The 54,771-nt window shown below is 73.6% G+C and carries 50 protein-coding genes and 3 pseudogenes; 20 read left to right on the top strand and 33 right to left on the bottom strand.

Annotated features, from left to right (window positions below):
- Positions 1-47: 47 nt before the first annotated feature.
- Entirely contained in the window at positions 48-2,417 is a 2,370-nt protein-coding gene (locus HCJ93_RS00265; RefSeq protein ID WP_167989991.1) for a hypothetical protein, read from the bottom strand.
- A 287-nt stretch (positions 2,418-2,704) separates the two neighbouring features.
- Between HCJ93_RS00265 and HCJ93_RS00260 the strand changes: the two genes are divergently transcribed.
- Both HCJ93_RS00260 and HCJ93_RS00255 read left to right on the top strand, forming a co-directional pair.
- Entirely contained in the window at positions 2,705-3,550 is an 846-nt protein-coding gene (locus HCJ93_RS00260) for a DeoR/GlpR family DNA-binding transcription regulator (protein WP_167989990.1), read from the top strand.
- Positions 3,551-3,629: 79 nt separating this feature from the next.
- Complete coding sequence (locus HCJ93_RS00255; protein ID WP_167989989.1) at positions 3,630-4,100, top strand: SRPBCC family protein; 471 nt, start codon at positions 3,630-3,632, stop codon at positions 4,098-4,100.
- 9 nt (positions 4,101-4,109) lie between these two features.
- On the opposite strand, the gene cds1 is transcribed toward HCJ93_RS00255, so the two are convergent.
- Positions 4,110-5,213, bottom strand: coding sequence for an L-cysteine desulfhydrase Cds1 (gene cds1, locus HCJ93_RS00250; RefSeq protein WP_167990373.1), 1,104 nt, complete (start codon positions 5,211-5,213; stop codon positions 4,110-4,112).
- Positions 5,214-5,578: 365 nt separating this feature from the next.
- Here cds1 and HCJ93_RS00245 point away from each other — a divergent pair, with 365 nt between their 5' ends.
- Both HCJ93_RS00245 and HCJ93_RS00240 read left to right on the top strand, forming a co-directional pair.
- Positions 5,579-5,902 (top strand): hypothetical protein, encoded by a 324-nt coding sequence (locus HCJ93_RS00245; RefSeq protein WP_167989988.1) that lies wholly within the window; start codon positions 5,579-5,581, stop codon positions 5,900-5,902.
- Positions 5,903-6,097: 195 nt separating this feature from the next.
- Entirely contained in the window at positions 6,098-6,577 is a 480-nt protein-coding gene (locus tag HCJ93_RS00240; RefSeq protein WP_373563535.1) for an ATP-binding protein, read from the top strand.
- 149 nt (positions 6,578-6,726) lie between these two features.
- Here the strand turns inward: HCJ93_RS00240 and HCJ93_RS00235 are convergent, their stop codons facing one another.
- The 7 genes from HCJ93_RS00235 to HCJ93_RS00205 form a co-directional block, all read right to left on the bottom strand.
- Entirely contained in the window at positions 6,727-9,288 is a 2,562-nt protein-coding gene (locus HCJ93_RS00235) for an ABC transporter permease (RefSeq protein ID WP_167989987.1), read from the bottom strand.
- The gene (locus HCJ93_RS00230; RefSeq protein WP_167989986.1) at positions 9,285-10,046 is read right to left on the bottom strand and encodes an ABC transporter ATP-binding protein; all 762 of its coding nucleotides are present in this window, start codon (positions 10,044-10,046) and stop codon (positions 9,285-9,287) included. The genes HCJ93_RS00235 and HCJ93_RS00230 overlap by 4 nt, the downstream gene beginning before the upstream one ends.
- Positions 10,043-10,345 carry an SHOCT domain-containing protein gene (locus HCJ93_RS00225; protein ID WP_167989985.1) on the bottom strand — a complete coding sequence of 101 codons (303 nt, stop codon included), beginning with the start codon at positions 10,343-10,345 and terminating at the stop codon, positions 10,043-10,045. Before HCJ93_RS00225 ends, HCJ93_RS00230 begins: the two co-directional genes overlap by 4 nt.
- Positions 10,346-10,754: 409 nt before the next feature.
- Positions 10,755-11,186, bottom strand: coding sequence for a PPOX class F420-dependent oxidoreductase (locus HCJ93_RS00220; protein WP_167989984.1), 432 nt, complete (start codon positions 11,184-11,186; stop codon positions 10,755-10,757).
- A gap of 71 nt (positions 11,187-11,257) precedes the next feature.
- Complete coding sequence (locus HCJ93_RS00215; protein WP_167989983.1) at positions 11,258-12,148, bottom strand: NAD(P)-dependent oxidoreductase; 891 nt, start codon at positions 12,146-12,148, stop codon at positions 11,258-11,260.
- Positions 12,149-12,431: 283 nt separating this feature from the next.
- The gene (locus tag HCJ93_RS00210) at positions 12,432-13,673 is read right to left on the bottom strand and encodes an ROK family protein (protein ID WP_167989982.1); all 1,242 of its coding nucleotides are present in this window, start codon (positions 13,671-13,673) and stop codon (positions 12,432-12,434) included.
- Positions 13,674-13,721: 48 nt separating this feature from the next.
- The gene (locus HCJ93_RS00205) at positions 13,722-14,372 is read right to left on the bottom strand and encodes an alpha-ketoglutarate-dependent dioxygenase AlkB family protein (RefSeq protein ID WP_167989981.1); all 651 of its coding nucleotides are present in this window, start codon (positions 14,370-14,372) and stop codon (positions 13,722-13,724) included.
- Between the two features lie 80 nt (positions 14,373-14,452).
- On the opposite strand from HCJ93_RS00205, the gene HCJ93_RS00200 reads away from it, so the two are divergent.
- A complete protein-coding gene (locus tag HCJ93_RS00200; protein WP_167990371.1) occupies positions 14,453-15,589 on the top strand; it encodes a methyltransferase in 1,137 nt (378 codons plus the stop codon).
- Here the strand turns inward: HCJ93_RS00200 and HCJ93_RS00195 are convergent.
- The 3 genes from HCJ93_RS00195 to HCJ93_RS00185 are packed head-to-tail and all read right to left on the bottom strand — an operon-like array spanning position 15,567 to position 20,098.
- Positions 15,567-17,282 carry an ABC transporter ATP-binding protein gene (locus tag HCJ93_RS00195; protein ID WP_167989980.1) on the bottom strand — a complete coding sequence of 572 codons (1,716 nt, stop codon included), beginning with the start codon at positions 17,280-17,282 and terminating at the stop codon, positions 15,567-15,569. The two genes, HCJ93_RS00200 and HCJ93_RS00195, sit on opposite strands and share 23 nt — an antisense overlap.
- Positions 17,279-19,186, bottom strand: a complete 1,908-nt coding sequence (locus HCJ93_RS00190; protein WP_167989979.1) for an ABC transporter ATP-binding protein — start codon at positions 19,184-19,186, stop codon at positions 17,279-17,281. Before HCJ93_RS00190 ends, HCJ93_RS00195 begins: the two co-directional genes overlap by 4 nt.
- Positions 19,187-19,201: 15 nt before the next feature.
- Positions 19,202-20,098, bottom strand: a complete 897-nt coding sequence (locus HCJ93_RS00185) for an alpha/beta hydrolase (protein ID WP_167989978.1) — start codon at positions 20,096-20,098, stop codon at positions 19,202-19,204.
- Between the two features lie 95 nt (positions 20,099-20,193).
- Here HCJ93_RS00185 and HCJ93_RS00180 point away from each other — a divergent pair, with 95 nt between their 5' ends.
- Positions 20,194-21,231, top strand: a complete 1,038-nt coding sequence (locus HCJ93_RS00180; protein ID WP_167989977.1) for a PucR family transcriptional regulator — start codon at positions 20,194-20,196, stop codon at positions 21,229-21,231.
- 30 nt (positions 21,232-21,261) lie between these two features.
- On the opposite strand, the gene HCJ93_RS00175 is transcribed toward HCJ93_RS00180, so the two are convergent.
- Both HCJ93_RS00175 and HCJ93_RS00170 read right to left on the bottom strand, forming a co-directional pair.
- Positions 21,262-22,131: a class II fructose-bisphosphate aldolase gene (locus tag HCJ93_RS00175; RefSeq protein ID WP_167989976.1), complete on the bottom strand. Its 870-nt coding sequence runs from the start codon at positions 22,129-22,131 to the stop codon at positions 21,262-21,264.
- A 65-nt stretch (positions 22,132-22,196) separates the two neighbouring features.
- Positions 22,197-23,078, bottom strand: coding sequence for an SIS domain-containing protein (locus HCJ93_RS00170; protein ID WP_167989975.1), 882 nt, complete (start codon positions 23,076-23,078; stop codon positions 22,197-22,199).
- Positions 23,079-23,488: 410 nt separating this feature from the next.
- On the opposite strand from HCJ93_RS00170, the gene HCJ93_RS00165 reads away from it, so the two are divergent.
- Both HCJ93_RS00165 and HCJ93_RS00160 read left to right on the top strand, forming a co-directional pair.
- Positions 23,489-24,268, top strand: a complete 780-nt coding sequence (locus HCJ93_RS00165) for a DeoR/GlpR family DNA-binding transcription regulator (protein WP_167989974.1) — start codon at positions 23,489-23,491, stop codon at positions 24,266-24,268.
- A 160-nt stretch (positions 24,269-24,428) separates the two neighbouring features.
- The gene (locus tag HCJ93_RS00160; RefSeq protein ID WP_167989973.1) at positions 24,429-26,264 is read left to right on the top strand and encodes a glycoside hydrolase family 15 protein; all 1,836 of its coding nucleotides are present in this window, start codon (positions 24,429-24,431) and stop codon (positions 26,262-26,264) included.
- A gap of 50 nt (positions 26,265-26,314) precedes the next feature.
- On the opposite strand, the gene HCJ93_RS00155 is transcribed toward HCJ93_RS00160, so the two are convergent.
- Complete coding sequence (locus tag HCJ93_RS00155; protein WP_167989972.1) at positions 26,315-27,316, bottom strand: DUF8832 domain-containing protein; 1,002 nt, start codon at positions 27,314-27,316, stop codon at positions 26,315-26,317.
- 253 nt (positions 27,317-27,569) lie between these two features.
- Between HCJ93_RS00155 and HCJ93_RS00150 the strand changes: the two genes are divergently transcribed.
- Together HCJ93_RS00150 and HCJ93_RS00145 are read left to right on the top strand one after the other, a co-directional pair.
- Positions 27,570-28,226: a phosphatase PAP2 family protein gene (locus tag HCJ93_RS00150; protein WP_167989971.1), complete on the top strand. Its 657-nt coding sequence runs from the start codon at positions 27,570-27,572 to the stop codon at positions 28,224-28,226.
- A pseudogene (locus tag HCJ93_RS00145) lies at positions 28,227-29,200 on the top strand (tripartite tricarboxylate transporter permease); the annotation flags it as partial.
- Here HCJ93_RS00145 and HCJ93_RS00140 read toward each other — a convergent pair.
- Positions 29,124-29,855 (bottom strand): class F sortase, encoded by a 732-nt coding sequence (locus tag HCJ93_RS00140; RefSeq protein ID WP_373563534.1) that lies wholly within the window; start codon positions 29,853-29,855, stop codon positions 29,124-29,126. The pseudogene HCJ93_RS00145 and the gene HCJ93_RS00140 sit on opposite strands and share 77 nt — an antisense overlap.
- A gap of 116 nt (positions 29,856-29,971) precedes the next feature.
- Entirely contained in the window at positions 29,972-30,832 is an 861-nt protein-coding gene (locus HCJ93_RS00135; protein WP_240967378.1) for a hypothetical protein, read from the bottom strand.
- A gap of 262 nt (positions 30,833-31,094) precedes the next feature.
- On the opposite strand from HCJ93_RS00135, the gene HCJ93_RS00130 reads away from it, so the two are divergent.
- The 3 genes and pseudogenes from HCJ93_RS00130 to HCJ93_RS00120 all read left to right on the top strand — a co-directional run bounded on the left by HCJ93_RS00130 (position 31,095) and on the right by HCJ93_RS00120 (position 33,979).
- Positions 31,095-32,249 (top strand): MFS transporter, encoded by a 1,155-nt coding sequence (locus HCJ93_RS00130; RefSeq protein ID WP_167989970.1) that lies wholly within the window; start codon positions 31,095-31,097, stop codon positions 32,247-32,249.
- 48 nt (positions 32,250-32,297) lie between these two features.
- Positions 32,298-33,167, top strand: a pseudogene (locus tag HCJ93_RS00125) (SDR family oxidoreductase); the annotation flags it as partial.
- Between the two features lie 71 nt (positions 33,168-33,238).
- Positions 33,239-33,979 (top strand): maleylpyruvate isomerase family mycothiol-dependent enzyme, encoded by a 741-nt coding sequence (locus HCJ93_RS00120; RefSeq protein WP_167989969.1) that lies wholly within the window; start codon positions 33,239-33,241, stop codon positions 33,977-33,979.
- 28 nt (positions 33,980-34,007) lie between these two features.
- Here HCJ93_RS00120 and HCJ93_RS00115 read toward each other — a convergent pair whose 3' ends face one another.
- Positions 34,008-34,400, bottom strand: coding sequence for a MarR family winged helix-turn-helix transcriptional regulator (locus HCJ93_RS00115; RefSeq protein WP_167989968.1), 393 nt, complete (start codon positions 34,398-34,400; stop codon positions 34,008-34,010).
- 84 nt (positions 34,401-34,484) lie between these two features.
- Between HCJ93_RS00115 and HCJ93_RS00110 the strand changes: the two are divergent.
- Positions 34,485-35,090, top strand: a pseudogene (locus HCJ93_RS00110) (MFS transporter); the annotation flags it as partial.
- A 48-nt stretch (positions 35,091-35,138) separates the two neighbouring features.
- Here HCJ93_RS00110 and HCJ93_RS00105 read toward each other — a convergent pair.
- The 3 genes from HCJ93_RS00105 to HCJ93_RS00095 all read right to left on the bottom strand — a co-directional run bounded on the left by HCJ93_RS00105 (position 35,139) and on the right by HCJ93_RS00095 (position 37,879).
- Complete coding sequence (locus tag HCJ93_RS00105; RefSeq protein ID WP_167989967.1) at positions 35,139-35,804, bottom strand: response regulator; 666 nt, start codon at positions 35,802-35,804, stop codon at positions 35,139-35,141.
- Positions 35,801-37,066: a sensor histidine kinase gene (locus tag HCJ93_RS00100; RefSeq protein WP_206316630.1), complete on the bottom strand. Its 1,266-nt coding sequence runs from the start codon at positions 37,064-37,066 to the stop codon at positions 35,801-35,803. Before HCJ93_RS00100 ends, HCJ93_RS00105 begins: the two co-directional genes overlap by 4 nt.
- Before the next feature lie 102 nt (positions 37,067-37,168).
- Entirely contained in the window at positions 37,169-37,879 is a 711-nt protein-coding gene (locus HCJ93_RS00095; RefSeq protein WP_167989965.1) for a TetR/AcrR family transcriptional regulator, read from the bottom strand.
- 156 nt (positions 37,880-38,035) lie between these two features.
- Here HCJ93_RS00095 and HCJ93_RS00090 point away from each other — a divergent pair, with 156 nt between their 5' ends.
- Complete coding sequence (locus tag HCJ93_RS00090; protein ID WP_167989964.1) at positions 38,036-38,485, top strand: nitroreductase family deazaflavin-dependent oxidoreductase; 450 nt, start codon at positions 38,036-38,038, stop codon at positions 38,483-38,485.
- Here HCJ93_RS00090 and HCJ93_RS00085 read toward each other — a convergent pair.
- Positions 38,475-39,704 carry a geranylgeranyl reductase family protein gene (locus HCJ93_RS00085; protein WP_167989963.1) on the bottom strand — a complete coding sequence of 410 codons (1,230 nt, stop codon included), beginning with the start codon at positions 39,702-39,704 and terminating at the stop codon, positions 38,475-38,477. The genes HCJ93_RS00090 and HCJ93_RS00085 overlap by 11 nt on opposite strands.
- A gap of 193 nt (positions 39,705-39,897) precedes the next feature.
- Here HCJ93_RS00085 and HCJ93_RS00080 point away from each other — a divergent pair, with 193 nt between their 5' ends.
- Positions 39,898-41,259, top strand: a complete 1,362-nt coding sequence (locus HCJ93_RS00080; RefSeq protein ID WP_167989962.1) for a dipeptidase — start codon at positions 39,898-39,900, stop codon at positions 41,257-41,259.
- 80 nt (positions 41,260-41,339) lie between these two features.
- Here the strand turns inward: HCJ93_RS00080 and HCJ93_RS00075 are convergent, their stop codons facing one another.
- The 3 genes from HCJ93_RS00075 to HCJ93_RS00065 all read right to left on the bottom strand — a co-directional run bounded on the left by HCJ93_RS00075 (position 41,340) and on the right by HCJ93_RS00065 (position 43,863).
- Positions 41,340-42,383, bottom strand: a complete 1,044-nt coding sequence (locus tag HCJ93_RS00075; RefSeq protein ID WP_167989961.1) for an NUDIX hydrolase — start codon at positions 42,381-42,383, stop codon at positions 41,340-41,342.
- Between the two features lie 143 nt (positions 42,384-42,526).
- On the bottom strand, positions 42,527-42,754 hold the full coding sequence (locus HCJ93_RS00070; RefSeq protein WP_167989949.1) for a hypothetical protein: 228 nt from the start codon (positions 42,752-42,754) through the stop codon (positions 42,527-42,529).
- Between the two features lie 155 nt (positions 42,755-42,909).
- Entirely contained in the window at positions 42,910-43,863 is a 954-nt protein-coding gene (locus HCJ93_RS00065; RefSeq protein WP_167989960.1) for an ROK family protein, read from the bottom strand.
- A 193-nt stretch (positions 43,864-44,056) separates the two neighbouring features.
- Between HCJ93_RS00065 and HCJ93_RS00060 the strand changes: the two genes are divergently transcribed.
- The gene (locus HCJ93_RS00060) at positions 44,057-45,151 is read left to right on the top strand and encodes a LacI family DNA-binding transcriptional regulator (RefSeq protein ID WP_206316629.1); all 1,095 of its coding nucleotides are present in this window, start codon (positions 44,057-44,059) and stop codon (positions 45,149-45,151) included.
- Between the two features lie 7 nt (positions 45,152-45,158).
- Positions 45,159-45,956, top strand: a complete 798-nt coding sequence (locus HCJ93_RS00055; protein WP_167989959.1) for a hypothetical protein — start codon at positions 45,159-45,161, stop codon at positions 45,954-45,956.
- Here HCJ93_RS00055 and HCJ93_RS00050 read toward each other — a convergent pair.
- The 4 genes from HCJ93_RS00050 to HCJ93_RS00035 all read right to left on the bottom strand — a co-directional run bounded on the left by HCJ93_RS00050 (position 45,902) and on the right by HCJ93_RS00035 (position 49,954).
- Entirely contained in the window at positions 45,902-47,698 is a 1,797-nt protein-coding gene (locus tag HCJ93_RS00050; RefSeq protein WP_167989958.1) for a serine/threonine-protein kinase, read from the bottom strand. The two genes, HCJ93_RS00055 and HCJ93_RS00050, sit on opposite strands and share 55 nt — an antisense overlap.
- 101 nt (positions 47,699-47,799) lie before the next feature.
- Entirely contained in the window at positions 47,800-48,051 is a 252-nt protein-coding gene (locus HCJ93_RS00045) for a helix-turn-helix domain-containing protein (RefSeq protein WP_167989957.1), read from the bottom strand.
- Positions 48,051-48,548 carry a DUF2975 domain-containing protein gene (locus HCJ93_RS00040; protein ID WP_167989956.1) on the bottom strand — a complete coding sequence of 166 codons (498 nt, stop codon included), beginning with the start codon at positions 48,546-48,548 and terminating at the stop codon, positions 48,051-48,053. Before HCJ93_RS00040 ends, HCJ93_RS00045 begins: the two co-directional genes overlap by 1 nt.
- A 101-nt stretch (positions 48,549-48,649) precedes the next feature.
- Positions 48,650-49,954 (bottom strand): DUF6986 family protein, encoded by a 1,305-nt coding sequence (locus HCJ93_RS00035; RefSeq protein WP_167989955.1) that lies wholly within the window; start codon positions 49,952-49,954, stop codon positions 48,650-48,652.
- Between the two features lie 190 nt (positions 49,955-50,144).
- Here HCJ93_RS00035 and HCJ93_RS00030 point away from each other — a divergent pair, with 190 nt between their 5' ends.
- Positions 50,145-51,050, top strand: coding sequence for an endonuclease/exonuclease/phosphatase family protein (locus tag HCJ93_RS00030; protein ID WP_167989954.1), 906 nt, complete (start codon positions 50,145-50,147; stop codon positions 51,048-51,050).
- A 71-nt stretch (positions 51,051-51,121) separates the two neighbouring features.
- Here the strand turns inward: HCJ93_RS00030 and HCJ93_RS00025 are convergent, their stop codons facing one another.
- From HCJ93_RS00025 to HCJ93_RS00010, 4 genes are all read right to left on the bottom strand, one after another.
- Positions 51,122-52,084 (bottom strand): electron transfer flavoprotein subunit alpha/FixB family protein, encoded by a 963-nt coding sequence (locus HCJ93_RS00025; RefSeq protein WP_167989953.1) that lies wholly within the window; start codon positions 52,082-52,084, stop codon positions 51,122-51,124.
- Positions 52,085-52,135: 51 nt separating this feature from the next.
- Entirely contained in the window at positions 52,136-52,924 is a 789-nt protein-coding gene (locus HCJ93_RS00020; protein ID WP_167989952.1) for an electron transfer flavoprotein subunit beta/FixA family protein, read from the bottom strand.
- A gap of 243 nt (positions 52,925-53,167) precedes the next feature.
- Complete coding sequence (locus HCJ93_RS00015) at positions 53,168-53,683, bottom strand: flavin reductase family protein (RefSeq protein ID WP_167989951.1); 516 nt, start codon at positions 53,681-53,683, stop codon at positions 53,168-53,170.
- Positions 53,684-53,838: 155 nt separating this feature from the next.
- Entirely contained in the window at positions 53,839-54,252 is a 414-nt protein-coding gene (locus HCJ93_RS00010; protein WP_167990364.1) for a TlpA family protein disulfide reductase, read from the bottom strand.
- A 75-nt stretch (positions 54,253-54,327) separates the two neighbouring features.
- Between HCJ93_RS00010 and HCJ93_RS00005 the strand changes: the two genes are divergently transcribed.
- Positions 54,328-54,744, top strand: coding sequence for a DUF4395 domain-containing protein (locus HCJ93_RS00005; RefSeq protein ID WP_167989950.1), 417 nt, complete (start codon positions 54,328-54,330; stop codon positions 54,742-54,744).
- The last annotated feature ends 27 nt before the right edge of the window (positions 54,745-54,771 follow it).

Genomic DNA, 54,771 nt, shown 5'->3' with positions numbered 1-54,771 from the left:
AGGGTCGCCGCCCCAGAGGGTGCCGGCCTGTGCGGCCCGCGGAAGCCTCACCCGGTGTCGGCTGCCCGCGATGCATGCGCGCCTGTGCGCGGGGGCGGGAGTTCGGGGCGGAGGCGGGTGAGCAGGCGGTGCCGTTCTTCGGTGTAGGCGGGGTCGGACTGGTAGTCGGAGTGGCCCAGGACGGGGGCCGGCAGGGGGTGGGTGGGGGTGCGGCCGTAGGCGAGGGGGTCCTTGAGGGGGGCGCGGTCCACGGCGGGGCCGCAGTCGCCGGGGAGGCCGATCGGGCCGCCGATGGGGTCGGTGAGCCGGTAGAGGTTGCGCCAGCAGTCGACCTCCTGGTGCAGCCTGGCCAGCGCGTCCTGGCCGAAGTGGGCCGGGAACCAGCGGCCGTAGAGCCGCTCCAGCGGTGAGCCGTAGGTGAGCAGCGCGACCCGTTTGCGGGTGGCGGGATCGAGTTGCCAGGCCGCGGCGGCGGCGAGGACGCTGCCCTGGGAGTGCCCGGAGAGGACCAGGCGCCCTCCGGTGGAGGCGGTCCAGGTGGCGATGCGCCAGGTGAGGTCGGGCACCGCGCGCTCGGCGTAGCAGGGCGGTGCGAAGGGGTGGGCGGCGCGCGGCCAGAAGGTGCCGACGTCCCACAGGATGCCGATGGTGCGGCGTGCCGAGGCGTCCTTGTAGGCCCGGCGGCCCCAGGTGACGAACAGTATGAAGCCGAGGCCGATCAGCCAGGAGCCCAGCGCCTGGGCGGTCTCGGCGGCGCCGTGCACCACGGCGTGGCTGTCGCGGGCGGCCTCGCCGGGCGTCTTCTGCGTGGCCAGCGCCCCGAACAGGGCGCCGGCGCCCAGCAGCAGGGTGGCGGCGGAGGTGACGGCGACGATCCGCGGCCCCCGGTCGGTCAGGGCGGCCATGGCGCGGGCGCAGGCGATGCGGCGGGTGCGCTGGGGGTCGGCCGTCTCGCCGGGGTAGTCGCTCTCCACGGCGGCCCGCTCGGCCTTGGCGAGCTGCCAGGCGCGGTGGGCCAGCCAGCCGCAGAGCATCAGCAGCAGCACGAGCAGCGGCGGGATCACCGAGGCCTGCCAGGTCAGCAGCACGGGTGGTCCGGGGATCGAGGCGCCGGCGCCGTCCAGCCAGTCGGACACCCGCTGGGCGACGCCGCCGGACATCACCCCGCCCAGCGCGCAGGCCAGCATCGCCACGGCCGGTCCGGCCAGGCCCTGCATGGCGGTCCGCCGGTCGGGGTCGGTGCGGTGCAGCACGCGGGCGACCACGGCGAGGACGATCACCAGCAGGCCCTGGGCGAGAGCGAGGGCGCCGAAGGTGGCGTCGCCGGGCAGCCGGCCCGCCGACTCCCAGCCGGGGCGCTCCCAGCCCGCGTAGAGCAGGCTGAGCGCGAGGAGCGCCAGCGCGGCCAGCGGCAGCAGCCGGACCACGCGTACGTCACCCGCCGGGTCGAGCCGGCGTTCGCTGCGGCCCCGGCGGCAGACCACCCAGACGATCACGGCCGCGCCGGTCACCAGCGCCGCCTCGAGGAGCACGCCGAGTACGTGCAGCAGGGCCGGGCCGCCGGGCCTGCGGTCCTCGCGGGCGGCGGCGGAGCCGACGGCGGCGGCGACCGTCAGCAGTCCCGCGGCGGTGTGCGCGGCCCGGAGCCGGGCGACCAGGCGGCGGCCGTACCAGAAGCCGGGCCTGCTCAGCGCGCTGCGCGAGCCCTGCTCGCCGGTCTCGGGGGCGCGGACGAGGGGCTGCTGGGCCTCGTAGGCGTTCCAGGTGCGCAGCGACAGGTACCAGAGCAGGCCGGTGAGAGAGAGGGGCACGACGGCGGCGAGGGCCAGCCTGCGGCCGGGCATGCTCCACCAGCCGCCGTCGGTGAGATGGGGCGAGAGGAAGCCCAGCCAGGAGTTTCCCCGGGCGCACTCCGCCGTGCCGGCGCACTGCCATGCGGCGAGGTCGAGGGCGACCTCGCAGGCGGCGGCCACCAGCAGCACCGTCAGGCTGAGTCCGGCCAGGCGCACCAGCAGTCCGTAGAGCCGGACGGTGCGTCTGCGGCCCCGGGCGGTGGGGCGCATCCAGTGGGCGAGGTTGACCACCATGAACGGCAGGAGCAGCAGCCACAGGGCGCGGGTGCCGTTGCCGGAGGTGAGGTTGCACCAGACGTACGCCTCGGGGACGGGACCGTCCCCGCGGCCGCCGGGCCGTCCCTCCGCGTCGGCGTCGTCGGCGCGCCGGAAGACGGCGGCGGTGTCGTCGCCGGTGACGCGCACGGTGCGCGGGTCGTCGAGCATCCGCTCCGGGGTGGTGCCGCCCACCCCGTGGACCAGGAGTTCCAGCGCGTGCCCGGTCCCCTCCTCCGGGCGTGCGGGACCCTCGCCGTCCCCTCCCGGTCCGCTCGCTGCCGGCCTGTGATCCCTCGCGCGTTCCACCGTGTCGCACTTCCCCGTGACGTGTCGTCGGCTCCGACCGTGCGGGCACAGCCTCTCCTGTGCCGGGGCGGCTGACACCCGCCGTCAGGGAATCTCCCCGGTCCGTGTGACCGGCACGCGCCCCGCGACCCAACGGTGACATGTGCGCGACCAGCCACCGGTGGCGCCGGGAGCGGTGCGGCATGGGAGGATGGGACGTCCGCGCACCGGTGACGGGGAGAGGTCGGCTCGCCGGAACGCGTGCCGGACGTGTCGGTCGGATGGCGGCGGAAAGGACCGAAGCGTACGTGGGTGAGAATCAGAACCTCCTCGCGGAGCAGCGGCGCACCCTGATCCTCGACGAGGTCCGGCGCCGGGGCGGAGTCCGGGTCAACGAGCTGACCCGGAAGCTGGGCGTGTCGGACATGACGGTCCGCCGCGACCTGGACGCGCTGGCCCGGCAGGGTGTCCTGGAGAAGGTGCACGGCGGCGCGGTACCGGTGGTCGAGGCGAGCACGCACGAGCCCGGGTTCGAGGCCAAGTCGGGCATGGAGCTGAGCGCCAAGGAGGACATCGCGCGGGCGGCGGCGGAGCTGGTCCCGCCGGGTGCGGCGATCGCCCTGTCGGGCGGTACGACGACCTACGCGCTGGCGCACCAGCTGCTCGACGTGCCCGATCTGACGGTGGTGACCAACTCGGTGCGGGTGGCCGACGTCTTCCACGCCGCGCAGCGCACCTCCGGTCCCCGGCAGGGCTCGGCCACGGTGGTGCTGACCGGCGGGGTGCGCACCCCGTCCGACTCGCTGGTGGGGCCGGTGGCCGACCAGGCGATCGCGGCGCTCCACTTCGATCTGCTGTTCCTCGGTGTGCACGGGATATCGGTGGAGGCCGGTCTGTCCACGCCGAACCTCGCGGAGGCGGAGACCAACCGCCGCCTGGTGCAGTCGGCCCGCCGGGTCGTGGTGGTGGCCGACCACACCAAGTGGGGTACGGTGGGCCTGAGTTCGTTCGCCTCGCTGGACCAGGTGGACACGCTGGTGACGGACGCCGGGTTGCCCGCCGCGGCCCGTGCGGAGGTCTCCGAGCATCTGCGGCGGCTGATCGTGGCGGGCGAGCCGGAGGAGCCCGAGCCCAAGGAGCCGGCGGACGGCTGACGGACCGTCGGCCACGGCGGAGCGCCGCGTGGGACCGCCCGGTCCGTGCGCGGCGCATTTCTCTCACGGAGGTCACGGCATGGCTCACCGTCTGCGTCCCGTGGGGACGGACTTCGTCGCCACAGCTCCGGTACGGCTGGTGTTCGCGCGGGAGATCTCCGCCCCGCCGGAGCGGGTCTACCCGGCGCTCGCCGAGGACGTCCCCGGCTGGAGCGACTGGTTCGGCGCCGTCACGCTGGCCCGCCCGCTGGACGACGGCGCGGGCCGGGAGATCCGGCTGCGCGGCGGCACCCGCTTCCGGGAGACGATCCTGGTGGCGAAGGAACCCGAGGAGTACACCTACCGCGTGGACGTGACCAACGCGCCGGGCACCCGCGCCATGGTCGAGCAGTGGCTGCTGGCGCCCGCCGGCAGTGGCACCCGGGTGCAGTGGACCGTCGCCGTCGACGGCACGGCGCTGTTCCGGCACGCCCTCGCACTCGCCCGCCCCGGGCTCGCCCGCGCCTTCCGGAACGCGGCCACCTCCCTGGACCGGCGGCTGGCGCGTTAGGGCCCGGCGTCAGGAGGGCCAGACGCCGGTGCGCAGCAGTGTCTCGATGGCGGCGGTGTAGGGGGCGATGTCCAGGCCCTGTTCGGCCAGCCAGGCGTCCGAGTAGTACTTGTCGAGGTAGCGGTCCCCGGGGTCGCACAGCAGCGTGACCACGCTGCCCTGCCGCCCCTCCGCCACCATCTCGGAGACGATCTTCAGCGCGCTCCACAGGCCGGTGCCCGTGGAGCCGCCGGCCTTGCGCCCGATGGCGCCCTCCAGCGCCCGCACGGCGGCCACACTGGCGGCGTCCGGCACCTTCATCATCCGGTCGATGGCGCCGGGCACGAAGCTGGGCTCCATCCGGGGCCGGCCGATGCCCTCGATGCGGGAGCCGCAGTCGCAGGTGACGTCCGGGTCGCCGGTCGTCCAGCCCTCGAAGAAGCAGGAGTTCTCCGGGTCGGCGACACAGATCCGGGTGTCGTACTGCATGTAGTGGACGTAGCGCGCGAGGGTCGCGGAGGTGCCGCCGGTGCCGGCCGTGGCGACGATCCACGCGGGCTCCGGGTAACGCTCGAGGCGCAGCTGACGGAAGATGGACTCGGCGATGTTGTTGTTGCCGCGCCAGTCCGTGGCCCGCTCGGCGTAGGTGAACTGGTCCATGTAGTGGCCGCCGGTCTCCACCGCGAGGGCGGCGGACTCGTCGTACATGGTGCGCGGGTCGTCCACGAAGTGGCACCGCCCGCCGTGGAACTCGATCAGACGGCACTTCTCGGCACTGGTCGTGCGCGGCATGACGGCGATGAAGGGCACGCCGATCAGCTTGGCGAAGTACGCCTCCGAGACGGCCGTGGAACCGCTGGAGGCCTCGATCACCGGGCGGCCCGGCCGGATCCAGCCGTTGCACAGGCCGTAGAGGAACAGCGAGCGGGCCAGGCGGTGCTTGAGGCTGCCGGTGGGGTGGGTCGACTCGTCCTTGAGGTAGAGGTCGATGCCCCAGTGCTCGGGCAGCGGGAAGCGCAGCAGGTGGGTGTCGGCGGAGCGGTTGGCGTCGGCCTGCACCCGGCGTACGGCCTCCTTCAGCCAGGCCCGGTAGGCCGGATCGGTGCGGTCGACGTCCAGGGTGGCGCCGGTCATGGTCTGTCGGGGGGTGCTCACCACGGGGCTCCTTACACTGGGCGCCGACGCGGCGTCCTGCGCGGGCCGGCACCCCGATCATAAGCACCCTTCGCACCACTTCTCACCTGCATAAACGCATCTTTGGGCGGCCCAAAGGCAACCCTGGGCACCGGGGGCGTGAAGGGGCGGGGGCGCTTTTGCGTCAGTGCTTCTCGCGCCCCTGAGAACCGGAGCGCGCGCACTGGTGCTCCGCGGCGCACGGGGGCACACTTCACCGGCGGGAGCAGCGCACCGGACCGGGCACACGGGCACCGGTTCCGGGCTCGGGCCGGCCGCAGAGCACGGTCCGGCACACCGACACACGCGCGAGGGGGCGGGTGACCATGGCCGAGCCGGAGTTCACGGCCAGAGGGGTGCGGATCGGCAAGCGGCTGCGTTCGCTCACCCGGGCCGGGCAGGTCCGGATCAGCGACGGCAGGCTGGAGTTGCTCACCAGCTACGGCACCGAGATCGACAGCGCGCCGGTGCAGGCGGTGCGCGCCTCCAAGCCGTGGTTCGTCCCGGAGGACCGCGCGCTCGCGGATCTCAACGGCGAGCGGTACCTGCTGACCCTGGGCGAGCACGATCCGGCGCCGGGCGAGCCGGGGCCGCCGGCCGCCCGCCGGTTCGTCGAGGCGGTACGGCGCGCATCCGGGCGCGGCGGCTGAGATGTCCGTGAGTTGCGCCACATCACCCCTTGAGTCACGCTTGTCACACGTCACTCTGGGTTTACCGGCGATAACGCTGCGAACCAGCCCGCCGGCCACGACAGCAGGCGGCAGCGTCACGCAGGCATCCTGCTGGATCCGTACTCCGCGTTCTTCCGGGCCTCGTACCGGACCTGACACCGGGGAGTCGCAGCCGTGATCAGTCACCCAAGCAGGCACTGCACGGTGGAGCTCCAAGCCCTGCCGTCGCGGATCGGCCAGGTCCGCAGAATCGTATCTGCGCAGTTGCGCTACTGGCACATGGATTCGCTGATAGACCGGGCCTCGCTCGGTGTGACAGAGCTGTTGTCCAACGTCCACCGGCACGCCCAGCCGGACAAGACGTGCACCGTGGAGATGGAGCTGCTGCTGGAGCGGCTCAGGGTCTCCGTGCGCGACCACGACCCGCGTCTGCCGGTCGTGGAGGACGCGGGCCCGCTCGCCACCTGCGGCCGCGGACTCGCCATGGTGGCGGCGCTGAGCGAGAGCTGGGGCGCCCTGCCGGACGGCGAGTCGGGCAAGGTGGTCTGGTTCACGCTGCCCACGCCGAACGCGGCGGGGCTCGTGGTGCCGGACGGGATTCCGCGGCTGGCGGTCGCGGAGCGGGGGGCGGATCAGATGGCCAGGGCCACATAGCCTCGTTCGCCTCCGCATCGGCTCGTTCGCCCCGGGGCGCTCGGAGCCGTGGCCCTGCGGCCCGCTCGCCGGATGCGCGGGGAACAGGGGGCGTGGGCGGGCCCGCAACCTCGGTTGCGGGCCACGCACGGTGTCGTCCCTGGGGTCGCCTATTCGGTGGCGATGGCCCTGAGGACGTTCAGGCGGGCCGCTCGGCCGGCGGGGCGGACGCCCGCGAGAGCGCCGGCGGCCACGCCGACCAGGGCCACCAGGGCGAGCCGGACGGGCGGGACGGCGAAGGCGAAGGCGCTGTCGGAGGCGCCGTCGGAGGCCGCGACCAGGACCCAGCCCAGGAAGCTGCCGAGGGCCAGGCCGCCCGCGGTGCCGAAGGCGGCGACCAGGACGGACTCCCAGCGGACCATGGCCCGCAGCTGGGCCCGGGTCTGGCCGACCGCCCTGAGCAGGCCCAGTTCGCGGGTGCGCTCGTGGATCGCCAGGGTGAGGGTGTTGGCGATGCCGAGCAGGGCGATCAGCACGGCGAGGGCCAGCAGGGCGTAGACCAGGGTGAGCATCATGTCGATGCCGCCCGCCGAGGACTCGGCGTACTCCTCGCGGGTCTGCACCTCCGGGTTGCCGTACTGGGCGGCGACCTTCTCGACGGCGGCCTTGCCCTCTTCGGCGCTCACGCCGTCCGCGAAGCTGACGGCCACCAGGGTGTCGGCGTCCTGGGTGCGGTGCGGGGCCCAGGCCTCGCGGGTGATGACGTAGTCGCCGGCGAGTTCGGAACGGCCGTAGACGGCGCGGACGGTGAAGGTCTGCTCCCGGCCGTCGGTGAAGGTGAGCCGGGTGGTGTCGCCGGGGGCGACGTCCAGCCGGTCGGCCTCCTTCTCGGTAAGGGCGAGGCCGGTGGTTCCCAGGTCGGTGAGGGAGCCGCGGATCTCGCCGAGGTCGAAGGTGCGCTCCAGGGCTTCGGGGTCGGTGACCGTCAAGGCCCGTCCGTCGCCCTCGACTTCGGCGACGCCCCGGCCGAGCCCGACCGCGGTGTCCACCTCGGGCAGTTCCCCGACCGCCGGGGCGAGGCGCGGGCTGAGCCCGCTGCCGCCCGCGCCGAAGGCCGGTGCGCTGACGGCGACGTCACCCGCGAAGGAGCGCGAGACGGTCTGGTCCATGGTGGCCTTCAGGGAGGCGCCGAAGACGGTGAAGAGGGAGACCACGGCCACGCCGATCATCAGGGCGCTCGCCGTGGCGGCCGTCCGCTTGGGGCTGCGCAGGGCGTTGCGGCGGGCGAGCCGGCCGGTGATGCCGCGCAGGCGGTGCAGCGGGCCGCCGAGGACCCGGACGGCGGTGGAGGAGGCGACCGGGCCGAGGACCACGAAGGTGACCAGGGCGAGGGCCGCACCCGTTCCGGCCAGCCACAGCGACGGGGTGACCAGGACGCCGGTGAGGGTGAGGGCGAGGGCCAGGCCGCCGAGGACCGCGCCGGTGAGCGCGCGGGAGCGGGAGGCGCCGGAGCTGTCGACGGCCGTCTCGCGCAGGGCGGCCAGCGGTGCCGTGCGACCGGCGCGCAGGGCGGGTACCAGGGCGGAGCCCAGGCAGACCACCACACCGACGGCCGGCGGCAGGGCGAGGGAGACGGCGCCGACGACCAGGCTGCCCTCGGGGAAGGGGAAGCCGATCGCCGGGAACAGGGCCTGGAGTCCGGCCGCGATGCCGATGCCTCCGGCGAGTCCGGCGAGCGAGGCGGTCAGGGCCACGGCGGTCGCCTCCACCAGGGTGGTGGCGGTGATCTGGCGGCGGGAGGCGCCGAGGGCGCGCAGCAGGGCGTTCTCGCGGGTGCGCTGTGCGACGACGATGGCGAAGGTGTTGTGGATGGAGAAGGTCGCCACCAGCAGGGCGACGCCGGAGAACACCAGCAGGAACACTGTGAAGATGCTCAGGAACTGACCGGAGATCATCTCGTTGTTCTCCTCGGCCGACTCCTGCCCGGTGATCGCCTCGACGTCCTGCGGCAGCACGTCGGCCAGGCGGTCGACGAGCTCCTGCTGGCTCACGCCGGGTTCGGCGCGCACCAGGATGCCGGCCGCCTCGCCGGGGCGTGCCGTCAGGTACTTCTCGGCGTCGGCACGGGTCATGCCGGTGTAGGTCACCTGTGCCATGCCGTCCTCGCCGGCGAAGGTGGCCAGTCCGACGATGGTCACCTGCACGGGGTCGGGGGTGCGCAGCACGGTGGTGTCGCCGAGGGAGAGACCGCCGCGTTCGGCCGTGCCGCGGTTCACCACGACCTCCCCGGACTTCTGCGGGGCCCGGCCCTCGGCGAGCCGGTACGGGTTCAGCTCGGGGTCGGTGATCCAGTTGCCGGCGACGGTGGGCGGCCCCTGGCCGCCGATGGGCTCGCCGTCGGCGCCGACGAGCTGTCCGGCGCCCTGGATGTCGGGGACGGCGGCGGCGACCCCGGGGACCTGCTCGATGGTCTGGGTGAGACCGGTGTCGACCGGCTGCCGCACCCCCTGGGCCTCTCCGGGGGTGGTGATGGCGTCGGCGCTGCGGACCACGGCGTCGGTGCCCCGGGCCGCGTTGCCGAACATGGTGTCGAAGCCGGCGCGCAGCGTGTCGCCCATGACGAGCGTTCCGGCCAGGAACGCCACGCCGAGGAACACGGCGAGGAACGTTCCGGCGAAGCGCCGTTTGTGGGCGCGCAGGGAGGCCGCGCTCAGGCGCAGGGCTGCGTTCATGACGGCACCTCGAAGGCTTTCATCCGGTCCAGGACGCGGTCGGCGGTCGGCGCTTCCATCCGGTCGACGAGCCGGCCGTCGGCGAGGAAGACGACCTCGTCGGCATGGGCGGCGGCCACCGGATCGTGGGTGACCATGACGACCGTGCGGCCGGTGTGGCGCACGGTGCGGCCGAGCAGCCCGAGGACCTCGTCCCCGGAGCGGGAGTCGAGGTTCCCGGTGGGCTCGTCGGCGAAGACGACGTCGGGCCGGCCGGCGAAGGCACGGGCCACGGCGACGCGCTGCTGCTGCCCGCCGGAGAGTTCGGCGGGGCGGTGGCCGAGGCGGTCGCGCAGCCCGACGACGTCGATCAGGGAATCGATCCACTCGGGGTCTCCCCCGCCGCCCGCGAGATCGAGCGGCAGGGTGATGTTCTCGGCGACGGTGAGCGTCGGCACCAGGTTGAAGGCCTGGAACACGAAGCCCACCCGGTCGCGCCGGAGCAGGGTGAGGCGGCGGTCGTCGAGCCCGCCCAGGTCGGTGTCGCCGATGTACGCGGAGCCGGAGGTGAGGGTGTCGAGGCCGGCGGCGCAGTGCATCAGGGTCGACTTGCCGGAGCCGGAGGGGCCCATGATCGCGGTGAAGCGGCCGGCCGGGAAGCCGACCGTCACCCCGTCCAGGGCCCGTACGGCGGTGTCGCCGGTGCCGTACACCTTCACGGCGTCGACGACGCGGGCGGCGGTGCGGGTGACCGATCCGGTGGTGGCGGTGGCGGTCATGCCGCACCTCCCTCGGAGCCCTTGCGCCCGAACTGCTCGTCCAGGACGGACAGGCGGCGCCAGTACTCGTCCTCGTCGATCTCGCCGGAGGCGAAGCGGTGGCCGAGAACCGTGATGGGCGAGTCGGGTGCGGGGCCGGACTGCCCGGGCCCGCCGCGGCCGTACCGTCCGCCACGGCCGCGCCAGACGGTGCGGCGGAGCAGAGCGATGCCGCCGCCGATGATCAGGGCCCAGATCAGGGGGAAGAGCAGGATCCACGGGCCGGGCCCGCCGTCGCCGAAGTGCGCCAGGGTCTGCATGGTCGTTCAACTCCTCGGAAGCGATGTGCTGGTGTTGCGGTGTGCTTCCGAGGGTCGTCCTGGAGGGGGTGCCCGGTCGTCGTACGGCGAGCGGCAGTGCGGGTACCCCGCCGGGAGTACCGGAGGGGGCGGGGGTGGTGCGGACGGCCCGGGCGCGGGGCGGCACGCGGACGGCCGTCGCAGGTCAGGGGGCGCGCGGGGCGTCCGGCGGCCGGAGCGGCTCAGGGGCCGGTGCGGGCCGGGGGCGCGGTGCCGGAAGGGCCGGGAAGTACCCCGGAGGGAGTACGCGGGCCCGCGGGGACGGCGGTGCGCGCGGTTTCCGCGGGGCCCGCGGCCGCGCAGGGTCCCGCCGTCCCGGGCGGTGGGTCCGCTCCGGTGACGGCGGGGTGCGGTGCGGCTTCGCCGGGGGTCAGGAGCCGGGCATCGCCTGGTCGCTGTCGCGGAGTGCGCCCCAGCCGTGCCAGCGCTCGACCTCGATCAGGGCGCTGACGCGCGGACGCTCACGGTCCGGATAGGGGCTTCCGGTGTAGTGGGCGGAGAGACGGTCGATGTCCTTCAGGCCCTCGTCGTCGCGCAGTTCGGTCACCCGGCCGATGAGGGTGACGTGCGTGTACCAGTTGTCGCCGTCCAGGACAGTGAGGGTGACCCGCGGGTCCCGGCGCAGGTGCTTCAGGCGCACCCGGCCCGCGTCGAGGTTGATCAGGGCCCGTCCGTCGTCCTCCCACAGGTACCAGGTGGGGGTGGAGACGGGGGCACCGTCGGAGCGGAGGGTGGCCATGACGCAGGGGTTGGGCCGGCGCAGCAGGTCGACGGCCTTCTCGGGGAGCGGCGGCTTGGACATGAGTGCCTCCTCGGGGCGGGTACGTGGGTGGCGGGAACGGACAGGGACCGGGCGGGGTGGGGCTGCCCGGGTCAGGCGGTCGGGTCCTGGTCGAAGCTGGCGTAGTACGCGGCCGTCATGTCCTCGTCGCCGTGTCCCAGGGCGGCGGCGCGTTCCATGCGGGCGGCGCTCGCCGCGGCCACGTCCAGGCGCACACCGTGCTGCTCCGCGGCCTGCACGATCAGCCGGGCGTCCTTGGCCGCCGTGGTCACGGCGAACTGGGCCGGGGACAGCTCGCCGCCGATCAGGAGACCGGCCTTGGCGTGCAGGTAGGGCATGTCGAGAGGGCCGCCGGCGATCAGGTCCAGGAAGTCGCCGGGGTGGACGCCGAGCGCGCGGGCGAGGGCGAGTGCCTCGCCCGTGGCCGTGGTGGCCGCGAGCACCCAGCTGTTGGCCACCAGCTTCAGCCGGGTGGCGCTCGCCTCGGCGCCGTCCTCGCCGGTCCACACCGTGCGGGAGCCGACGGCGTCGAACACGGCGGTGACGATGTCCCTGCCCTGGAGGGGGCCTGCCGCGATGACGGTCAGCTCACCGGCCTCGGCGGGGCCACGCGTGCCGAGGACCGGGGCGTCGTAGAAGAGCAGGCCGTGCTCGCGGGCGAAGGCGGCCAGTTCGGCGACGCCGTCGAGCCCGGCCGTCGCGGACTGCGCCCAGACGGTGGAGGGGCGCAGGGCGGGCGCCGCCGCACGCATGGTCTCCAGGGTGACCGGTCCGTCGTGCAGCATGGTGAGCACCACGTCGGCGGAGTCGACCGCCTCGGCGGGAGTGCCGGCGACCAGGGCGCCGTCGGCGGCCAGTGGCTCGGCCTTGGCGCGGGTGCGGTTCCAGACGCGGAGGTGGTAGCCGGCCCGGGCGATGTTGCGGGCCATCGCCGCGCCCATGATGCCGGTGCCCAGAACGCTCACGGTGAGCTTGTCGGTCATGCCCTCGGCCTTCTGTCGTCGCGGACGCTGAGTGCCTGCGCGCGGCACACGGGCCCGCCCGGGGGCGGAGTCCGGTGCCGCGCGTCGGGTGCTCCGGGCCATTCTGCTCGGCGGAGAGGCCGTCGGCGCGCTCTTGCGCGCATCCGTGTCGGTGCGGTTCCGGGCTCGTACGGTCCGTCGTGTCAGCCCGGGCTCGTAGGGTCCGTCGAGTCGGTGCAGCCCGGGGCTCGTGCGCGCGGTCGGGCCCGCTCGTGAGAAGCGCACGGGTGTCCCGGTCCCCGGCTCAGGTCAGTGCGCCGAGCGGGTCGTCGAGGACCGGCTGCCAGGCCAGTTCGGCGGCCCCGACCAGGCTGTTGTGGTCCAGGCTGCTGGGCAGGATGGGGACGCCGCCGCTGCGGCCCCACAGACTGCGGTCGGCGACGACGGCGCGCAGCCGCTCGGGGTCGGCCTCCAGGAGGGTGCGGTGCAGCCCGCCGAGGACGATCCGGTCCGGGTTGAGGATGTTCACCAGCCCGGCGAGGCCGAGGCCGAGCCGGTCGATCAGGGTCTCGGTGGCGGTGCGCACGTCCGGGTCGTCGTAGTGATGGCGGATCAGTTCCTCCGCCTGCCTCAGCAGGGACATCTCGGGTCCCGGTTCGCGTCCGGCGGCGGTGAGCAGGGCCAGCGGGTCGGCCTCGACGTCCAGGCAGCCGCGGCTGCCGCAGTGGCAGGGGCGGCCCTCGGGGTTGACGGTGAGATGGCCGACCTCCAGGGCCAGGCCCGAACTGCCGGTGTGCAGACGCCCGTCGAGCACCAGCGCGCCGCCCACGCCCCGGTGTCCGGTGGCCACGCACAGCAGGTCGCGGGAGCCGCGCCCGGCGCCGTGCCGGTGTTCGGCGAGGGCGGCGAGGTTGATGTCGTTGGCGGCGAAGGCGGGCCCGTCGAGACCGGCGGCCCGCACCTGTTCGGCGAAGATCTCCCGCACCGGGGCACCGGCGGGCCAGGCCAGGTGCAGCGGGTTGAGGGCGAGGCCCTCCGGTTCGGCCACCGCCGAGGGCACGGCGAGGCCCGCGCCCACGCAGCGGCGTCCGGTCTCGCGGAGCAGTTCGGCACCGGCCGAGACGACAGAGCCGAGCACCTTCGCCGGGTCGGCGTCGATCACCTCGCAGCCGGGTGTGGTGGCGACGATCCGGCCGCCGAGCCCGACGAGGGCGGCCCGGAAGCCGTCGGCGTGCACCTGCGCGGCGAGTGCGACCGGCCCGTCCTCGGCGATCGACAGCCGGTGCGAGGGCCGTCCCTGGGATCCGGCCGGGTGGACGCCCGGCCGCGCGTCGACCCGGATCAGCCCGAGGGCCTCCAGCTCGGCGGCGACCGCGCCGGCCGTCGCGCGGGTCACGCCGAGTTCGGCGGTGAGGACCGCACGGGTCGGGGCCCGTCCGGTGTGCACGAGTTCCAGCGCGGGGCCCAGCGCGCCGCGTCCCCGGTCGAGCCGTGTCCTCGAGGTCGTCCCTTCCCCCGCCGGCCGGGGGTCCGCCTTCCCGCTCATGGGGGTGAGTCTCCCATGATCCGCGAACCGCAGGAGATCGCGGGCACGCTACAACCCGCTGACCCGGAGCGTGATGTTGAGCCTTCCGGTCAGCCCCAGCCCGGGCGGCGCGGTGCCCGGCAGCACCTTGGGCACCCCGTGGTAGGCGAACCGGGAGGGCCCGCCGAACACGAACAGGTCACCGCTGCGCAGTTCGACGTCCGTGCGGGGGCCGGTCCTGGTCTCGGTGTCGCCGAAGCGGAAGACGCAGGAATCGCCGAGGCTGAGGGACACCACGGGGGCGTCGGCCTTCTCGTCGCTGTCGCGGTGCATGCCCATCCGGGCGTCGCCGTCGTAGTAGTTGATGAGCGCGATGTCGTAGGCGGCGGTCCGCGCGGCCTCGTCGCCGAGGGTGTCGGCGACCGCGCGGCGGCCCAGTTCGCCGAGGCTGTCGGGGAAGGGCTTGACGGGGGCGCCGTCGCCGTCGACGGCGGTCCTGGCGTAGCCGTAGGGGTACCAGTGCCATCCGAGGCACACCTGGCGGGCGGACATGGTGCCGCCGCCCGGGGTGTGCACGGTGCGCAGTCCGGCGGGCGGCCGGGCCCACTCCCGGCAGGCCCGCAGCAGGTCCCGCTGGGCCCGTGCGTCCAGCCAGCCGGGTACGTGCACGGCGCCGGGCGCGAGCTCGGCGGGTGCCCTGGGGAACAGTTCGCCGTCCATGTGCCCATCCTGCCCGCAGTCCGCCCGGACAAGGGCTGAGCTGCGGTTCCGCTAGCCTGGGCGGCACGATGGACGACCGTATGACGACGCCGTGGGGCGACCGGCTGCTGACCCGCTTCCCCGAGGATCCCCGGGACCGGCTGCGCGCCTGGGACGCCTCCGACGAGTATCTGCTGCGGCATCTCGACCGGGAGCGGGTGCCGCTGTCGGGGACGGTCGTGGTGCTCGGTGACCGGTGGGGTGCGCTGGTCACCGCGCTGGCGGAGCACCGGCCGGTGCAGATCACCGACTCCTGGCTGGGGCAGGAGGCGACCCGCGCGAATCTGGCGCGCAACGGTGTGGGGCCGGGGACGGTGCGGCTGCTGACCACGCAGGACGACCCGCCGGGGCGGATCGACGTGCTGCTGGTGCGGGTGCCGAAGAGCCTGGCGCTCCTCGAGGACCAGTTGCTCCGGCTCGCGCCCGCCGTGCACGCGGACACGGTCGTCGTCGGCACCGGCATGGTCAAGGAGATCCACACCTCCACGCTGCGCCTGTTCGAGCGGATCCTCGGCCCGACCCGTACCTCGCTGGCCGAGAAGAAGGCCCGGCTGATCTTCTGCGAGCCCGACCCCGCGCTGGACCGCCCCGCCAGCCCCTGGCCGTACCGCTACACCCTGCCCGGCGACGTCGGCGTCGTCTCCGGCCGGACGGTGGTCAATCACGCGGGGGTGTTCTGCGCGGACCGGCTCGACATCGGCACCCGCTTCTTCCTCAAGCACCTGCCGGACGTGCCGGACGGCAGGCGGGTGGTGGACCTCGGCTGCGGCAACGGTGTGGTCGGGACGGCGGTGGCGCTGGCGCAGCCGCGGGCCGAGGTGCTGTTCGTGGACGAGTCCTTCCAGGCGGTGGCGTCCGCGCAGGACACCCACCGGGTGAACGGCGTTCCGGGGCATGCGGAGTTCCGGGTCGGTGACGGCCTGGCCGGGGTGGCGGCGGGCAGCGTCGACCTGGTGCTGAACAATCCGCCGTTCCACTCCCACCAGGCGACCACCGACATCACCGCCCGCCGCATGTTCGCCGACGCCCGGCGCACGCTGCGCCCGGGCGGCGAGCTGTGGGTCGTCGGCAACCGCCACCTCGGCTACCACGTGCGGCTGCGCCGCCTGTTCGGCAACAGCGAAGTGGTGGCGAGCGACCCGAAGTTCGTGGTGCTCAGGGCCGTGAAGCGACGGTGAGCGCGTCCGACCAGAAGGCGGCGTAGCGTCCGCCGCGGGCCAGCAGCTCCCGGTGGTCGCCCTGCTCGGCGATCCGGCCGCCGTCGAGGAAGGCGACGCGGTCGGCGCGTTCGACGGTGCTCAGCCGGTGCGCCACCATCACCACCGTGCGGCCCCGCAGCAGCCGCTCGATCCCCTCGTTCACGGCCGCCTCGTTGACCGGGTCGAGGGCCGAGGTCACCTCGTCCAGCAGCACGACGGGCGCGTCCTTCAGCAGCGCCCGGGCGATCGACACACGCTGGCGTTCGCCGCCGGACAGCCGGGCGCCGCCCTCGCCGACACGGGTCTGCCATCCGCCGGGCAGGCGGTCCACCACCTCGTCCAGCCGTGCCGCGGCGGCCGCCGCCCGCAGCTCGCTCCCGGTGGCGTCGGGCCGGCCGAGACGGACGTTCTCCTCGATGGTGCCCTCGAAGAGGTACACGTCCTGGAAGACGACGGCGATGCGGGACATCAGCTCCTCGGTGCCGACGGCGCGGACGTCCGCTCCGCCCAGGCGCACGGCGCCGGAGTCGGCGTCGTGGAAGCGGGCGAGCAGGTGCAGCAGCGTGGTCTTGCCCGCGCCGGACGGTCCGACGACGGCGAGGCGCTGCCCCTGCGGCACGGTCAGCGACACCCCGTCCAGCACGGTGCGGCCGTCGCGCCGGAAGACCACCGAGTCGAACTCGACGTCGTGCCTCCGGGGTTTCACCGGACGGCGGGGTTCGGGCAGCGGCGGTGTGTCCAGCAGCGTCTCCAGCCGGGCCAGTTCGGCGCGTGCGCCGCGCAGCCGGCCGCCGAGGTGCCCCAGTGAGAGCAGCGGGTCGGCACAGCGTGCGGCCAGCACCAGGACGGTGAGGACCTGAGCCGTTCCCACCTGCCCGCCGAGGGCCAGGTGGGCGCCCAGGACCAGCAGCGCGGTGAACACCGCCTGCACCGTGAAGGTCAGGCCCAGCGCGCCGGGCACCACGGCCCGCGCGGAGCGGCGGGAGGAGCGCTCGACCCGCTGCAGGGACGCGTCGAGCAGGTGGAAGCGTTCGGTGGTCCTGCCGCCCGCCCGCAGCACCGGCTGGGCCTGGAGGTACTCGACGACGCGGTCGGTGGCGTCCCGGTCGCGGGCGGCGCGCTCCTCGTCCGCGGCGGCCGTCGCCCGTCCCGTCCACCGGTGCACCAGCACCACGAGCGGCACGGCGGCCAGCGCTGCCAGCCCGAGCCGCCAGTCGAGGGCGAGCATCACGGCGACGGTGGTCAGCGGGGTGACGCAGGCGGAGATCAGCGGTGCCAGCAGATGCGCGATCACGCTCAGCGCCCGCAGGACGCCCTGGCCCGCGAGCACGGACACCTCCCCGACCCGGGCGGTGTCGTACCAGCCGAGGGGCAGCCGGGCGAGGTGGTCGCCGAGGCGGTGGTACACCCCGCGCAGCAGCGTGGTCCCGACGCGGAAGCCGGACAGGTCGCTGATGTAACGCAGCACCGCGCAGACGGCGATGGCCGCGGCGAAGACGGCCAGCCAGGGCCAGGCGTCGTGGGGACTGCTGCCGAAGAGGGACCGCAGCACCGGGACCAGCAGGGCGTAGGAGAGTCCCTCCACGATCGCGGCCGCCGTCATCAGGGCCACGGTGCGGCGCACGGGCCGGGCGTACCGGTCCCCCAGGACGCGGAACAGCGTGCGGATCATCGGTCGTCCTCTCCTCGTGCGGGTCCGTGCGTCGTTCCGGGCGTCGTCGCGCGGGGTGTCGTCCGCGCCGTGCGGCCGGCGCGTGCGGTGGTCCCCGTCCGGACCTCCCCGGCCCGGCCGGACTGCCACAGCGCGGTGAACTCCCCCTGCTCCACGAGCAGTTCGTCCGGGGTGCCGCGTTCGACGATCCGTCCGTCCCGCAGTACCACGACGGTGTCCGCGGCCCGCGCCGTCTCGAGCCGGTGGGCGATGACCAGCACCGTGCGGTCCTCCCCGAGGGAGGTCAGGGTGCGGCGCACCGCCAGCTCGGTACGCGGGTCGGCGAAGGCGGTGGCCTCGTCGAGGACCAGGACGGGTGTGTCGGCGAGCAGGGCGCGGGCCAGGGCGATCCGCTGCGCCTCGCCGCCGGAGAGCGCGGCCTCCTCGCCGAGCACCGTGTCGTAGCCGCGCGGCAGTTGGAGGATGCGGTCGTGGATGTGGGCCGCCCTGGCCGCGCGCTCCACGTCCCCGGGCGCGGCGTGCGGCACCGCCAGGGCGATGTTCTCCGCCACCGACGCGCGCAGCAGGCGCATGTCCTGGAAGACGAAGGACACGGCGCGGCCGAGCTCCCGGCTGTCCAGGTCGCGCAGGTCGGCCCCGCCGAGCAGCACCGAGCCGTGGCCCGGGTCGAAGAACCGCGGAAGCAGCCGGACGAGCGTGGACTTGCCGCTGCCCGAGGGGCCGACCAGCGCGGTGATCGTGCCGGGCTCGAGCACCAGATCGACGCCGCGCAGCACCTCGTGTCCGTCCTCGTAGCCGAAGCGCACGCCGCGCAGTTCGACCCGGTGGCCCCGGGGCACGGCGGGCCGGGCCGGCTGGGGCAGCGGCGGGACCGCGAGGACGTCACGGATGCGCCGCAACGCCTGGTGTGCCGCCCGCATGTCGTCGAAGCCGTGGCCGAGGGCCGCCACCGGAGCGGTGAGTCCGAGGCCCAGCAGCAGGAAGGGCAGCAGGTCGGCCGGCGGCATACCGCCTCCGGTGATGAGTGCGGTGCCGCCGGTGAGCACGGCCAGCAGCACGAACGGCGGGGAGAGCAGGGTCTGCATGGCGGCGGCGGTCCCGGCCAGTCCTCGCACGAAGCGGTGGAAGACCTCCGTGAACTCGTCGGTGGCCGTGCGGAAGGCGCGGTGGGCGCGGCCGGCGCCGCCGAACGTCTTGACGACGGCGATGCCCTGCACGAACTCGACGGCCGCGTCGGCGATCCGGCCCATGGCCGCGTCGCGGTCCCGCTCCTCGCGCTGCCGTGCCGGGGTGAGCATCAGCGGCACCAGCGCCACCGCCAGGATCACCGGGGCCAGGGTGATCAGGGTGAGCCGCCAGTCGACGGTGCACAGGTAGACCAGCGAGATCAGCGGCACGACGAAGGCGGAGGTGAGTTCGCCGGGTGTGTGGGCGATGAACGGGTGCACGGCGCCGACGTCGTCGCCCACCACCTTGGCGAGCTCGCCGGTCCGGCGCCGGGCCAGCCAGCCGATCGGCACGCGTCCCAGCCGTGCGGCCAGTTGCCGGCGCAGCGCCAGCTGCACCCGCCCGTCGAGCAGGTGCCCGATGCCGGACGAGGCGGTGGTGCACAGCAGGTGGAGCAGCAGTCCGGCGGCGCCCGCGGCCACCACGGTGCGGACGTGACCGTCATCGACCGGTCCGGGCGACAGCAGCGTCCGCCCCAGCTCGGCGACCGCCAGCAGCGGGGCCAGTCCGGCGACCGCGCCGGCGACCTGGAGCGCGACGACCGCGGCGAAGCTCCGCCCGAAGGGCCGCAGCAGCCCGGCCACGGACGGTCGGGCGGACTGCGCGGACTGATCGGACTGCGAGGGCTGCGAGGACTGCGAGGACTGTGTGGGAGTGGTGGCGCTGGTGGTGGTCATCGGCCGTCCCCGTCCTCAGCCGGCCAGGGCGCGGCGCAGGGCCCCGGCGAGTTCGGCGATCTGCCGCTGGGACACATCGGCCGAGAGGACCGCCTGGGAGCCGTGGAACGTGCCGGGCCACTGGTGCAGTTCGACGCTGACGCCCGCCTGGAGCAGGCGCAGCGCGTAGAGGATGCCGTCGTCGCGCATGGGGCACAGCTCCGCGGTGGCGAGGTAGGCGGGCGGCAGGCCGGAGAGGTCCTCCGCGCGGGCCGGGGCGGCGTACGGCGTGGCGGTCCGCGAGCCCAGGTAGTGCCGCCAGGAGGTGCTGATCTTGTCCCGGGTCGCCCAGGGGGTGTCGGTGAAGTTCTGCGCCGACCAGGTCTGCTGGCGGTCGTCGAGCTGGGGCTGGTTGAGCAGCTGGAAGCAGATCGGCGGGCCCTGCTCGTCGCGTGCCCGCAGGGCCACGGCGGCGGCCAGACCGCCGCCGGCGCTGTGGCCGCCGACGGCGAGCCGCGCGGGGTCGAAGCCCAGTTCGGCCGCGTTCCCGGCGGCCCAGGTCAGTGCGGCGTAGGCGTCGTCCAGCGCGGCCGGGAAGGGGTTCTCGGGCGCGAGCCGGTAGCCCACCGAGACGACCACCGCGCCGCAGAGTCCGGCGATCCGGCCGGCCCACGGGTGCTCGGTGTCCACGTCGCCCATGACGAATCCGCCGCCGTGCAGCCAGAGGACGGCGCCCTGCGCATGGTCCGGACGGTAGATCCGTACCGGCACCCCGGGGCCGGCCGGGACGGTGCGGTCCTCGACCTGCATCCCGGAGGTGTCCGGCGCGGGTACCGAGGCGGCGAGCCCGGCGAGGTTCTTGCGTTCGGCGACGGGGTCGGTCAGGTCGGGCTTGGGGAACAGCGGCAGGAATGCTTCGAGTTCGGGATCCATGGCGCCATGCTGACCGGCCGGCCCCCTTCCGGTCAGCCGCCAGGTGTCGGGTATCCGGCCCCTGCCGTGCGCCGGTTGTCGCCTATCCTCCTGGCATGGAGGCACTGGCCGTGCGGTTGTCGCACCTCGACGCGGAGGCCCAGGGCACGATCCGGGTCGTCATGTTCTACGACACGCTGATGCGGCGCCGGGTGGACCTTCCGGCGCTGGCGCGGGCCTCCGCGGGGCTCGCGGAGTGCGTGGCCGGGATCCGGCTGCACGGCTCGGGGCGGACGATCCGTGCCTCGCCCGACGGCAGCGAACCGGCCGTGCCGCCCTCCCCCGCGTCCAGCAGCGCGCCGGTCATGCTCGACGACGAGGAGATCGGCGCGGTGTGGCTGGAGCGGCCCGGTCCGCCCAACCCGCTGGACGATGCCGTCCTGGAGCGGCTGGCCATCGCCGTGGCCGCCGTCGCCGAGCGGTACGGCCCAGCGCACACCACCATGGCCGACCCCGCGCTGGTCGAGCTGGTGATCAGCTCCGGCAGCGACGACGCGGCCCGGGCGCGGGCGCTGCGGCTGCTGGGCTTCGCGCCGGATCTGCCGGTGCGGGTCGTCGCCGTGCGCTCCCGGCTGCCGCTGGACCGGATCGGCGCCCTGCTGTGCCCGGCCCGCCCGGTGAAGGCGGCGCCGCTCGGGGACGTGGGCGTCGTCCTGGCGGCCACGGTGGACACGGACCGGCTTCCGTCCGGGGTGCGAGCCGGGATCGGAGCCGTGGACAGCGGACCCGATCTGGCCTGGCGGCAGGCGCGCACCGCCCTGCGTTTCGCCACCGCGGACCAGCCGGTGGTGCACTACGAGGGGCTGGGCTCGCTGGCGCTGCTGGCTGAGGTGCCGCAGGAGGCGGTGCGGCGGAACGCGGACATCGCGGCGGTGGGGCGGGTGGCCTCCAGCGCCGAGGACCTGGCGACGCTGCAGGCCTACTGCGCCACCGGCTCCCGGCGGCGGGCCGCGGACGTCCTGCATCTGCATCACAGCAGCGTCGCCCGTCGCCTCGAGCAGATCGGCAAGGTGCTCGGTTTCGACCTTGCCGAGCCGGCCGGGCTGGTGCGGGCCTCGCTGGCGCTCACGGCGTGGCGGCTGCAGGAGAGTTGAGGCCGGGAACGGGCCGGCGTCCGGGTCGGGTCAGGGTGACCCGGCCGGAGCCGGTCCCAGGGCCCGGATGAGCGCGGCCACGGTCCGGGTCATCGCGTCGCGGCCCACCGTCAGATAGCTGCGCGAGTCGACCGCCTCCGGGTGGGCCGCCAGGTACTCCCGGATCGCTCTGGTCATCGCGATGTTCAGGGCGGTGCCCACGTTCACCTTGGTGATGCCGCCGGCGACCGCCGCGGCCAGTTCGGGGTCCGGCAGGCCGGAGGAGCCGTGCAGCACGAGGGGGACGTCCAGGGCGGCGGAGAGGCGTTCGAGCAGGGTGCGGTCGATGGCCGCGGTGCGGCTGGTCATGGCGTGGCTGGTGCCGATGGCGACGGCCAGGGCGTCCACCCCGGAGTCGGCGACGAACGCCCGGGCCTGGTCGGGGTCGGTGCGGGCGCCGGGCGCGTGGGCGTCCAGGGGCGGCCTGCCGTCCTTGCCGCCGATCTGCCCCAACTCGGCCTCGATCCACAGTCCTCGGGCGTGCGCCCAGTCCGCTGCGGCGCGGGTGGCGGCGAGGTTCTCGGCGTAGGGCAGGCCGGCCGCGTCGTACATCACGGAGCCGAAACCGGCGTCCGGCGCCTGGCGCAGCAGGGCGTCGCTCTTGACGTGGTCGAGGTGCAGGGCGACGGGCACGGTGGCGCGTTCGGCGGCGGTGACGGCGGCGCGGGCCAGCGGATGCAGGCGTCCGTAGCGGAACTTGACGGCGTTCTCGCTGACCTGGAGGACGACGGGGGCGTTCACCGACTCGGCGCCGGCGATGACCGCCTCGATGTGCTCCAGCGTGATGACGTTGAACGCGGCGACCGCCGAGCGTGCCGCGGCCGCTCGGGTGACGAGGTCGCCGGTGGTGGTGAGGGGCACGGGGTGTCCTGTTCGTCGACGGTGCCGGGGAGCGACGCCGGGTGGGACCAGGTGTGGTCGGGGCGTCAGGGCGTGAGGACGACCGAGCGGGTCAGGTGGCGGGGGTGGTCCGGGTCGAGGCCGCGGGCGGCGGCCACGGCGACCGCCAGCCGCTGGGCGCGGACCAGTTCGGCGAGCGGGTCGAGGGTGCCCTCGATCCACAGTCCGCCGGTGTCGCGGACCTGCTCGGCCAGCCCTGCGGGGGCCTCGCCGAACATCCAGGTGGCCGTGCCCTCGGTGGTGATGCTGATGGGGCCGTGCCGGTACTCCATCGCCGGGTAGGACTCGGTCCAGGCCAGCGCGGCCTCGCGCATCTTCAGTCCGGCCTCGTTGGCCAGGCCGACGGTCCAGCCGCGGCCGAGGAAGGTGAACTGGGTGCACTCGACGAGCTTGCCGGGCAGGGGCTCGGCGAGGGCGGTGCGCGCGTCCTCGGCCACGGTGTCGGAGTGCAGGCCGAGGTGTGCGCGCAGCAGGGTGAGGGCGGTGGTGGCGAACCGGGTCTGGACGACGGACCGTTCGTCCGCGTAGTCGAGGACGACGGTGTCGTGGGCCAGCTGCATCACCGGGGTGGCCGGATCGGCGGTGACGGCGGTGGTGCGGGTGCGGTCGCGCAACGTCCGCAGCAGGTCGAGGACTTCGGTGGTGGTGCCGGAGCGGGTGAGGGCGAGGACGCGGTCGTAGGTGCGGCCGTGCGGGAACTCGGAGGCGGGGAAGGCGTCCGTCTCGCCCTGGCCGTCGGACTCGCGCTGCGCGGCGATCGCCTGCGCCATGAAGTAGGAGGTGCCGCAGCCGACGATCGCGACCCGCTCCCCCGCCGCCGGCAGTACCGAGCCGTGCTCGGCCGCCTGCGCGGCGGCGCGGGTCCAGCACTCCGGCTGGCTGCTCAGTTCGGTCTCGACATGGGTCATGCGGTACCCCCAGAGGCGAGTGATTGTTCTTGCAAGATACAGGCTTTTTTTGAGCAGAATCAAGCATGCCCTGCTCCACCGCGCCGAGGCGCTGCCGGGCGCGTCCGGTACGTAAATGCGATGCGGCTCGCACGCGTGCTCCGCTACCGTTCAGGGCGTCCAGGTGCGAAGGCCGCGGCTACTTCTTCGAATGAACGATGCCGCTGCCACCTCTGAGCTCTGGACGTCCGCAGGCGCGGGGCCGCCCGCCCGCCGGGGGACACGGGGCGGGCGGCCCCGTCGCGCGCCTGTCCCTTCGGTACCCCTGATGCCCGGGCCGCCGCCCCGCCGCCGGAACGGCGGAGCCGCGGCCCGTGGCGCGGGTGTGCGTTAGGGTCGCCGCAGAGCCAGGGCCTGGTACGGGAGGGTGGATGTCGCGGGACGCCCGCTGGAAGGCGCTGCTGGAACTGCTCGTGGAGCGCGGCCGGCTGGACGTGGAGGACGCGGCCGGAGAGCTCGGGGTGTCCGCGGCGACGATCCGCCGGGACTTCGACCAGCTGGCCGAGCAGCAGATGCTGGTGCGCACCCGGGGCGGCGCGGTGGTCCACGGGGTGTCGTACGAGCTGCCGCTGCGCTACAAGACGGCGCGGCACGCCTCCGAGAAGCAGCGCATCGCCAGGGCGGTGGCGGATCTGGTCGCGCCCGGGGAGACGGTCGGGCTGACCGGCGGGACGACCACCACGGAGGTGGCGCGGGCGCTCGCCGTGCGCGGCGATCTCAGCTCCGGTTCGCCCGCGCTGACCGTGGTGACGAACGCCCTGAACATCGCCAACGAGCTCGCCGTGCGACCCCAGTTCAAGATCGTGGTGACCGGTGGCGTGGCCCGGGCTCAGTCGTACGAGCTGATCGGGCCGCTGGCGGACGGGGTGCTGGGGCAGCTCGCCCTGGACGTGGCGGTGCTCGGTGTCGTCGGTTTCGATCCCGAGCACGGCACCTCGGCCAACGACGAGGCCGAGGCGGCGATCAACCGCATGCTGTGCGAGCGCGCCGAGCGGGTGGTGGTGGCCGCAGACGCCAGCAAGCTGGGCCGGCGGGCGTTCGCCCGGATCTGCGCGACCGGGGCCGTGCACACCCTGGTCACCGACTCCTCGGCGGCCCCGGAGACGGTGCGCGGCTTCGAGGAGGCGGGGCTGCGCGTCCTGGCGGTCTGAGCCCGTCCGGGACGTCCCGCTGTCCGGGAGCGTCCGGCCGGCGCGCGGCCGGGTGCTGCCGCCGGTTCCGGTCCCGCGCCGGGCCTCGCACGCCGAGCGGTGCTCGCGGCACCCGCCCTAAGCTGGCAGAAGGGCCCGTGCGCGGGTCCGGGAGGCCCCGATGAGTGCGACAGCCGGTGAGCGCCGGCCGTACGGAACGCGGCGGTACGTGCCGATCGCCGATCACGGGCTGATCGGCGACCTGCGCACCGTGGCCCTGGTGGGCACCGACGGCACGATCGACTGGTACTGCTGCCCCTCCTTCGACTCGCCCAGCGTCTTCGCCGCGATCCTCGACGCCGAACGCGGCGGCTGCTTCGAGCTGGCCGCGGCCGTCCCCGCCCGCACCAAGCAGTTCTACTTCCCCGACACCAACGTCCTGATCACCCGCTTCTTCACCGAGGAAGGCGTCGGTGAGGTGCAGGACTTCATGCCGGTCCCGGGCGCGGCGGACCGCGAGGGCAGGCACCGGCTGATCCGGCGGGTGCTGTGCGTGCGCGGTTCGATGCCCTTCCGTACCCGTGTCGCCCCGCGGTTCGAGTACGGCACCCGGCCGCACACCCTGCACCTGGCCGGCGGCACGGCCGTCTTCGACGCCGGCACCGTGGCGCTGGCGCTCACCGCGACGGTGCCCCTGGCGGGCGAGGGGCAGGACGTGCGGGCGGGCTTCAAGCTGGCCGAGGGCGAGGCGGCGGTGTTCGCGCTGGACCAGGTGGGCGGTGACGTACCGCCACGTGGATGCGCCGGCGCGGAGGCGGAGGAGCGGTTCACCGCGACGGTGCGGTACTGGCGGCGCTGGCTGGCCTCCTCCCGCTACCGGGGCCGCTGGCGGGAGATGGTGCACCGCTCGGCGCTCACCCTGAAGCTGCTCACCTATGAGCCGACCGGGGCGATCGTGGCCGCCCCGACCACCAGCCTGCCCGAGGAGATCGGCGGGGAGCGCAACTGGGACTACCGCCATGTCTGGGTGCGGGACGCGGCCTTCTGCGTGTACGCCCTGCTGCGGCTGGGCTTCACCGAGGAGGCCAAGGCGTTCATGGGGTTCGTCTCCCGGCACATCAGCCCGGGCGACGGCAGCGGCTCGGGGCCGCTGCAGATCATGTACGGGATCGACGGCCGCAGGGATCTGGCCGAGCAGGAACTCTCTCATCTGGAAGGCCACCTGGGTTCGGCGCCGGTGCGGGTCGGCAACGCCGCCGCCGATCAGCTGCAGCTGGACATCTACGGGGCGCTGATCGACTCCGTCTACCTCTACGACAAGTGGGCCGAGCCGATCTCCAGCGAGCAGTGGGAGAACGTGTGCGCCCTGGTCGACTGGGTCTGCGCCCACTGGGACCAGCCAGACGAGGGCATCTGGGAGACCCGCGGCGGGCGCAGGAACTTCCTCTACTCGCGGCTGATGTGCTGGGTGGCGATCGAGCGGGCGGTCCGCATGGCCAACCGGCGCGGCCTGCCCGCCGATCTCGGCCGCTGGCTGACCAGCCGCGACGCCATCTACCGGCGGATCATGAGCCGTTGCTGGTCTCCGGAGCGCCGGGCGTTCGTGCAGCAGGAGGAGGGGGACGTGCTGGACGCGGCGGTGCTGATGATGCCGCTGTCGAAGTTCATCGCGCCGACCGACCCCAAGTGGCTGTCCACGCTGGACTCGCTCACCGGGGAACTGGTCTCGGACTCGCTGGTCCACCGCTACGATCCGCGGGCGAGTCCGGACGGACTGCGCGGCGACGAGGGCACGTTCTCCATCTGCTCGTTCTGGTACGTGGAGTCGCTGACCCGCGCCGGGCGCCTCGACGAGGCGACGCTCGCCTTCGAGAAGATGCTCACCTACGCCAACCACCTCGGCCTGTACGCCGAGGAGATCGGCCGCACCGGGGAGCAACAGGGCAACTTCCCGCAGGCGTTCACGCATCTGGCGCTGATCAGCGCGGCGTTCAACCTGGACCGGGCGCTGGGCTGACCGGCGCCCGGCAGGGGCCCGGAGCCTCAAGGGGCCGGTGGCCCGCGTGCTCAGTGGCCGTGGCCGTCGTCCGAGTGGCCCGGTGTGCCCGGCTCCTCCGGCTCGGACGGGCCGCCGGCGGTGTCGCCGGTGGTCCAGCCGGCGTGGACGGTGAACGCCGCGGTGCGGACGACCCCGTTGTGCTTGAAGTCCAGGAACAGCCGGTAGTTGCCGCTGCTGGGCGCCGTGGCCGTGAACGAGATGTCCGGGCCGGGCTCGGTGCTGCCGTCGCCCGGTTCGCCGTTCGGGTGCACATGCAGATAGGCGAGGTCGCCGGAGCGCAGGGCGACCAGGTGCCCGTACGCGCCCAGGTAGGGCTGGAGGTCGGTGACGGGCTTGCCGTCGCGGGAGACGGTCAGGCGCAGCTCTCCGGGCCTGCCGGGCCGAAGGTCGCCGTTCAGCTCGACCTCGTAGCCGTCGACGCGGGCGATGCGCTGGGGCTTGGGCAGCTCCTGGGGCCGGTAGGGGCCGGAGGCGGCGAGATCGGCACCGAGGGTGAGGTTCTCGGCGTGCTTGCGCTCCGGGGTGAAGTCGGCGAACACCCGGTAGCCGCCGGCCTTCGGCAGGTCCACGGGGGTGCTCCAGGTGCCGTCGGCGGCACGGCTGGGGTGCAGATGACGGAAGGTCCCCAGGTCGCGCGAGGCGATGATGAGGTGCAGTTCCTTGTCGTGCACCCGGCGGAAGTCGGTGACGGCACGGCCACGGGTGTCCCGGACGGTGAAGCGCAGCTCACTGCGCTCCCCCGCGGCCACTCGCGGGGTGTGCAGGTCGAGGGTGTAGCCGCCCTCGGAGATCTGCAGCCCGCCGGCCGGGGTGGACTCGTGCCCGCCATGGCCACCGCCGTGACCGCTCCCGCCCTTCTCCCCCGCCCCTGATGAGGCCGTGTGCTTCTTGTCGTGCGCGGGAGCGGGCTCGGCGGCGATCGGGTCCAGCGCCTGACCGACGCCGTAGGCCGTGCCGAAGGTCGCGGCCAGGGCCGCCGCGAACGCGGTGATCTTCACTCCGGTCTGCATGGCCGTCTCTCCTCGCAATGCGGGCGCCGACTCCCCGTCGGCCGGTCTCGACGCAGCTCACGATACCCCCCTAGGGTATGGAGTCAAGTCGATCGACCCAGGATTCTCATACGGGCAGGGGGTATGCGCCGGCGGCGTGCTCGGCGTGCCCTCGACGCGGGCGCGGGGTGGAGCCCGCGTACCGTGGGCACCTGGTGATTCCCGGACCCACCGCACGGACCGCCACAGCACATCGCCATCGCGGGAGACAGACATGAGCGAGCCGACCAGCACCGACAACGCCGTCGCCCGTCCGCTCACGGCACGCGTACCGCCCGCCGACGGACTCCGACGCGCGCTGGCCTCCGTGCTGAGCGACCTGAGGGCGGTGGACGGCGCGCTGTACGCCGCCGTCGCCGCCACACCGACGCCCGCGCTCGACCGTGCGCTGCGGCGTCTCTCGCACGCCGCCGACCACTCCAAGATCTCGTTCGCCATCGCGGGCGCGCTGGCTCTCGGCGGCGCCCGCCAGCGCCGGGCCGCGCTCGCCGGGGTGGGCGCCATAGCGGTGGCCTCGGCGTCGGCGAACCTCCTGGGCAAGCGGCTGGTGCGGCGGGCACGCCCGGACCGCGAGGCGGCCCGGGTGACGGTGGACCGCCACGTGCCCATGCCGACGTCGGCGAGCTTCCCGTCCGGCCACACGGCATCCGCGGTCGCCTTCGCCACGGCCGTCGGCACGGTGCTCCCGGCCACCTCCGTGCCGCTGGGCGCGCTCGCGGGCGCGGTCGGCTACTCGCGCATCCACACGGGCGTCCACTACCCGGGCGATGTCGCCGCCGGCGCCGTCCTCGGCATCGCCAGCGCGGCAACCGCCCTGGCCGTGGGCGCCGCCCGCTTCCCGGCCTCCTTCGCCTCCCACCGCATCCACTGAGCGGCGCATCTGCGGCGCCGCCCGCCGGAGCCGGTCCCGGACGGCCGGCCGTGGCCGGGCCGCGACGATGTGCGGCGCACCCGGAGGTCCTGGGCGCGCGGCCCGTTCGTCGGTTTCCCGTTCGGCGCCGTCCCGGCGGGCGGCGCAAAGATCCCGACGTTCCTGTCGTATGTGACCGAGAAGCGGTTGTCGAAGCACAAGGACGAGTGGGGCAAGGGCGCCATCGAGGGCGTGGCGGGCCCGGAATCGGCCGCGTCGGCCTCGGCGGCGGGGACGCTGGTGTCGATACTGACCCTCGGGCTGCCGACCACGGCGGTCGCCGCGGTGATGCCCGCCGCGTTCCAGCAGTACGGGACCCAGCCGGGCCCGCTGCTGTTCGAACGCGAACCCGATCTGGTGTGGGGCCTGATCGCCTCCCTGTTCGTCGGCATGGTCCTGCTGCCGGCCCTGAACCTGCCGCTGGCGCCGGTGTGGGCGAAGCTGCTGCGCATACCGCGGGCGTCCCTCTAAGCCGGTTCCTGTTCTTCGCGGCGGTCGGCGCGTACGCGGTGGGCGGCGAGATGATCGACCTGGTGCTGCTGATCATCGGTCTGATCGGGTTCGGGATGCGGCGCTGCGGCCTGCCGGTGCTGCCCGCCGTCATCGGTGTCGTCCTCGGCCCGGCCGCCGAGCAGCAGCTGCGGCGTGCGCTGCAGATCAGCGACGGCAGCGTCACGGGTCTGGTGAACACGCCGTTCTCGGTGACGGTGTACGCCGTGGTCGTGCTGCTCCTGGTCTGGCCGCAGCTGCGCAGGGCAGTGGTCCGCCGCCGCACCGGCCGGCAGCCGGGGCGGCGGCGGAGGACGGACGGGGCGTGGCGATGCCGGGACCACGCCCCGTCCCGCTGTCCCGCCCGTCTCACACCAGCCGGGCGAAGACCACCAGGTTCTCGGTGTAGTCCTTGGCGGCGCGGTCGTACCTCCCCGCGCACGTGATGAGCCGGAGCTGGGCGTCCGGGGTGTCGGCGTAGACGCGGTCGTCGGGGAAGTCGTCCTTGGCGAAGTACTCCTTGCCGTAGACCTGGAAGACCGCCTTGCTGCCGTCCCTGCGCACCACCCGGAAGCGGTCGCCCTTCTTGAGTTCGCTCAGCCGGGCGAAGACGGCGGGCGAGGTCTTGGTGTCGACGTGTCCGGCGACGATCGACGTGCCGAGCTCTCCGGGTGTGGCGCCCTTGGCGAACCAGCCGACCAGGTTGGTGTCGTCCGGCGGGGGCGCCTCCAGCTGGCCGTTGGCGCCGATCTCGAGGTCCGTGAAGGGGGCGTCGACGCCGATCTTGGGGACGAGCAGCCGCACGGGCTCGGACCGCGGCATCGACTTGGGGGCGGAGGCGCTCGGGGCGGGCCGGCCGGGTGCCGTCGCGTCGGACGAGGGTGCGGACTCCTCGAACCGGGGGGCGACGGAGTTCTCGGCGCTCACCGCGGGGGGAGCGTGCGGTACATGGTTGTCGGCGGGGGGCTCCTCCCCGCCGCCCACCAGGCTGACCGCCAGCACCAGGGCTGCCGTACCCCAGAACAGCGCCGTCATCGCGGCGCGCAGTCGGCGTCTTCTCGGCGGCTCGTCGTCTGCGGGGGCAAGGGGACTGGCTGCCATCGGGGGGACCACCTCACTCGGACACGGCAGCGGGCACGACGTTCGGCTCGGCGGGCGGGGCCGCCGCCGCGTCACGCGCGAGGGGCGGCCCCGGCCGCTATGTGGTCAGGCATGGCTCAGGCCACGCTTCCGGCTGCCTTCTTGCGGCGCAGCGCGTACATGCCGGTGCCCAGGAAGGCCAGCGCGGCCAGTCCGCCCGCGGTCACACCCGGCTGGGCGAGGCCGCCGCCGCCCGTGTGCATGCCGCCCTTCGGCTTGTCGTGCTTCCACTCCTTGTCCCGGGAGGTTTCGGAGGAGCCGTACTTGCCGCCCTCGTCGCCGCTCCAGTCCTTGTTCAGGGCGAGAGCGCCGCCACCGGTGTGCACACCGCCGTGCGGCTTGCCGTGCTTCTTGCCCTCCTCCTTCTTGTCCTCGTACTTGTCGTCGCCCTTCTCCCAGTCCTTGTCCGTGGACAGGGCGAGGGCACCGCCACCGGTGTGCACGCCACCGTGCGGCTTGCCGTGCTTCTTGCCCTCCTCCTTCTTGTCCTCGTACTTGTCGTCGCCCTTCTCCCAGTCCTTGTCCGTGGACAGGGCGAGAGCGCCGCCACCGGTGTGCACACCGCCGTGCGGCTTGCCGTGCTTCTTGCCCTCGTCGTCACCCTTCTCCCAGTCCTTGTCCGTGGACAGGGCGAGAGCGCCGCCACCGGTGTGCACACCGCCGTGCGGCTTGCCGTGCTTCTTGCCCTCCTCCTTCTTGTCCTCGTACTTGTCGTCGCCCTTCTCCCAGTCCTTGTCGGACACCGACGACAGAGCACCGCCACCCGTGTGCATTCCGCCGTAGGGCTTGTCGTGCTTGCTGTCCTTCTTGTGCTCCTTGCTGTAAGAAGACTTGTCGTGCTCACCGTCACCCGTGTGGTCGGCGTAGGCCAGGGGCGCGGCGATCGCGAGGGCCGCGGTGGCCGTCGCGCTGGCGAGCACCATGCGAGCAGAGCGCATCTGGGATTCCTTCCATCGGCTACCGGGCTGCTGACTCCTCGTCAGCACGATTGACCCGGGTCCGACGTGATCCAACGTCAGGCACAAGCCCGGGGCTCACCATCCGGGACGTACACACGGGTTAACAACCCATCCCTATGGCGGCACACGGTGGGCGTGTCGCGGCCGCTTCCGGCGGCTCCGGCCCCCCTTGCACCCGGTGACGGCACTCGCCTAGCCTGCGTTTGTGCCGCTAATAAACAAAACCCGTTCGCACAGCGTCGTGCCGGGTTCGGACCTCGTCCGGCTCCGACTCGCCCTGACCGCATTCTTCGCCCTGGACGGCTTCGTCTTCGCCGGCTGGGTGGTCCGCATCCCCGCCGTCAAGGAGCAGACCGGGGCCTCGGCCAGCACCCTCGGGCTCGCCCTGCTGGGCGTCTCGGCGGGGGCCGTCGTCACCATGACCCTCACCGGCAGGCTCTGCCGCCGCTACGGCAGCCATCTGGTCACCGTGGTGTGCGCGGTACTGCTCTGCCTCAGCGTCGGGCTGCCCCCGCTGACCCACTCCGCAGCGGCGCTCGGCGCGGTCCTGCTGCTGTTCGGAGCCGCCTACGGCGGGATCAACGTGGCGTTCAACAGCGCCGCCGTCGACCTGGTCGCTCAGCTGCGGCGGCCGATCATGCCGAGCTTCCACGCCGCCTTCAGCCTGGGCGGCATGACCGGCGCGGGACTGGGCGCCCTGGTGGCCGGCTCGCTCACCCCCACCCGGCATCTGTGGCTGCTGGCCGCCGTCGGACTCGCGGTCACCGCGGTCGCCGGGCGCGCACTACTGCGGATCGAGCCGCTGACCCCGGCGGACCGCGGCCGGGAGCAGACCGAGACGCCTCGCCCGGACCGGCGCACCCGCGCCCTGGTGATCGTGTTCGGGATCGTCGCCCTGTGCACCGCGTACGGCGAGGGCGCCCTGGCGGACTGGGGCGCGCTCCATCTGGAGCAGGACCTCGGCGCCTCGGCGGGCGCGGCGGCCGTCGGGTACTCCTGCTTCGCGCTGGCGATGACCGCCGGTCGGCTGACCGGGACCACGCTGCTCGAACGGCTGGGCCGGACCCGGACCGTCGTCGCGGGCGGCGCCACCGCCTGCGCCGGCATGCTGCTGGGTGCCCTGGCGCCCTCCCTGTGGGCCGCCCTGCTCGGCTACGCGGTGACCGGGCTCGGCCTCGCCAATCTCTTCCCGGTGGCGGTCGAGCGGGCCGGTGCGCTGGCCGGACCGAGCGGCGTCGCCACCGCCTCCACCCTGGGCTACGGCGGCATGCTGCTCGGGCCGCCCGCGATCGGCTTCATGGCCGACTGGTTCAGCCTGCCGGCCGCCCTGACCAGCGTGGCGGTGCTCGCGGCGGTGGCCACCGTCACCGGGTTCGCGACCCGGCGGGTGGGCTGAGCCGCCGCCCGCGGGGTACCCGGCGTCCCACCCGAGCGACACCGTGGGCAGCAGAACCCCGTCGGGCAGCACCCGACCCCCGACTTCCCGTCGCAGGATCAGCCGCATCCGGGCTGGACCGGCCCCATGGACCCGCCGCCCGACCACGGCGAGGACACCTACCGCGGCAGCGGACGGCTGCAGGACCGCAAGGCCGTGATCACCGGAGGGGACTCCGGCATCGGGCGGGCCGTCGCGCTGGCCTTCGCCCGGGAGGGCGCCGATGTGCTGTTCACCTACCTGGACAGCGAGAAGGAGGAGGCGGAGGAGACGGCGCGGTGGGTCGAGGAGGCCGGCCGGCGCGCCGTGGCCGTCGCCTGTGACATACGCGAGGAGGAGAACTGCCGGGCCCTGATCGACCGTGCCGCGGCGGAGTTCGGGCACCTCGACATCCTGGTGAACAACGCGGCGTACCAGATGTCGCAGCCCGACGGCATCGAGGCGGTCACCACCGAGCAGTTCGACCGGGTGATGCGCACCAACCTCTACGGGATGTTCTGGCTGTGCAAGTTCGCCCTGCCGCACCTCAGGGAGGGCGGCAGCATCATCAACTCCGCGTCGGTCCAGGCGTACAAGCCGAGTCCGCATCTGCTCGACTACGCGACCACCAAGGGCGCGATCGTCACCTTCACCCAGGGTCTGGCACAGATGCTGATCGGGCGGGGCATCCGCGTCAACGCCGTCGCGCCCGGGCCGGTGTGGACGCCGCTGATCCCGGCGACGCTGCCGGACACCGCGGAGTTCGGCAGGCAGGCACCGATCGGCCGGCCCGCCCAGCCCGCCGAGATGGCCCCGGCGTATGTGTTCCTCGCCTCGCAGGAGGCCTCCTACATCACCGCCGAGATCGTCAACGCCACGGGCGGTACGCCGCTGCCGTAGGACCGCCGGGCCGAGGTGGACGCGTCGCACGGCACATCGGCATGTACGCGTCGTGCGGCAGACTGCTCGTCATGGACACTGCCTGGTTTCTTCAGATCCTGGACCGAGAGGGCCGGTTGCTGGCCGACGCCGCCCAGCAGGCGGGCGCCGACGCGGTGGTGCCGCCCTGCCCCGGTTGGCGGGTGCGCGACCTGCTGCGGCACACCGGTGTGGTGCACCGCTGGGCCGCGGGCTTCGTCGCCGAGGGGCACACGGCACCGCGCGCCATGGGCGAGGAGCCCGCGCTCGACGGTCCGGAGCTGATCGCCTGGTACCGGGAGAGCCACCGCCTGCTGGTCGACACACTGGCCGGTGCGCCCGCCGACGTGGAGTGCTACACCTTCCTGCCGGGCGCGCCCTCCGCGCTCGCCTTCTGGGCACGTCGCCAGGCGCACGAGACCTGCGTGCACCGGTTCGATGCGGAGGCTGCCCGCGGCGGCACCCCGACGCCGATCGGCACCGGCTTCGCCGTGGACGGCATCGACGAGCTGCTGCGCGGCTTCCACGCCCGCCGCAGGAGCCGGGTGCGCAGCGAGAAACCCCAGCTGCTGCGGGTGCGGGCCACCGACGCGGACGCCGTGTGGACGATGCGGGTCTCCCAGGATCCGCCGGTGACCGTCCGGGGCGAGGACACCGGTGACGCCATCGGGTGCGAACTGAGCGGTCCGGCAGAGCAGTTGTATCTGGCGCTGTGGAACCGGACGGCGGTGCCGGACGTCTCCGGCGACCCGGCGCTGGCCGAGCTGTGGCGGGAGAAGTCCGCGGTGATCTGAACCCGCGCCCGGCTCGCGGACGCCGCGATCAGCCGGACGCGAGCATCCGGGCCAGCACCGCGCGCTGCACCGGCAGCACCTTGCCGTGCAGCGCGCGCCCCTGCCGCGTGAGCGCGACCCGTACGCCCCGCCGGTCCTCCGGGCACATGGTGCGCTCCACCAGACCCTCCCGCTCCAGCCGGGCGACCAGCCGGGACAGCGCGCTCTGGCTCAGATGGACCCGCTCGGAGATCTCCTGCACGCGGTAGGCGCAGCCCTTCGGCCCGCGGCTGCCCGCGAGGATGTCGAGGACCTCGAAGTCGCTGGCGCACAGGCCGTGTTCGCCGAGCACGCGATCCAGTTCGCACTGGGTGCGGGCATGCAGCGCCAGGATGTCCCGCCACTGTTCCACGAGTTTCTGATCGACCTGGTTCCCCGCCATGGGGCGCACCGTAGCAGAGCTCCATTTTGTTGCATACGCATTACATGCACTTGCATCCCATGCGCTGCACGTACGTGTCGGCGCATGACCTCTCCGCTCACCGCTTCCGTGCCCGACGGGCACTGGACCTCCCGCCTGTGGGGCACCCTGCCGGCGCTCTGCGCCGCGATGTTCCTCGACGCGCTGGACGTCTCCATGGCCGGCGTGGCCCTGCCGTCCATCGGCGCCGACCTCGGCCTGTCGACCTCGTCCCTGCAATGGGTCGTCAGCGGCTGCATCCTCGGCTACGGCGGTCTGCTGCTCGGCGGCCGCGCCGCCGACCTGCTGGGCCGGCGTCAGGTGTTCCCGGTGGACCTCGGGGCCTTCGCCGTCGCCCCGCTGCTCGGCGGCCTAGTCGACTCCGGCCCGCTGCTGATCGCCGGCCGGTTCGTCACGGGGCTCCGTGCGGCGTTCACGGCGCCCGCCGGGCTGTCCGCCATCACCACCACGTTCCCGGAGGGGCCGCTGCGCAACCGGGCACTGCCCGTCCACACCACCTGCGGCGCCGGCGGCCATTCGCTGGGGCTGGTCTTCTCCGGGCTGCTCACCGAGGCCGGCTGACGGCTGACCATGCTGCTGTCCGCGCCGATCGCCCTGATCGCCCCGGTCGCGGGCCTGCGGCTGCTGCCGGGCACCGCCCGCGAGCGGAACCGGGCCAGACGGCTGCTCAGCGGCCAGGGAAGGCAGGTCCGGCCGCGGTCAGCCCAGCCAGCCGGGCCGGACCAGGCCGGATTCGTAGGCGAGCACCACCAGCTGGGCCCGGTCGCGGGCGCCGAGCTTGACCATGGTGCGGCTCACATGGGTCTTGGCGGTCAGCGGGCTGACGACCAGCCGGCGGGCGATCTCCTCGTTGGACAGACCGATGCCGACCAGCGCCATCACCTCCCGCTCCCGTTCGGTGAGCTGGGCGAGGGCGTCGGCGGCGGCCGGTTCCTTGGACCGGGCCGCGAACTCGGCGATCAGGCGGCGGGTCACGCCGGGCGAGAGCAGGGCGTCGCCCGCGACCACCGCCCGTACCGCGCGCAGCAGTTCCTCCGGTTCGGTGTCCTTGACCAGGAAGCCCGAGGCGCCGGAGCGGATCGCCTCGAAGACGTACTCGTCCAGCTCGAAGGTGGTCAGCATGACCACCTTCACCTCCGCCAGCTCCGGGTCACCGGTGACCTGACGGGTGGCGGCCAGCCCGTCGAGTGCGGGCATCCGGATGTCCATCAGGACGACGTCCGGGCGCAGTTCGCGGATGAGCCGCACCGCTTCCTCGCCGTCCGAGGCCTCTCCGGCCACCTCGATGTCCGGCTGGGCGTCCAGCAGGGCGCGGAAGCCCGCCCGGACGAGCGACTGGTCGTCGGCGAGCAGTACCCGGATCACCGGTCCTCCTTCGGTGTGAGCGGGAGCACGGCCAGCACCCTGAAGCCGCCGCCGGGGCGCGGGCCCGCCTCGATCGTGCCACCCAGTGCGGCGGCGCGCTCCCGCATTCCGGCCAGTCCGTTTCCGCTGCCGCCCGCGTCGGCGCCGGTGGCGGGCCCGTCGTCGTCGATGCACAGGCGCAGGGCCCCGTCCCGCACCTCCATCCGCACCCGCGCGTTCCGTGCCCCGGAGTGCCGTACGACGTTGGTGAGCGCCTCCTGGACGATCCGGAAGGCGGCGAGATCCCCGTTGGGGGCGAGGTCGGGCACCTCGCCCTCCACCGTGACGTCGAGGCCGGCGGCGGCGGCCTGCTCGACCAGTTCGGGCAGGCGGTCCAGGCCGGGAGCGGGCGCCCGGGGTGCCGCGCCGGGCGTGCGGAGGGTGTCGAGCACCTGGCGGACCTCGCCCAGCGCCTCCTTGCTCTTCTCCTTGATGGTGGTGAGCGCCGTGCGGGCCTGCTCCGGGTCGCTGTCCAGGAGGGCGAGCCCGACACCGGCCTGCACATTGATCACGGAGATGCTGTGGGCGAGCACGTCGTGCAGTTCGCGGGCGATGCGCAGACGCTCCTCGTCCGCGCGCCGGCGGGCCGCCTGGGCGCGCTCGGCCCGCTCGCGCGCCCACTGCTCACGCCGGGCGCGCGCCAGCTCCGACACGGCGATCAGGGCGACCACCCAGGTGGCGGCCACGATCTCCTCGTTCCAGGAGGCGGCGGAGTCCCCGGCGGGCGGCAGCCAGCGGTGGAGCACATGAGCGAGCAGCAGATGGCCCGCCCAGAGGGTGCCCATCGCCGTCCAGGCGGCACGCCGGTGCCCCGCCACGACGGCGGTGAAGCAGGCCACCGCGACGACGAGGAACACCGGGCCGTACGGGTACCCGGCGCCGAGGTAGAGCAGAACGGCGCCGACGGTGCCGCCGAGCACCGCCACGGGATGGCGGTGACGCAGCAGGAGCGAGGCGGCCGCCGCGAACAGCAGCAGCCTGGCGAACGGGTCCAGGGCGACCCGCTCGCCCTCTTGGGCGTGAGCGGCAAAGGTGGAGCCCAGCATGACGAAGGCCGTGATCAGGAGGGTGGACACCCAGGGCAGCCGGGACCGGCCACCGGTCTCCACGGCGTCCTCCCCCGGCCCCATGAGGCCACGCGGCCCGTAACGCCAGGCCGCCACCGGTCCCCGGCGCCACCAGGCCCGCATCCGGCCGGATCCGCGCTCCTGCTGCTCGTCCATGTCCGCCACGCTAGACGCCGGGCCGCCCGGGCCGCGTCACCCCGGCGTGGTGATCGGACGTACTCCCGGCGAAGTAGGGGCGCGGGGCCTCCACCAGGTGCTTCAGCCGGTCGTCGCCGGACTCCGGGTCAGCCCCACCGAGTCCGCGAGCCGGCAGGCGGCATGGCGGAAGAAGCACTCGCGGTCCTCCACCACCCGGTGGAACTGGCCGAACACCTCGAAGCCGACCAGCCCGAACAGCTCGGCCCAGGCGGCGACCAGCGCCACCGCGACCGGGGGCGGCAGGTCGGGGGCGAAGTCGGCGGCCATCCGCTCGGCCTCCGGGGTGAGACCGTCCGGCAGCGCGGGCGGGGTGAGGCACGACTCCTGCCGCGCCTCGCGGAGGATCCCGATGAGGGCGAGGGCGACACGGGAGGCGGCCGGGATCGTGGTGCTGGGGGCGGTGTAGCCGGGGACGGGTGTGCCGTAGATCAGGGCGTACTCGTGCGGATGGGCCAGGGCCCAGGCGCGCACCGCTGCGCAGACGGCCACCCAGCGCCCGGCCGGCGGCTCCTGCGACGCCTGCGCCCGGGCGGTCTCCGCCGCCTCGCCGAGGGAGTCGTAGGCGTCGATGATGAGGGCGGTCAGCAGATCGTCGCGGCTGGGGAAGTAGCGGTAGATCGCGGAGGACGCCATGCCGAGTTCACGGGCCACGGCGCGCAGCGACAGCTTGGCGGCTCCCTCCGCGACGAGCTGTCTGCGGGCCTCCTCCTTGATGGCCGCGGTGACTTCGGTCCTGGCCCGGGCGCGGGCGCCGCGCGTGGTGCTGCTCATGGACCCAGTGTCGCACACAGGCGGAGCACTGCACACAAACGAGAGCACTGCTCTTGCTTCGGCCGCCGCAATCCAGCAGACTGCTGCCCATCGGCAAGAGCAGTGCTCACAATCGAGAGCGGCGCTCACACAGAGATCGTCACGTCAGGGGTCCTCATGTCCACGCATGTCATCAAGCCCGGCTGGTTCACCGTCAACGTCATCAACCGGTTCGTCGCCTGGCTCACCCGGCGGGGCGTCAGCGTCTGGGGATCCCGGGTGCTGGCGGTGCGGGGCCGCAAGAGCGGTCAGTGGCGCACCACACCGGTCAACCTGCTGACCGTCGACGGGCGGCAGTACCTCGTCGCGGCGCGCGGCCACGTCCAGTGGACGCACAACATGCGCGCGGCCGGCGGCGGACAGCTCCGCCTCGGCAAGCAGGTGCAGAACTTCACCGCGATCGAGGTCGCCGACGACGACAAGCCGCCGCTGCTGCGCGCCTACCTCAAGCGCTGGAAGGCGGAGGTCGGGGCGTTCTTCAAGGGCGTGGGGCCCGGCTCGTCCGACGCGGAACTGCGCCGGATCGCCCCCGACCACCCGGTCTTCCGGATCACGATCACGGACTGACGGCGTCGTCCTGGCGCCGGTCGAGCAGCGTGAGCGCGCGCTGGGCCATCGGATGCGTCCGCACCAGCTCGCCGAGCGAGGTGGAGCCCTGGGTGACGTCCTTGAACGCCCGCCACGCCGGGCGCAGTCCGGTGAGGGCCATGTGGAACAGGCCGGGACGCCGCTCGAACACCGCCAGCATCCGCTTGCCGACGCTCATCTCGACGCCCAGCCCCGCCTTGACGGCGAAGGTGTAGTTCAGCGCCTGGCGGCGGGTGTCCACGGCGTCGTGCGCCTCTGCGATGCGGACCGCCCACTCCCCCGCCAGGCGGCCCGAGCGCAGCGCGAAGGAGATGCCCTCACGGGTCCACGGCTCCAGCAGCCCGGCCGCGTCCCCGCAGACCAGCACCCGGCCGCGGGACAGCGGCGAGTCGTCGGCCCGGCAGCGCGTCAGATGCCCGGAGGAGATGCTCGGTTCGAAGCCGGCCAGGCCGAGCCGGCCGACGAAGTCCTCCAGATAGCGCTTGGTCGCCGCGCCCTCGCCGCGCCGCGAGATCACGCCGACGGTGAGTGTGTCGCCCTTGGGGAAGACCCAGCCGTAACTGCCGGGCAGCGGGCCCCAGTCGATGAGGATGCGCCCCTTCCAGTCCTCCGCGACGGTGTCCGGAACCGGGATCTCCGCCTCGAGACCCAGGTCCACCTGGTCGACCTTCACTCCCACATGGGCGCCTATGCGGCTGGCGCTGCCGTCGGCGCCGACGACCGCCCGGGAGAGGATCGTCTCACCGCCCTGCAGCACCACCGCGACCGTGCGCCGGTCGGGCACCGCCGCACCGTGCTGCTCCACCCGCTGCACGGTGGCGCCGGTGCGCAGCTCGGCGCCCGCCTTCTGCGCGAACTCCACCAGCTGCTGGTCGAACTCGGGCCGGTTCACCAGCCCGAAGAGCATGTGGCGGGAGCGCCGGGTGCGGGTGAAGCGGCCGTTGTGGGAGAACGTCACCGCGTGCACCCGGTCCTTCAGCGGCAGGTCGAAGCCGGGCGGGAGGGCATCGCGCGAGGGGCCGACGATGCCGCCGCCGCAGGTCTTGTAGCGCGGCAGCTCCGCCTTCTCCAGCAGCAACACGCGCCGGCCGGCGACCGCCGCCGCATACGCGGCCGAGGCCCCCGCGGGTCCCGCGCCCACCACGACGACGTCCCACACCTGGCGCTCGCCGTCCGCTGAAGAGTTCTCGCTGGTCACGATGGTCTACCGCTCCGATCTAGCCGCCTGCCGTGCGTCCTGTCGCATCCTACGGCGACGATCGCCGCAGGTCGCTGTGGGAGGATCGGCGGTGTGGGTGCCCCCTACACGGGACCAGCCACCCATATCGCACGATCATGCCGTGCCCACACGTACGCAGTAGGACAACGTCGCACCCACAAGGAGCGTGCCCATGTCGTCGAATCCGGTCGCCGCGACCGTCGCCTCGCTGATGCCGAGGGCGAAGGAAGAGCTCGCCGAACTGGTGGCGTTCAAGTCGGTGGCGGACTTCGGCCAGTTCCCGCGCAGCGAGAGCGAGGGCGCCGCCCGCTGGATCGCCGACGCGCTCACCGCCGAGGGCTTCACGGACGTGGCTCTGCTCGACACCCCCGACGGCACCCAGTCGGTGTACGGCTACCTGCCCGGTCCCGAGGGCGCCAGGACCGTCCTCCTGTACGCCCACTACGACGTGCAGCCGCCGCTGGACGAGGCTGCCTGGGCGACGCCGCCGTTCGAGCTGACCGAGCGGGACGGCCGCTGGTACGGGCGCGGCGCGGCCGACTGCAAGGGCGGCCTCATCATGCATCTGCTGGCACTGCGTGCGCTCAAGGCGAACGGCGGAGTACCCGTCAACGTCAAGATGATCGTGGAGGGTTCGGAGGAGCAGGGCACGGGCGGCCTGGAGCGGTACGCCGAGGCCCGTCCCGAACTGCTGAGGGCCGACACCGTGGTCATCGGCGACACCGGCAACTTCCGGGCCGGCCTGCCCACGGTCACCTCCACCCTGCGCGGCATGACCATGCTGCGGGTCCGCATCGACACCCTTCAGGGCAATCTGCACTCCGGTCAGTTCGGCGGGGCCGCACCCGACGCCCTGGCCGCGCTGGTGCGCGTCCTCGACTCCCTGCGCGCCGAGGACGGCAGCACCACCATCGACGGACTCGCCGCCGACGCCGCCTGGGACGGACTGCAGTACGACGAGGAGCAGTTCCGCAGGGACGCCAAGGTGCTGGACGGGGTCGAGCTGATCGGCTCCGGCACGGTCGCCGACCGCATCTGGGCGCGCCCGGCCGTCACCGTGCTCGGCATCGACTGCCCGCCGGTGGTCGGCGCCACCCCGTCCGTGCAGGCGAGCGCCCGCGCGCTGATCAGCCTGCGCGTGCCGCCGGGCGTCGACGCGACCGAGGCGACCAAGCTGCTCCAGGCACACCTGGAGGCCCACACCCCGTGGGGTGCGCGGATCAGCACCGAGCAGGTCGGCCAGGGCCAGGCCTTCCGCGCGGACACCTCCTGCCCCGCCTACCGCGCCATGGCCGACGCGATGGCCGTCGCCTACCCGGGCCAGGAACTCCAGTACGCCGGCCAGGGCGGCTCCATCCCCCTCTGCAACACCCTCGCCGCGCTGTACCCCGACGCGGAGATCCTCCTCATCGGACTGAGCGAACCGGAGGCCCAGATCCACGCCGTCAACGAGAGCGTCTCCCCCGAGGAACTCGAACGCCTCTCCGTCGCCGAGGCCCACTTCCTCCGCAACTACGCGAACAGCTCCGCCTGATCACCCGGCCCCGCTGCCCGCGGCCGGTCCTGCCGGCCGCGGGCGGCGGGGCGTCCGCGGCTGCGGGCAGCCGTGCCGCCCTACCCCACGGGCACCCCCGCTTCCAGGTACGCCGCCTTCCCCCGCTCCCGCGCCCGAAGCGCCTGCCGCAACCGCTCGTACCTCACCGGCGGCAACAGCTCCGCCGCCTCCACCTCACTCGCGAACCGCCACTCCCGCAGCTCCGGCCCCGGCAGCAGCAGCCGCCCCGCATCCTCCGCCGCGAGCCGCCCCCCGTCGAACAACAACCGCAGCCCCCCGAACCCGGGCGGCGCGGGCGGCTCCCAGTCCACCACCAGCAACGCCGGCACCTCCGCCAGCCTGATCCCCGTCTCCTCGGCGACCTCCCGCATCCCGGCCCGCGCCGGCGCCTCCCCCGGCTCCACCACACCTCCGGGAAACTCCCACCCCGCCTTGTACGTCGGATCGACGAGCAGCACCCGGTCCTCCTCGTCGAACAGGAGCACCCCCGCCGCCACGGTCTCCGCCGTGGGCTCGGGCGTCTGCACGATGTCGCACACCGGCACCGCCCCGCTGCGCACCGTCTCCGCGATCCGCACCGCCGCGTCGTACGGGCTCATCGCCCCCGTGTCCACCGGGTACGCATCCGCCGTCAGCCAGGAGGCGAGCGCGGCCTTGTAGGGCTCGATGTGGTCGTAGGACCACTGACGTATCCGTATCTCCGCGTCGGGCATCTCCGCAGGCACCTCACGCCCGGCTATCCGCTCGCGCAGGATCGTTTCCGCCGGGGCCAGAAGCACATGCCGGACGGGTATCCGCCGAGCCGCGAGGCCCCCGAAGATCTCGTCGCGGTAGTCCTGGCGCAGCAGGGTCATGGGGACCACGAGGGTCCCGCCGAGCTCGGTGAGCATCGCGGCTGCCGTGTCGATGACGAGACGGCGCCAGATGGGGAGGTCCTGGTAGTCGCCGACCTCGGCGAGGCGTTTGGGCGGCAGCAGATGCGCGAGTGCCCCGCCGATGACCTCGGGGTCGAAGAGCGTGCTGTTCGGGATCAGCTCGATCAGTTCCCGTGCGGTGGTGGTCTTCCCCGCACCGAACGCACCGTTGATCCAGACCACGGTCACGGTTCCCCCTCTTCTGTTGGCCCCCAGAGGCTTGCCCGCTCCACCCTGCCATGGAAACCAGCCCCAGTTGAGAACGCATCACGACGGCGCCGGCGCCCCGAGGGGGAGGGGCGCCGGCGCCGTCGCAGTCGTGCCGGGAGTCGTCAGCCCCTGGCCTTCTTGGCCGGCTTCTTGGTGGCCTTCTTGGCCGCTTCCTTGGTCGAGTAGTCCAGGTTCAGGCTCTCGGTGTCGACCGCCTGGTCGAGGGTGTTGAGGGCGTCCTTGACGCCGATCCCCTCCAGGCCTTCACCGGCCGCGTGCGAAGGGGTGACCGCCGCGACGACGAATCCGGTGGCGAGGGAGGCGATGGCCAGCATGCTGCGCTTCTTCATACCCGCCTCAACGGCCGGAACGGCCCCGGGGTCACGCGCCGATTCCGGAAGCCGGGCCGCACGGACCGGGCAGGCCCGCCCGCCGCCCGCCGCAACGGACCGGAAGAGGCCGTTCTTTCAGCTTTCGGGCTCCTCGATCCCAGCCCCCGGCCCCCTCAGACCCCCGCCGCCGCGGCATCCGGCCTCCGCGCCAGCACCGCCGCGGCCGCGCCCACCAGCCCCGCATCCGTGCCCATCTGCGCCGGAGCCACCGCGAGACGCCGGACGAACGACAGCGTGGCGTAGTCGGTGAGGGCCTTGCGCAGCGGGGCGAGGAGGATCTCGCCGGCCTTGCCCACTCCCCCGCCGATCACCGCGATGTCGATCTCCACGAGCGTCGCCGTCGCCGCGATGCCCGCGGCCAGCGCCCGGGCGGCCCGTTCGAAGGAGGCGACGGCCACCGGGTCCCCGGCCCGCGCGGCGGCGGCCACCGCGACGGCGGAGGTGTCCCCGTCCGGGCCGGGCCGCCAGCCGTCCTCCAGGGCGCGGCGGGCGATGTTGGGGCCGCTGGCTATGCGCTCGACGCAGCCGCGCGAGCCGCAGGGGCACGGGTCGCCGTCCAGGTCGACGCTGATGTGACCGATGTGGCCCGCGTTGCCGGTGGGGCCGGCGTGGAGGGTGCCGTCCAGGACGAGGCCGCCGCCGACCCCGGTGGAGACCACCATGCACAGGGCGTTGTCGTGGCCGCGGGCCGCGCCCTGCCAGTGCTCGGCAGCCGTGATGGCCACCCCGTCGCCGATCAGCTCGACGGGCAGCCCGCCGGCCGCCTCCCGGACGCGGGCGACCAGCGGGTAGTCGCGCCAGCCGGGAACGTTCACGGGGCTCACGGTGCCGGCGGAGGCGTCCACCGGGCCCGCGCTGCCGATCCCGACGGCCGAGACGCCCTCCCACAGCGGGGAGGCGGTGAGCTCGCCGAGGACGGCCGCCACCGCCCGCATCACGGTCTCCCCGTCCTCCCGGGCGGGTGTCGGCCGCTGGGCGCGCACGAGGATCCGGCCCCGGCCGTCCACCAGTGCGCCGGCGATCTTGGTCCCGCCGATGTCGAGCGCGGCCACGAGGTCGGTGTGCATCAGTGTCGGATCTCCCCGTCGAGAACATGAGAAAACACCCGGAAAGGACCACGCGCGGCCAGGGGCCGCACATGGGGCGGACCGCACCCCGTCCCGCCGGGTTGCGCGGGCCGGAGTGAGCGGTGAACAGTGTCTCTTGCTCTGACAACGTTGTCCAGGCTCTATGCTCGACGCCACATCCTCATACAACCCCATGGACCTACGCATCCCCGTGGACGACAGGACAGGACAGCTCATCGTGCCGGAGACGCCCCGCCGCACCGACCGCCGCCCAGCGAACCGTTACGGCAACCGGCCGACCATGAAGGACGTGGCCGCCCGCGCGGGGGTGGGCCTGAAGACGGTGTCGCGGGTGGTCAACGGCGAGCCCGGTGTAACGCCGGAGACCGAGCGGCGCGTGCAGGAGGCCATCGACGCCCTGGGCTTCCGGCGCAACGACAGCGCCCGGGTGCTGCGCAAGGGCCGCACCGCCAGCATCGGCCTGGTCCTGGAGGATCTCGCCGACCCGTTCTACGGGCCGCTGAGCCGGGCGGTCGAGGAGGTGGCCCGCGCCCACGGGGCGCTGCTGATCAACGGCTCCAGCGCGGAGGACCCGGACCGCGAGCAGGAGCTGGTCCTGGCGCTGTGCGCCCGCCGGGTGGACGGTCTCGTGGTGATTCCGGCGGGTGACGACCACCGGTATCTGGAGCCGGAGCTCAAGGCGGGCGTCGCCACCGTGTTCGTGGACCGTCCGGCCGGGAGGATCGACGCGGACGTCGTCCTGTCGGACAACTTCGGCGGCGCCCGGGACGGAGTGGCGCATCTGATCGCGCACGGCCACCGCCGGATCGGCTTCATCGGGGACATGCCCCGCATCCACACCGCGGCCGAGCGGCTGCGCGGCTACCGGGCGGCGATGGCGGACGCGGGCATACCGGTGGCGGACTCCTGGATGTCGCTGGGCATCACCGACCCCGGGCGGGTGCGCCGGGCGGCCGAGGAGATGCTGTCGGGGCCCGAGCCGGTCACCGCGATCTTCACCGGCAACAACCGGGTGACGGTCACGGTGATCCGGGTGCTGGCCGAGCAGTCCCGCCGGGTCGCGCTGGTCGGCTTCGACGACATCGAGCTGGCCGATCTGCTGCAGCCGGGTGTGACGGTGGTCGCCCAGGACGCCGCGGCGCTCGGCCGGACCGCGGCGGAGCGGCTGTTCGCGCAGCTGGACGGCACGCTGATCAAGCCCGAGCGCATCGAGCTGCCGACCCGGCTGATCACGCGGGGCTCGGGCGAGCTTCCGCCGGAGGACTGAGCCGGACATGCGCGCGGGGGACCGCACGCTCGAGGCGCTGGGGCTGGCCGAGGCGCCCCGGGAGCACCCGCTGCTGTATCCGGGCGCGTGGCCCGAGGACTCGGGGCTGCTGGACGGGGACCGGCTGCTGCCGCTGGACCGGCTGGTGCACGAGGAGCGGACGCCGGTGCTGGCGATCGGCTCCAACGCCTGCCCGGGACAGCTGCGGTACAAGATGGCCGGGTCCGGCATCACCGCGCCGGTCCCGATGGTGCGGGCCCGGGTGACGGGTGTCGACGTCGGGGGCTCCGCCCATGTCAGCCGGGCCGGGTACGTGTCGGCGTCCCCGGTGGCCGCGCCGGGTGTGGAGCGGGACCTTTTCGTGCTGTGGCTGGACGCCGAGCAGCTGGCGGTGATCGACGCCAGCGAGGGCGTGCCCCGGCCGCACGGCAACTACCGGCGGGCCTGGCTGCCCTCCTCCGTCGCGCGCATCGAGCTGGCGGACGGCACGGTACTGCCCGGCGCCCATGCGTACGTCAACCGGCACGGTGTGCTGCACGACGGCACCGGACGGCCCCGTACCCGTCCCGGGCAGCAGCGGGCGCTGCTCACCGAGTTGCTGCTGCAGTCCCCGGCGCTGCGGGAGCTGTTCGGCGCGACGGCTGAGCAGTTCAGTGCGCGGGCCCGCGCCGACGCGGAGCTGTGTGCCCGGGGCACCCGGCTGTTCGCCGAGGAGAAGCGGGTGACGGCTTCCGGTCTCGAGCCGTTCTGTCAGCAGTGGGGCAGCCCGGGCACCGGAGCGTCGTTGTCGCCGCCCCTGATGTAGACGTCGCTGACCCAGACGTCGGTGTTGCCGCTGTCGTCGTCGGTCTTCGCCCACCAGACGTTGGTCCACTGGCCATGGGTCTCGCGGCGGCCCAGGTTCTTCTGGCAGTAGAAGTAGTTGGTGCCCGCGTTGAGGATGCCGGCCTCGGTGCCGGCGGCGGTGTAGGACTTGGCGGTGCGCCAGACCTGGCAGTTGTACCTGCCGCTGCCGATGGGGTGGCAGACGGGGGCCTGGGTGGTGGGATCGCTGCCGCCTCCCCCGTCTCCCCCGCCGCCACCGGCGCCGTCGTCCGTCGGGTCCGTGTCGGGCTCGTCCTTCGGTGTGGAGTCCCGGGTGGGTCCGGCGGTGTCCCGGTCCTTGACCTCCTCGGGGTTCCCGGGCCTTCCGGAGGGCGACGTGCCGGCCGTCTCGCCGCGCTCCTCCTCGGGGCTCTGCGACCGGCCCGATTCGTCCGGCAGGGTGGCCCGGCCGGAGGATCCGGTCTCCCGCGCGCCCGGGTCGCCCATCTGCTCGCTCGCCCGGGTCTCGTTCCCGTCGTTGAGCAGGGCCACCGTCGTGCCGGCGGTGGCGAGCACCACGGCGACGGCGACCGCGGCGAGCAGCACCCGGCCTCTGCGGCGGGAGCGGGAGCCGGTGTCCATGGGCCCGGTGGGCGCGGTCGCGGCAGCGGCGGGCGGGTGCGCGGCACCGGCGCCCGCGGCGGGGTGCGCCCCGGGGCCGGCCTGGCCGTAGCCCTGGTCGTGGGCCGGTGCTGCGGGCGGCTGCTGCGGCGGGCCGAAGCCCGGCGGGACGGCGGGGGTGACGCGTTCGGTCTCCGTGCGGGTGGCCGAGGGCGCCGAAGTCCCCGAGGAGCGCAGGGCCGCCGTCGCGGCGTCGTCCAGGGGGGTGCCGTGCGCGACGGCCTCCAGAAGGCGCCGGGCCTCGTCGGCGTCCGGCCGGGACTCGGGCCGCTTGTCCATCAGCATCCGCAGGACCGGGGTGAGCGGTCCGGCGCGGCGGGGCTCCGGCAGCGGTTCGCCGACGATCGCGGTGAGGGTGGAGAAGGTCGAGGTGCGGCGGAAGGGCGAGGAGCCCTCGACGGCCGCGTAGAGGGTGGCGCCCAGGGCCCAGACGTCGGAGGCGGGGCCCGGGTCGGCGCCCTGGGCCCGCTCGGGCGCCAGGTAGTCGAGGGAGCCGACGATCTCACCGCTGCGGGTGAGGTGGGTGGCCGAGCCGTCGCCGGGGTCGTCCATGGTGGCGATGCCGAAGTCGGTGAGCACCACACGGCCGGAGCGGTCCAGCAGGATGTTGCCGGGCTTGACGTCGCGGTGCAGTACACCGACGCGGTGGGCGGCGGCCAGCGCGTCCATCACCTTGGCTCCGATGCCCGCCGCCTCGCGGGCGTCCAGGGTGCCGCGTTCGCGGAGCACGTCGTCCAGGGACGGCCCGTCGACCAGCTCCATGACGATCAGCGGCCGGCCGTCCACCTCGGCGATGTCGTGCACCGCGATGACCCCGGGGTGGCGCACCCTGGCCGCCGCGCGTGCCTCGCGCTGCATCCGCAGCCGCAGATCGGCCAGTTCGGGTCCGGCCGCGTCGGTGTAGGTGCGCAGCTCCTTCAGCGCCACCTCGCGGCCGAGGACCTCGTCGACCGCCTTCCAGACCACCCCCATGCCGCCGCGGCCCAGTTGCTGTGTGATCCGGTACCGGCCGGCCAGCACCCGCCCGGTCCCGTACGCCTGTCCGTGCTCCCCCGATGACACCGCTCCGCCCCGTTCCTGTGACACCTCAGATCGTGCGTGGCGTACAGCCTAAAGGGCCCCGGCGGGTACGGGGCTCGGCGGTCCCGGCTGTGACGGAGCCGCTACCGTGTCCCCGGCACACCGGCCTCGGGCCGGGACGCGGGCTCCTCGTCCGGCTCGTGGCGCAGCAGGTCTCCGGGCTGGCAGTCGAGCGCCTCGCACAGCGCGGCGAGGGTGGTGAAACGCACCGCCTTGGCGCGGCCGTTCTTCAGCACCGCGAGGTTGGCGGGGGTGATGCCGACACGCTCGGCCAGTTCACCGACGGACATCTTCCGCCGGGCGAGCATCACGTCGATGTCGACGACGATCGGCATCAGATCACCTCGGCCAGTTCGGCCCTCATCCGCGTCGCCTCCGCCTCGCGGGCGACGGCCTGGGCGAGCAGCATGCGCAGGACCAGCACGACGAGCGCGATGCCGAAGACCGCGAGCCCGACACCGCCCACCAGGAGGACGATGCCGGGAGCGACGGCCTCGCCCGGCGCCAGGACCGCGCCGAGTGCGAACACCAGGAGCGCGGCGGCGGCGAAGGCGCCGATCACGATGTGGACGTAGCGGAAGGCCGCGTGGGAGAAGACCGTGCCGCGGCGCACCATGGTGACCAGCCGCCAGACGCAGACCAGGACGATCTGGGCGGTCACCACGCCCAGTACGACGATCAGCAGGACCGGACCGGCCAGCCGGGCCACCTCTTCGTCCAGCCCCTTCAGGTCACTGGCGAGCAGCGGCACCATCACCGCCTGGACGAACAACGAGCCGGCCAGCAGCACCACGATCACCGCGCGCAGGGCGAGCACCGTCAGTTTCCCCATCGCCGGACCTCCCATCGAACCACGATGGGAATCTATCGAGATTCGATATGCGCCGGCAAGCCGGGGCGGCGAGACCTCTCCCGGTGCGCGGGAGGCGCGGGCTACTGCGCGGAGGCCGTGAGGTCGCCGCGCCGGGGTGCCGCGAAGCCCTCGAGGTCGGCGCGGGTGAGGCCGGAGAGCCGGGCGACCTCGGCGGTGTCCAGCGCGCCGCAGTCCAGGCCGCGCAGCAGATACCCGCTGAGGGCCTTGGCGGTGGCGGGCTCGTCCATGATGTCGCCGCCGGCGCGGCCGGCGTAGCGGGCGAGGCGTCCCGCCGCCTGCTCGAAGCCCTCCCGGTAGAAGGCGAAGACGGCCGCGTAGCGGGTGGGCAGGTGGCCGGGGTGCATGTCCCAGCCCTGGTAGTAGGCGCGGGCGAGGGCGCGGCGGGTGAGGCCGTAGTGGAGCCGCCAGGCGGCGTGGACCTTCTCCGTGGGGCCGACCGGCAGGACGTTGGTGGAGCCGTCGGAGACGCGCACGCCGGTGCCGGCCGCGGCGACCTGCATGACGGCCTTGGCGTGGTCGGCGGCGGGGTGGTCGCTGGCCTGGTGGGCGGCGGAGACGCCGAGGCAGGCGCTGTAGTCGAAGGTGCCGTAGTGCAGCCCGGTGGCCCGTCCCTCGGCGGCCTGGATCATCCGGGCGACGGTGGCGGTGCCGTCGGCGGCGAGGATGGCCTGGCTGGTCTCGATCTGGATCTCGAAGCCGATCCGGCCCGGCTCCAGGCCGTGCGTCTTCTCGAAGGCGTCGAGCAGCCGCGCCATGGCGGTGACCTGCTCGGCGTAGGTGACCTTGGGCAGGGTCAGGACCAGGCCGTCCGGCAGGCCGCCGGCCTGCATCAGGCCGGTGAGGAAGATGTCGAGGGTCCGGATGCCCCGGTCGCGCACGGCGGCCTCCATGCACTTCATCCGGATACCCATGCAGGGGGCGGCCGTGCCGTTCCGGCAGGCCTCGGCGATCAGCCGTGCGGCGCGGGCCGCGGTCTCGTCCTCCTCGGCGTCGGGACGGTTGCCGTAGCCGTCCTCGAAGTCCACCCGCAGGTCCTCGACGGGTTCGCGTTCGAGCTTGGCGCGCACCCGGCCGTAGACGTCCTCGGCGAGGGCCGCGTCGAGTCCGAGGACGGCGGCGAAGGAGGCGGCGTCGGGGGCGTGTTCGTCGAGGGCGGCGAGCGCCTGGTCGCCCCAGGACCGGATGGTGCCGGCCGTGAAGACGTCGCCGGGAACGTAGACGGTGTGGACGGGCTGACGGGTGCCGGGGTCCCCGGGGTAGCGGCGCTCCAGCTCGGCGTCGACCGGCGCGAGGGAGGCGCTGATCTCCTCGCTGACGGCACCCGAGAGGCTCGTCGCCACCCGCTCCTGCTGACCCTGCCCCATTCCTCACCCTCCTGGTTTCCGTTATACGGAATCAATAATCCGCAGAATGAAGTTATCTGCCGCCCCGCCGCCGGTCAACACCGTCTCACCCCGAGATCCACTCCGCCTTCTCGGCATGTTCACGTTCATCTGGCACCGTCGGACCAGCAGCGCACGGCCCCGACCGACGCGAACAGAAAGGCAGAGCCTGGTGCCACACCACCCCCGAGTCACCCGCCGCACGGGACCGAGGTCCGCACCGGCCGCCTCCGACGCCCTTCCGCTCTCCAGTACAGCACTGTCGTCCGCGCCCGCCGTCGCGGCGGAGGGAGCGGACGACCGTCCCCTGGAGGTGATGTCGTTCAACCTGCGCTACGCGAGCGACGCGGAGCCGCACAGCTGGGCCACCCGCAGGCCGGTCATGCGACGGCTGCTGCGCCAGGAACGCCCGCATGTCATCGGCACCCAGGAGGGCCTGTACCCGCAGCTGCGCGACATCGAGGCCGATCTGGGCCCGGACCACGACTGGATCGGCACCGGACGCGCGGGCGGCAGCCGGGACGAGTTCATGGCCGCCTTCTACGACACCCGCCGGCTCGAGCCGCTGGAGTTCGAGCACTTCTGGCTCTCCGGCACCCCGTACGTGATTGCCTCCAGGACCTGGGGCAACGCCTGGGTCCGCATGGTCACCTGGGTCCGCTTCCGCGATCTCGGCGGCGGGCGGGAGTTCGTCCTGCTCAACACCCACCTGGACAACGCCAGTCAGTACGCCCGCGAACGGGCCGCCCGCCTCGTCGTGGAGCACATCGGGAAGATGGACCGGTCGCCGCCCGTGCTGGTGACCGGCGACTTCAATGTGCCCGCCCACGGCAACCCGGTCTACGACACGATGCTCTCCGCCGGTCTGGCCGACACCTGGGACGCGGCGGCCGAGCGGAGCGAGCTGTACGGCACCTTCCACGACTACCGGCCGCCGGTGCCGGGCGGCGACCGCATCGACTGGATCCTGGCCACCCCCGGCGTCACCGTGCACCGGGCGGCGATCAACACCTTCACCGCGGACGGGCAGTACCCCAGTGATCATCTGCCGGTGCAGGCCACGCTGACCCTGGCGTGAGCGAACCCCCGGCACGAGCGAGGCCCCCGCGGCCATGACGGTCGCGGGGGCCTGCTGCGGCTGCGGGGGGCTCAGCCCTTGCGGGCCTTGACCTCCTCGGTGAGCTGCGGCACGACGTCGAACAGGTCGCCGACGACGCCGTAGTCGACCAGGTCGAAGATCGGGGCCTCGGGGTCCTTGTTGATGGCCACGATGGTCTTCGAGGTCTGCATACCGGCCCGGTGCTGGATCGCGCCGGAGATACCGGCGGCGATGTACAGCTGCGGCGAGACCGACTTGCCGGTCTGGCCGACCTGGTTGGTGTGCGGGTACCAGCCGGCGTCGACGGCGGCACGCGAGGCACCGACGGCCGCGCCGAGCTCGTCGGCGAGGGCCTCGATGATCGCGAAGTTCTCGGCGCCGTTGACGCCACGGCCGCCGGAGACCACGATCGCGGCCTCGGTCAGCTCGGGACGGCCGGTCGACTCGCGCGGCGTGCGGCCGGTGACCTTGGTGCCGGTCGCCTTGTCGGAGAAGGTCACCGACAGGGCCTCGACCGTACCCGCGGCCGGGGCGGGCTCCACGGCGGCCGAGTTCGGCTTGACCGTGATGACCGGGGTGCCCTTGGACACACGGGACTTGGTGGTGTAGGAGGCGGCGAACACCGACTGGGTGGCCACCGGGCCCTCGTCGCCGGCCTCGAGGTCGACGGCGTCGGTGATGATGCCGGAGCCGATGCGCAGCGCCAGACGGGCGGCGATCTCCTTGCCCTCGGCGGAGGACGGGACCAGCACGGCGGCCGGGGAGACCGAGTCGACGGCGGCCTGCAGCGCGTCCACCTTCGGCACGACCAGGTACTCGGCGTACTCGGCGGCCTCGTGAGTGAGGACCTTCACCGCGCCGTGCTCGGCCAGCGTGGCGGCGGTGTCACCGGCGCCGTTGCCGAGGGCGACGGCGACGGGGTCGCCGATGCGGCGGGCGAGGGTCAGCAGCTCCAGCGTGGGCTTGCGGACGGCGCCGTCCACGTGGTCGACGTAGACGAGAACTTCAGCCATGGGATTGCACTCCTGCGTAGCGAAGATGAGGGACGGTCAGCGAACTCGGGCTCAGATGAACTTCTGGCCCGCGAGGAACTCGGCGAGCTGCTTGCCGCCCTCGCCCTCGTCCTTGACGATCGTGCCCGCGGTGCGGGCCGGACGCTCCGCGGCCGACACGACCGTGGTGTAGGCGTTCTCCAGGCCGACCTCGTCGGCGTCGATGTCCAGGTCGGACAGGTCCCAGGACTCCACCGGCTTCTTCTTCGCAGCCATGATGCCCTTGAAGGACGGGTAGCGGGCCTCGCCCGACTGGTCGGTGACCGACACGACCGCCGGCAGGGAGGCCTCGAGCTGCTCGGAGGCGGCGTCGCCGTCGCGGCGGCCGGTGACCTTGCCGTCCTCGACCGACACCTCGGACAGCAGCGTCACCTGCGGCACGCCGAGGCGCTCCGCGAGCAGCGCCGGGACGACGCCCATGGTGCCGTCGGTGGAGGCCATACCGGAGATCACCAGGTCGTAGCCGGCCTTCTCGATGGCCTTGGCCAGGACCAGGGAGGTGCCGATGGCGTCGGTGCCGTGCAGGTCGTCGTCCTCCACGTGGATCGCCTTGTCGGCGCCCATGGACAGCGCCTTGCGCAGCGCGTCCTTGGCGTCCTCGGGACCCACGGTCAGGACGGTGACCTCCACGTCGTCGTCGGAGTTCTCCGAGATCTGCAGCGCCTGCTCGACCGCGTACTCGTCCAGCTCGGAGAGCAGACCGTCCACGTCGTCACGGTCGACGGTCAGGTCATCGGCGAAGTGCCGGTCGCCAGTGGCGTCGGGCACGTACTTCACAGTGACAACGATCCTCAAGCTCACGCCGGCTCTCCTACTGCATCGTCATTTCTGGCTGCCTGTCTTGCAGGCAGCATAGGCACCTGAAGGGGGTGATCCCGGTCGGGGCGACCCGCGCTCCGCACATCAGGTTACTCGCCAGTACACCCAGTTCGTTACGCGCCAGTACACCGAGTTCGTCTCCGCTAAGCAAGCGCTTTGAACTGTGACCTTTGCAACGCAGCGTAACCGGAACTGGACGCGCACGCAGCGCGGGAGGCGAGCGGCTCAGTCCCGCAGACCGTGGTAGCGGCCGTGGTGGTACAGCAGGGGACGCCCGGGGCGGGCGGGGTCGCCGGGGTCGCCGAGCAGCACCTCGGCGATCACGATGCGGTGATCCCCGGCCGGGACCCGGGCCACGACCCGGCACACCGTCCAGGCCAGCACTCCGTGCAGCAGCGGCACCCCCTCCGGCCCGTCCCACCAGGCCGTGCCCGGCCCGAAGCGGTCGGCGCCGGGGCGGGCGAAGGTGACCGCCAGGTCCTGCTGGTCCTCGGCGAGCACATGGACGCCGACATGGTCACCCGTGGCTATCACCGGCCAGCTCGAGCTCGCGGTGCCGATGCCGAACGAGAGCATCGGCGGGTCCGCGGAGACGGAGGCGAGGGAGGTGGCGGTGAAGCCCACCGGCCCCGAGGCGCCGCGCGCAGTGATCACCGCCACACCCGCCGCGTGCCGCCGGAACACGGAGCGCAGCAGATCGGGCGAGGCGGGCCGGGCGTGGGTGGCGGGCGGGGCCGTCATGGAACTGTCCTTCCGCGGGAGACGGGGCGAGGGAGCGGGTACCCGCGACGGGCGAAGGAGTTCCGAGGACATGCCGTCAGGCTGACGATGTGCGGAATGCCCCGTCAAGTCGGCCCTGTGAGGTGGGAGATGACTCACTGCGGGCCCGCGGGACGTCATACGGCCTCGCCGAGGGCGGCGATCACATCGGCCTTGCGGGGCTGTCCGGTGGCGCGGCGCACCACCCGGCCGCCGGCGTCGAGGACCAGCACGGTGGGCGTCCTGAGGATGTCGAGGCGGCGCACCAGGGCGAGGTTGTCCTCGGCGTCGATCTCGACGTGCGCGACGCCGGGGACCATGCCGGCCACCTCCGCAAGCACCCGGCGGGTCGCCCGGCAGGGGGCGCAGAAGGCGCTGGAGAACTGCACCAGCGTGGCCCGTTCGCCCAGCTCGGCGCCCAGCTCCTCGGCCGCCAGCCGGCTGCCCTCGTCCCGCGCGCGCACCCGCACCCTCCCGCTCCGCCGCCGCTGCAGCACTCCGAAGGTGCTCGCCGCGGCGAGCACCAGCACACACACCACCAGTCCGGTCACACCAGCTAGAAGCATTCACACAACCGCAAAGATTCCCGCCCCCGCCCTGAGCCTTCCGTGCGGAATGCTTGATTCATGGACATCGATGCGAGGGGGCCCCGCTTCGGGGCGGCGGTGACGACCGTGGTGCTTGCGGTCGTCATGATCACCGGGAACGCATGGCTGCTGGCCTGGCAGACGCTGGCGTTCGCCTGCGGCGCGGCGGGCGGGGTGGGCCGGTCGCCGTACGGCTGGCTGTACCGGAAGGCGGTCCGGCCGCGGCTGGGACCGCCCACGCGGTTCGAGGCTCCGCAGCCGCCGCGGTTCGCGCAAGCGGTCGGCCTCGTCTTCGCCGTGACCGGCCTCATCGGCTTCGTCGCGGGCCCCGGCTGGCTGGGCCTGGCCGCCACCGGGGCGGCGCTCGCGGCGGCCTTCCTCAACGCGGTGTTCGGCTACTGCCTGGGCTGCGAGATGTACCTGCTGACGCGGCGGCTGACGGCCCGCGCGGGATGACGGCTGCGCAAAGATCCGAGGCGGGCC

The organism is Streptomyces composti (assembly GCF_012034205.1).
GTDB lineage: Bacteria > Actinomycetota > Actinomycetes > Streptomycetales > Streptomycetaceae > Streptomyces > Streptomyces composti.
Note: the sequence above shows the minus strand (reverse complement) of the source record. Positions and strands in the feature narration are given on the sequence as shown.

Coding starts and splice junctions, on each gene's coding strand:
- HCJ93_RS00255 (WP_167989989.1), top strand. CDS start 3,630: ATGGCTCACCGTCTGCGTCCCGTGGGGACGGACTTCGTCGCCACAGCT.
- cds1 (WP_167990373.1), bottom strand. CDS start 5,213: ATGACCGGCGCCACCCTGGACGTCGACCGCACCGATCCGGCCTACCGG.
- HCJ93_RS00245 (WP_167989988.1), top strand. CDS start 5,579: ATGGCCGAGCCGGAGTTCACGGCCAGAGGGGTGCGGATCGGCAAGCGG.
- HCJ93_RS00235 (WP_167989987.1), bottom strand. CDS start 9,288: ATGAACGCAGCCCTGCGCCTGAGCGCGGCCTCCCTGCGCGCCCACAAA.
- HCJ93_RS00230 (WP_167989986.1), bottom strand. CDS start 10,046: ATGACCGCCACCGCCACCACCGGATCGGTCACCCGCACCGCCGCCCGC.
- HCJ93_RS00225 (WP_167989985.1), bottom strand. CDS start 10,345: ATGCAGACCCTGGCGCACTTCGGCGACGGCGGGCCCGGCCCGTGGATC.
- HCJ93_RS00220 (WP_167989984.1), bottom strand. CDS start 11,186: ATGTCCAAGCCGCCGCTCCCCGAGAAGGCCGTCGACCTGCTGCGCCGG.
- HCJ93_RS00215 (WP_167989983.1), bottom strand. CDS start 12,148: ATGACCGACAAGCTCACCGTGAGCGTTCTGGGCACCGGCATCATGGGC.
- HCJ93_RS00210 (WP_167989982.1), bottom strand. CDS start 13,673: ATGAGCGGGAAGGCGGACCCCCGGCCGGCGGGGGAAGGGACGACCTCG.
- HCJ93_RS00205 (WP_167989981.1), bottom strand. CDS start 14,372: ATGGACGGCGAACTGTTCCCCAGGGCACCCGCCGAGCTCGCGCCCGGC.
- HCJ93_RS00200 (WP_167990371.1), top strand. CDS start 14,453: ATGACGACGCCGTGGGGCGACCGGCTGCTGACCCGCTTCCCCGAGGAT.
- HCJ93_RS00195 (WP_167989980.1), bottom strand. CDS start 17,282: ATGATCCGCACGCTGTTCCGCGTCCTGGGGGACCGGTACGCCCGGCCC.
- HCJ93_RS00190 (WP_167989979.1), bottom strand. CDS start 19,186: ATGACCACCACCAGCGCCACCACTCCCACACAGTCCTCGCAGTCCTCG.
- HCJ93_RS00185 (WP_167989978.1), bottom strand. CDS start 20,098: ATGGATCCCGAACTCGAAGCATTCCTGCCGCTGTTCCCCAAGCCCGAC.
- HCJ93_RS00180 (WP_167989977.1), top strand. CDS start 20,194: ATGGAGGCACTGGCCGTGCGGTTGTCGCACCTCGACGCGGAGGCCCAG.
- HCJ93_RS00170 (WP_167989975.1), bottom strand. CDS start 23,078: ATGACCCATGTCGAGACCGAACTGAGCAGCCAGCCGGAGTGCTGGACC.
- HCJ93_RS00165 (WP_167989974.1), top strand. CDS start 23,489: ATGTCGCGGGACGCCCGCTGGAAGGCGCTGCTGGAACTGCTCGTGGAG.
- HCJ93_RS00160 (WP_167989973.1), top strand. CDS start 24,429: ATGAGTGCGACAGCCGGTGAGCGCCGGCCGTACGGAACGCGGCGGTAC.
- HCJ93_RS00155 (WP_167989972.1), bottom strand. CDS start 27,316: ATGCAGACCGGAGTGAAGATCACCGCGTTCGCGGCGGCCCTGGCCGCG.
- HCJ93_RS00150 (WP_167989971.1), top strand. CDS start 27,570: ATGAGCGAGCCGACCAGCACCGACAACGCCGTCGCCCGTCCGCTCACG.
- HCJ93_RS00140 (WP_373563534.1), bottom strand. CDS start 29,855: ATGGCAGCCAGTCCCCTTGCCCCCGCAGACGACGAGCCGCCGAGAAGA.
- HCJ93_RS00135 (WP_240967378.1), bottom strand. CDS start 30,832: ATGCGCTCTGCTCGCATGGTGCTCGCCAGCGCGACGGCCACCGCGGCC.
- HCJ93_RS00120 (WP_167989969.1), top strand. CDS start 33,239: ATGGACACTGCCTGGTTTCTTCAGATCCTGGACCGAGAGGGCCGGTTG.
- HCJ93_RS00115 (WP_167989968.1), bottom strand. CDS start 34,400: ATGGCGGGGAACCAGGTCGATCAGAAACTCGTGGAACAGTGGCGGGAC.
- HCJ93_RS00100 (WP_206316630.1), bottom strand. CDS start 37,066: ATGGACGAGCAGCAGGAGCGCGGATCCGGCCGGATGCGGGCCTGGTGG.
- HCJ93_RS00095 (WP_167989965.1), bottom strand. CDS start 37,879: ATGAGCAGCACCACGCGCGGCGCCCGCGCCCGGGCCAGGACCGAAGTC.
- HCJ93_RS00090 (WP_167989964.1), top strand. CDS start 38,036: ATGTCCACGCATGTCATCAAGCCCGGCTGGTTCACCGTCAACGTCATC.
- HCJ93_RS00080 (WP_167989962.1), top strand. CDS start 39,898: ATGTCGTCGAATCCGGTCGCCGCGACCGTCGCCTCGCTGATGCCGAGG.
- HCJ93_RS00070 (WP_167989949.1), bottom strand. CDS start 42,754: ATGAAGAAGCGCAGCATGCTGGCCATCGCCTCCCTCGCCACCGGATTC.
- HCJ93_RS00065 (WP_167989960.1), bottom strand. CDS start 43,863: ATGCACACCGACCTCGTGGCCGCGCTCGACATCGGCGGGACCAAGATC.
- HCJ93_RS00060 (WP_206316629.1), top strand. CDS start 44,057: ATGGACCTACGCATCCCCGTGGACGACAGGACAGGACAGCTCATCGTG.
- HCJ93_RS00055 (WP_167989959.1), top strand. CDS start 45,159: ATGCGCGCGGGGGACCGCACGCTCGAGGCGCTGGGGCTGGCCGAGGCG.
- HCJ93_RS00045 (WP_167989957.1), bottom strand. CDS start 48,051: ATGCCGATCGTCGTCGACATCGACGTGATGCTCGCCCGGCGGAAGATG.
- HCJ93_RS00040 (WP_167989956.1), bottom strand. CDS start 48,548: ATGGGGAAACTGACGGTGCTCGCCCTGCGCGCGGTGATCGTGGTGCTG.
- HCJ93_RS00035 (WP_167989955.1), bottom strand. CDS start 49,954: ATGGGGCAGGGTCAGCAGGAGCGGGTGGCGACGAGCCTCTCGGGTGCC.
- HCJ93_RS00025 (WP_167989953.1), bottom strand. CDS start 52,084: ATGGCTGAAGTTCTCGTCTACGTCGACCACGTGGACGGCGCCGTCCGC.
- HCJ93_RS00015 (WP_167989951.1), bottom strand. CDS start 53,683: ATGACGGCCCCGCCCGCCACCCACGCCCGGCCCGCCTCGCCCGATCTG.
- HCJ93_RS00005 (WP_167989950.1), top strand. CDS start 54,328: ATGGACATCGATGCGAGGGGGCCCCGCTTCGGGGCGGCGGTGACGACC.